Below are 57,362 nucleotides of genomic sequence, written 5' to 3'. Positions count from 1 at the left end.
CCCGCGTCACGACCCCGACGAGAGCTACCGCAGGCGCAACGAGGGCGTCCGCGAGTTCCTGCGCGTCTTCGACCAGATGCGCGTCCGTCCCACCTGGCGCGGCGGCGACGTGCCGCTGCCCGTGGTGTGGGTCACCGGGCAGTACGCGGCGACGTCGGCGGCGGTCCAGGCGCTGGAGGCCCGGTGCGACGGCACACCGTTCGCCCACCTCGCGCCCTCCACCGAACAGGAGGAGGGCGCGCCGGCCGGGGAGCGCCCCGCTCCGCCGTACGCCGCGCTCGCCGCGCGGCTGCGCCAGGTGACGCGCGACCTCGCGGCCGTCGCCCCACCCGGCGAGGCGCACCTGCGGTTCCCGCTGTTCGCGCAGGTGCTGTGGATGCTCGACCTGCAGGTTCCCGAGGACGAGCCCGACCGCCTGCACGACGGGGTGAAAAGGGCCGTGCGGCAGCGGCGCAGGCAGATCAGCGCGGGCACCGGACAGGACCGGCGCAACTTCTGGGCGAACGTCCGCGCCTACGCGGAGGGCCCGCTGCCGGCCTGGGCCGCCGCCACGGCCATCCTGAGCGCCGGATGGGCCGACCAGCTGACCACGCTCTTCGGCGTGTGCGCGATCCTCGCGGGCCCGGTGATCGGATCGTTCCACGTGCTGCTGCTGTCGCGTAACTGGGCCGGGCGGCGCCGCTACCGGTGGTTCCGCCGCCAGCCGTTCCTCATGCCCGGCCAGCGCCGCAACCAGCCGCACGACGTCACCACCTTCGCCGTCCGCCTGCTGCAGTTCCGCCGCCGGGCCGAGTCGGTCACGCTCGGCGACCCGGGCGCCGCCCGCCCCACCGTCCCGCCGCGCGGCATCCCCCCGGTCGCCTCGCTTCCTCCGGTGAGCGCCGTTCCCGACGATCCGCCGGCGCCGTCCGTGACCGGCCCGCAGGCGTGGGCCCGGCAGGCCGAGCCGGGCGAGGACCGCAAGAGGCTGGAGGCCGTCCAGGCGAACGAGGGCATCGAGCGCCTGCTGGTGAACGCGTTCCTGGAGGATCTGCGGCAGGGGTACGAGCGCCGCCTGTGGAAGGTGTGGCGGCGGGTCGCCTGGGCGCGCACGTCCTACCCGGTGCTGCTGGCCGAGGGAGACGGCAGGCGCCTTGTCGCCCGCATCGAGGAGGTACGCGCGATCACCTGCCTGGCGGACCCGCTGCTGGTGGTCGTGACCGGTCCCGGCGACCAGCGGGTCCTGCCCCCGGCGCGGCCCGGCGGTGACGACGTGCCGATCATGACGGGCCGGCCCGAACTCACCGAGGAACTGTGGGAGCAGTGGGGGAAGGAGCTGGCCAGAGACCGCGCCCTGGGCTCGCACCGCGTGCTGCGCATCGAGGTCGAACCCAAGGACGCGCCGATCCTGGAGAAGATCAACGTCCCGGTCCGCGGGCGGCGGCGCCCGCTGCTGGCGCACCCGATCCTGCCGTGGGTCACCGTGACGGCCCTGGTCGCGTTGTCGCTGGTCCGCGTCCTGGCCACGGCGACGAGCAACTGCGGCCCCGGCATCTGGCGCGCCGGGACGGGTGAGTGCGTGGGCATCAGCGACGGGGGCTTCGTCTTCGCTCCGCACTTGGCAGCCGTGCTCGGCCGCATCGACCAGCAGAACCGCTCCGTCCTGGCCTCGGGCAACCCCTACGCGACCGTGATCTACTTCGGGAAGCTGACCACCCCGGGGAAGGCGGTCGCCGCGGCCGACGACGCGCTCACCGACATCCACGGCGAGCTGGCCGGCATCGCCCTGGAGCAGGGCAGGCTGATCGGCAACAGCGGCGACGGCAGCAAGCTGCAGATGCGGGTGCTCGTCGCCAACGCCGGCGCCGACTTCCGGTACGCCCAGGACGTCGCCCGGCAGGTGCTGCGCGAGATCGACCGCGATCCGAGCGTGATCGGCGTGGTGGGCCTGGGCGAGAGCCGGCAGGAGGTCCAGGCCGCGATCCAGATCCTCGGCCGCAAGGCCGTGCCGGTGATCAGCACCACCTCCACCTACGACGACCTCGGGCGGCGCGGCGACGGGGAGTCCTTCATCCCTTCCTTCTTCCCGCTGGCCCCGCCCAACAGCCTGCTGGCCGCCGCGGCGGCGCGGTGGGCGCGCGCGGGCATCCCCCAGCGCGGCGTCCCGCCCGCCCGCACGGCGGCCGTGTTCACCGACACCATGCTCAGCGACCTGTTCACCAAGGACCTCGGCGCCAAATTCGTCCGCGACTTCGGCAAGGGGGCGACCTCGATCGGCTACTCCAACGCGGCCGCGCTGGAGGAGAAGGTCACGCAGGTGTGCGCCCGGCCGGTCAAGCCGGAGCTGGTGTACTACGCCGGTCGCACCGCGCAGTTCGGCGCCTTCGTCGACGCGATCGCCAAGTCGCAGTGCCACCGGCTCACGGTGATGGCCAACGACGACATCACGCAGTACGTCAACGACTACTCCACCGCGCTGGGACGCAACAACCGGGTGCGGGTCATGTACGTGGCGCTGGCCGCCGAGAGCGCGTGGGCGAACGTCCCCACCGAGTTCAGGAGCGACTTCTACCACCAGCTGAGCACGCTGATCACCGAGCTGCACATGGACAAGCTGCCCAGCACCCGGCTGCCGTCCAAGGAGTACGCCGTGCAGGCGCACGACGCGGCCGACGTGCTCATCGGGGCGGCGCAGGTGGCGTTCTCCGGACAGGGCGGCCCGGCGGCCGCGGCCGGCGCGCCGGGCATGGTCGACCGGGCCGGCGTGCTGCTGGCGCTGGAGAAGCTCCAGGAGATCGACGGCGACAGCGGGCTGATCAAGCTGCACGGCGCCTCCGACGGCCGGCACGCCCTGGACCGGCCGATCCTGCTGGTCACCGTCGACCCCGACGGCGCGCAGGTCGTGGTCCGCCAGTGCGGACGCCTCTACGCCCAGCAGAACTCCACCTCCCTCTGCTGAGGCCCCTGCGTCCCTCCGCCGCGCGACCCTCGTGACCGCCGTGATCATCCCAGCCGACCGTGGGCCGAACCGCACGACCGCGACACACCGCACGACCCAGGACACGACCGGGAACGCACCACACGACCGGGGCGGAACCGCGCGAGCGCCGACGGTTCTCACGATCGGAGGGCCCGGCGAGCGATCGGAGGGCCGGCCGGGTTATCGGAGGGCCGGTCGAACGATCGGTGGGTGTTCCGCGTATCTCCGGTCAGCCGCGGACATCGGCGCCGGCGATCGATGCGGTGCCGCGGAGATCACCGGCACGGAAGGAGACGTGGATGGCGGACGCGCGCGGGACACGTGGTCACACCCCTGCTCTGAGCCTCCTGGCCCTCATCGGCGCGCTGGCCGGCGTCGTGTTCGCCGCGAAGGCGGGCCCGGTGGAGGCCGTGGAGCTGCGACTCGACATCTCGCACTCCACCGGCGCCTCCGGCCCCGTCACGGCCCCCTGACCACGGCCCCCTGACCACAGCCCCTCCCCCGTCGTGGCCCCCTCACCACGACCCCAAGGCCCGGTGGGTCAGATGTGGCCGCTGACGGTGGTGCCCTCGCCGACGACGCTGTTGACCGCCAGTGTGCCGCCCACCTCGCTGAAGCGCCGCTTCATCATGTCCATGCCGCGGCCGGTGCGTCCCGGCGGGAAGCCGATGCCGTTGTCGCTGATCGTGAGCCGCAGCCCACCGCTCCCCGTGGTGAGGGCGACGGAGAGCGTGTGGGCCCCGCTGTGCATCTCGACGTTGGCGAGCGACTCCAGCACGACGGCGTAGACGGCGTCGGCGACCGGTCCGGTGACCCTGTCTTTGGGCATGGCCCATACCTCGACGGTGATTCCCGTGCGCTCCGACCATTCCGTCAGATAGTCCTCGATCGCCCGCGCCAGACTTCGCTTTCCGCGCATGCGCAACTCTTCGTACAACTCCCCCAACCCTTCTGGGCCGCGCGCCGCTCCGGGCTACGTGATCCCGGCCCCACCGCGTCACCGCCGATGGGACGGCGGTGCGCTACCGGCGCGTGCTTGAAGAGCGGTCGAGAAAATCGCTCGGAGTGAAGGCGAGACCACCCCGGGAGGCAGGTGTGCCGCTATCCCGCCCAAGGTGGTTATGCCCGAACTCCTTGATGCCACGCTACCCGCAGGTAGGTCGCGGCGCGTCGCGGTGGAGAGCGGTCATTCGCGGCCGCCGGGCTGGTTGAGCCGGGAGAGGTAGGCGTTGTAGGCGTCGAGCTCGGCGTCGCCGGTGCCGCCCTCCTTGGCGGCGCGCGCGTCCGCGCGGCGGTCGGCCCGCCGGGCCGTGCGCTGGTCGTCGCGGTACCACTGGAAGGCCAGGGCGATGAGCACGATGAGCGTGGGGATCTCGCCGAAGGCCCAGGCGATGGCCCCGCCCGTGCTCTGGTCGGCGACGCCGGAGGCGCCCCAGGTGCGGCCGAGCTGGTCGTACCACTCGCCCGCCAGAGGGGTGCCCATGTTCATGAGCGCGATGCCGAAGAAGGCGTGGAAGGGCATGGTGACGAACAGCAGCAGGAGCCGCCCGACATAGGGGAGCTTGGTCGGCGCCGGGTCGATGCCGATGATCACCCAGAAGAACAGGGTGCCGCTGAGCAGGAAGTGCACGGTCATCGCGATGTGCCCGAGGTGCTCCTCCATGGCCGCGGCGAACAGCGGCGTGAAGTACAGGGCGTAGGTGGACACGATGAACAGGGCCGTGGCGATGGCCGGATGGGTGACCACCTTGACGAACCTGCTGTGCAGGATGGTGGTGATCCACTCGCGCGGGCCGCGGTCGCCGCGCCGGGCGGCGGGCTTGAGCGCGCGCAGAGCCAGGGTGACGGGGGCGCCGAGCACCAGGAAGATCGGCACGAGCATCGACAGGACCATGTGCTCGGTCATGTGCACGCTGAACAGCACGGGGGCGTAGCGCGCCACGCCGCTCTGGGTGACAAGGACGAGCAGCAGCACGCCGATGGCCCAGCTGATCGTGCGGCCCACGGGCCAGTGGTCTCCGCGGCGGGCCAGCCGGACGGCGCCCGCCCCGTACAGGCCGGCCAGCAGGGCGGCGACCACCGCGAAGAACAGGTCGAACCACCACAGCGTGAGGAGGTTGGTCACGGAGATCGGCGGCGGGACGAGGTAGCCCAGGAGCTCGAAGGCGCGGTCGACGGGCAGGTCGAGCGGGGGCGGGGCCGTGCGGGAGAGCGCGACGGCCAGCCCGACGGCGACCAGCATGATCAGGCCCTCGACGCCGGCGAGCCGGGTGAAGGCGCCGGGCCGCCCGGCGGCGAGCGCCGACAGCGTGCGGCCGCGGTGCCACCAGCCGATCACGCCGAGCGCGGCGAAGGCGACGATCTTGGCCATGATGATCAGGCCGTAGGAGGAGGTGAACAGGTCGCCCACCGAGGTGAGCCTGCTCAGCGCGCTGAACAGCCCGGACACGCCCACGCCGATGAAGCACCACAGGGCCGCGCGGGAGAAGCGCTGGGCGGCCAGGTCGAGGTGGGGGCCGCGCCGCAAGGCGTGCACGCAGAGCAGCAGCAGGCCGCCCACCCACGGGGCCAGCACCAGCAGGTGCAGCGCGACGCTCGTCGTGGCCAGGCCGTGGTTGGGCGCCGAGGCGGAATGGCCGGTGAGGGCGGGCGGCATCAGCGTGGCCAGGGACAGCACCAGCAGCCCCCCCGCGGAGCCGGCGGTGATGGCGCCCCGCGCGAACAGGGCGATGGCCGTGCCGAACAGCACGACGAGGGTGAGGGCGATGCCCTGGGGAACCTGGCTGGCGAAGCTGGTCAGCTCGTCGCCGCCGAGGACGTCGCCGACCGGGGTGCCCAGGGTCTCGGAGAGGCTGAAGACCAGGGTGGAGGCCGCGGCGACCGCCCACAGCAGGCCCGTCCATGAGGCGGCCCTGACGTAGGTGAGGGCGGAGGCGCCCAGCAGGCCCTTGTCGCTCGGGAGCAGCGCGGCGGCGAAGAGCAGCAGCCCCACGCTGAGGACGCCCGCGGTGTCCATGGCGAGCTTGGACACCGGCAGCGCCCAGCGGGTCAGCAGGCCCTCGTCGGGCAGGCCGGGGATCACGCGCGGGGTGGCCGCGCCCCCCACGACCATGGCGACGGCCAGGGCGCCGAGCGCCAGGCACGTCCCCGCGACCGCGAGGCGAAGGGTCTTGCTCACGACTTCTTCCGCAGGGTGAGGGCCATGCCGATGCCGATGCCGGCCAGACCGAAGATGACGATCCACACCCAGGTGGCGATGCCGCCGCCCTGGCCCCCGGTGTCGGACACCGGCGTGGCGGCCGGATCGGCCGCCGCTCCCCCGCCCGGGGAGGCGGAGGTCGCGGGCGCCGGCAGGACGCTCGTCGAGGGAGAGGCGGAGAGCGTGCTCGACGAAGAGGACGCCGACGGCGACGCGGCGGCCTCCGGCGCCTTCACCGTGAAGGGGATCTCGCCCTCGATGGGGTGGCCGTCGTCGGAGACCACCCTCCAGGCGATGGTGTACTTCCCGGAGGGCAGCGGGCCGGCGACCTTCTGGGTCACCGTCGCGCCGTCGGCTTTGGGCTTGCCGTCATGGTGCTCCTGGCCCGCGGCATCGCGGACGAGCACCACGGGCAGGCGCACGGACTCGGTGAAGGTCAGCTTGACCGAGTCGAGGCTCTTGACCGTGGCCCCCTTTTCGGGGTTGCTGCTCTTGAGCGCCGTGTGGGCCAGGGCGGGCGCGGCGAACGCCGTGCCCAGGACGGCGGCGACCAGGATCGCCAGCGCGGCGGCGAGCGGGGAAGTCCTCATAGCACCCTAAGGCTACTCACGTGACGGGCCGGTCCTCACCGCACGTCTCCGCCTGTGGAAAACCCCGACGAGATGACCGCCCGCCCGCCGTCCGCCCTGACACGAACCTCACCGGTCCCCCGCCCTCCGGCCACGTCGGCGTTCCCGCGAATCGTCATCCGCCGGGCACACCGGCGCCCTCGGACCGGGTGGTCCGAGGGCGCGCAAGCGGGTGCCCCCGGCGCGCGGAAGCGCGGAGGCGGCCGGTCAGAGGCCGACGCTGGCGAGGGCGCGCTGGTAGGCGGCGACGCTGGCCTCTTCCCGGTCGTCGAGACGCTCCAGCACCGTGGCGGTGGCCAGCCAGCCCTCGGCCGCCTTGCGCGAGGCGGGCGAGTGCTCCAGAGACTCCTCTACGGCGAGCAGCTCGACGGTCGCCTCCGCCGTCTCCTCCTGCAGCAGCAGGGCGTGGGCCAGCGTGAGGCGGGCCTCGTCCAGCAGCGCCGGGGTGCGCTCGCCCAGCATGTCCCTGCCCCGGCGGGCGTACTCGACGGCCTTGGCGGCGTTGCCGAGCACCAGCTCGGCCTTGGCCAGGTAGATCGAGACCACGGCCAGGTCGACGGTGCTCGCCGAGGTCGACATCAGCTCGCGCTCGCCGCGCAGCATCAGGTCACGGCAGGCGGCGGCCTCCGCGGGACGCGTGCGCAGCATCAGGATGGCGTACTCGACGCGGAGCCTGGCCAGGTTGCGCGCCTCGCCGGTCTCCGACTGCACGGCCAGAGCCCGCTCGACCAAAGAGAGCGCCTCGTCGCCACGGCCGGTCTTCTCGGCGACGATGGCGGCGTTCCAGCACGCGGCGACGGTGGATCGGGGGGTGTTGAGCATCTCGGCGGCGGCCAGCAGCTCCATCGAGAACTGCCGGGCGCGCAGCAGGTCGCCTCGCACGTCGTAGACGCTGAGCAGGGTCGCGCCCAGCTCGACCAGGGCGTCGTTCCAGGTGGGCCGGCCGGCGCCGAGCAGGGTGTCCTCGCCGACCTGCACCGCCGCGGCGAGGTCGCCGCGCTCGCGGTAGCAGCGGGTCAGGGCGACCGCGATCGCCACGGCCTGGTCGGAGGGCATCGAGTCGCCGGAGGACCTGCGCAGCCGCAGCAGCACCTCGATCGCCTCGTCGAGGTCGCCGCACGCCTCGCTGGCCAGCGCGTAGCCGTACTCGGCCTGCTGGAGCAGCGAGCGCAGCCCGGTGAGGCTGCCGTCCTCGAGGAGCTCGGCGTAACGCCGCCTGGCCTCGGCGACCTCGCCGTTGTTGAGCGCCAGGCCGGCGTAGCCCAGGCGAAGCTCGAGATCCTGCATCTGTTCGGCCGTGACGCCGTTGATCAGGTACGTTAGGGAGCATTCGAGCTTGGCGGCCAGCAGTTCCAGAACGGCCGCGGTGGGCGTACGCTTTCCACTCTCGATCAGTGATACATAACTGTCCGAGAGTTCCGGATGTGCCAATTGCGCCTGGGAAAGACCGCGCTGGCGGCGGGTCATTCTGATTCGCTGACCAATAAGATCTTGACCGCTCACCGGCACCCCTTCAAGATGTAAGCCCCGACAATCCCCGACCGACAGGAGTCAGCCATGCGTCGCCGCCGCCTCGCACTTCTCACCCTGGCCGTAGCTTTTTCGGCCGTCTTCGGTGTTACCGGCAATGGTACGGACATTAACATGTCCCCCGCCGCCCAGAACTCTCGTGCGGACTTGTACTGCTGCTGATTCACCATTCGGTCTTCCTGAACCGCTGACTCGATATTCAGTTCGCACGTAGCGCAAGGAAAAGGTCCACCCGGTCCGCCATGGAACCGAGATCACGTCCGGTGAGCTCCTCGACCCTCCGGATGCGATACCGCACCGTGTTCACATGCACGTGCAGACGTTCGGCACAGATGTTCCACGAGCCGGCGCACTCGAGGAAGACGTCCAGCGTACGGACCAACTCCGACCGGTGCCGCCGATCGTACGCGAAGAGCGGCACGAGGATGCGGTCGGAGAAGGACCTGCGGACTTCCGCGGGCACGGTGGCGAGCAACAAGGCGTGCGTGTAGATCTCGTCACTGGTCACCACCCCTCCACCCCGCGCCTCCGCCAGACGCCGCGCGTGACCAGCCTCCTCGGCACCGCCCCGGATGCCCGTGGCACCGGTGAGCCAGGCGCTGACGCCTATGGCCACCTGCGCTCTCGGCATCCCGGCCGAGAGGGCCGTCACACGTTCCCTTATCGCGTGTACCAATGCTTGCACATGAGACTGCATTTGCCCATGCACTTGCGCCCGCACTTGCGGATGAATGTGCATCGATTCGGCAGCGGACCTGACACGAGGTCCGCGGTCCCGGTCGATTTGTGTGCTCAGGCCCAGGTCAGGGGCCATCTCCCCTGCCGAATCGGCTGTCATGGCCCGCGCTTCGGCCCCCATGATCCGCAGCGGCACGAGGGCGACGGCCCCGTCCGCTCCCCGCGCGGCGACGATCCGCCGGTCGAGCAACTCCTCCAGAACCTGGCCGCCGAGCGTGGCGGCGTCGGGTCCGTCGGTGGCTCCGGGCCTGACGACGGCCGCCGTCACCACCGCGTACGGCTCCTCGGGTCCGATGCCGCAGGTGCGCAGGCGGGCCGCCAGCTCCGGCCCGCTCCCCGACCCGGCGATGGCCAGCCCGATCAGCTCCTCGGCCAGCCGCCGCTCCACCCTGCGGCCCTCCTCGGTGCGGCCGCGCTGCAGCGCGACGCAGGCCGCGAGCTCGAAGCCGGTGTCGGCGTGGTCGAGCAGGTCCGAGCCGAGGACCAGCGCCCAGCCGGCCGCCCGGTGCGACCGGTCGACGGCGAACAGCGTGAACGGCCCTCGCGGAGTGCGCACCAGGTGGGGCAGGCGCGGCGCGGACAGGTACTCGCGGGCGAGTAAGGCCGGCAGATCCTCCTCCAGCCGTCCCGCGACCACCGCGCCGCTCGCCGAGACGACCGCGCCGGTGATGCCGAGTTCCTGGGCGATCACCGTGAAAAGCTCCTCCAGCCCGGTGCCCTCGGCGACGGCCGCGACGATGCGGCGGTGCCGGCCGAGCGCCCCCCGCAGGTCGGCGGCGCCGCCGATGCCCAGGCGCGCCTCGACGACCTCGCTCAACGCGCGGAAGGACACCTCCTCCGGCACGTCCAGCAGCGGGAGGTCGTGCTCCCGGCACGCCTCGACCAGGTCGCCGGGCACGTGGCCGAGCAGCGCCCGTCCCGCGGCCAGCGCGGCCACTCCGGCCTTCGCCAGGGCCCCGACGAACCGCGCGGAGTCCCCTGGGCCGCGATGCCAGGTCAACCCGGTGAGCACGAGTTCTCCCCCGGACAGGTAACGTCCGGGTTCGGGCAGGTCGGTGATGTGCGCGCCGGTGAACCGCCGGTCCAGGTGGCTCTGGTCCGACAGCAGGGTGAGGCGCAGCCCGTCCACCGCGATGAGATCACGTATACGCACTTATCAAGGCTAACCACTCGATTTGGATGAACCTCCAACTCATCGCCCGACCGGCCCCCGGCGTTTCACACCCGCGCCTATTGGCGCCCCTGAGCTGGGCTGATGTACTGCCGGTGTGACCCAGACCGCGCGCGGACGCAGCCTCGGCGAAGGCGTCGGCACCGGCGCCATCCGGCCGGACGGCATCCTGAAGGTGACCGGGGAGTTCGCCTACTCCTCCGATCTGTACCTCGCGGACATGCTGTGGGGCGCCACGCTGCGCAGCCCGCACCCCTCGGCGTGGATCCGCTCCGTCGACGTCGGCCCCGCGCTCGCGATGCCCGGCGTGCACGCCGTGCTCACCCACGAGGACGTCCCCGGCGAGCGCTTCTACGGCCTGGAGCATAAGGATCAGCCGGTGCTGGCCATCGACCAGGTGCGCTACCAGGGTGAACCGGTCGCCATCGTGGCCGCCGACCACCCGGAGACCGCGCGGCGGGCGGCCGCCGCCATCGTCGTCGTGTACGAGCAGCGCGAGGCCGTCACCGACGCGCGACGCGCCCTGTTCGACCCCGCCTGCCCGCACGTGCTGCCGGGCGGCAACGTGGTACGCCACCAGCCCGTCCGCGTGGGGAGCATCCCGCCGTCCGCGGAGGTCGTCGTCACCGGCGAGTACGAGGTCGGCATGCAGGACCAGGCGTTCCTCGGCCCCGAGTCGGGGATGGCCGTCCCGGCCGAGGACGGCGGCGTCGACCTGTTCGTCGCCACGCAGTGGCTGCACGCAGACCAGGACCAGATCGCCCCCTGCCTCGCCCTGCCCAAGGACAAGGTGCGGCTGACGCTGGCGGGGGTCGGCGGCGCGTTCGGCGCCCGCGAGGACCTGTCGATGCAGATCCACGCGAGCATGCTCGCCCTGCGCACCGGCCGACCGGTCAAGATCGTCTACGGCCGCGAGGAGTCGTTCTTCGGCCACGTCCACCGGCATCCCGCCCTCATGCGGTACGAGCACGGCGCCACCCGCGAGGGCAGGCTCGTCTACGTCAAGGCCGAGATCGTGCTGGACGGCGGGGCGTACTGCTCCTCCTCCCTCGCGGTCGTCGGCAACGCGGCCTCGCTCGGCGTCGGGCCGTACGAGGTGCCCAACATCGCGATCGACGCCTACGGCGCCTACACCAACAACCCGCCCTGCGGGGCGATGCGCGGCTTCGGCGCGGTGCAGGCCTGCTACGCCTACGAGTCGCAGATGGACCGGCTCGCCGAGGCGTGCGGGCTCGACCCGGTGGAGATCCGCCTGCGCAACGCGGTGTCGCAGGGGTCGCGCCTGGCCACCGGCCAGGTGATCGACTCTCCGGCGCCGCTGGCCGGGATGCTGCGCGAACTGGCCGCCATGCCGCTGCCCGGCGCGGCGCGCTCGTCCGATCTGCGGTCCATGCCGGGCGGGGTCGCCCAGACGACGCACGGCGAGGGCGTGCGGCGCGGGATCGGGTACGGGGTCGGCATCAAGAACATCTGCTTCTCCGAGGGCTTCGACGACTACAGCACGGCCCGCGTCCGGGTCGAACTGCTCGGGGACGAGCCGCACGTGCTCGTCCACACCGCCGCCGCCGAGGTCGGGCAGGGCCTGGTCACCGTGCAGGCCCAGATCGCCCGCACCGAGCTCGCCGAGTTCCCCGAGCTGGGCGTCGCGCGGGTGACGGTCGCCCCGGCCGACACGACGGTCGGCTCGGCCGGGTCCAGCTCGGCCTCACGGCAGTCCTACGTCACCGGGGGCGCGGTCAAGGCCGCGTGCGAGGCGGTGCGCGAGCGCCTGAACGCGCTGCGCGCCGAGCGCCCCGTCCTCGCGCTCGCCGACCTGCTGCGGGAGCACGGCCCGGTCGAGGAGACCCGCGAGTACCGCCACCGGCCGACCCACCCCATGGACCCGCTCACCGGGCAGGGCGACTCCCACACCCAGCTCGCCCTGTGCGTCCACCGGGCGGTCGTGGACGTGGACGTGGACCTCGGCCTGGTCAAGGTGGTCGAGCTGGCCGCCGTCCAGGACGTCGGAAAAATGATCAACCCGACGGCGCTCGAGGGGCAGATCCACGGAGGGTCGGCGCAGGGGCTGGGGCTGGCGCTCATGGAGGAGATCCAGGTGCGGGACGGACGGGTGCTCAACCCGTCGTTCACCGACTACCTGATCCCCACCATCCTCGACATGCCCCCCATGAAACTGTCGATCTTGGAGAATCCGGACCCGGCGGCGCCCTACGGCCTGCGCGGGGCGGGCGAGCCGCCCACCCTGTCCTCGACCCCTGCCATCGTCGCCGCCGTCCGCGCCGCCACGGGCCTGCCCCTGTCGCGGGTGCCCATCCGCCCCGAGGACATCGCCCTGTCCCCCGCCTCCCCGTGATCGGCCCCGCCGGGGGGACGCGCCCGCCCCCCGGCGGCTACGGCCGGACACGGCGCGGCATGGCGGGACACGGCGGGACACGGCGGGACATGGCGCGGCATGGCAGGACCAGGACCGGCGCGGCAGGTCAGGTGATGTCGCCGCGCTCGCAGGCCACGCCGTCGTGGTCGCCGTCGACGTACCAGTCGTACTCGGGGTGGACTCCCTTGGTGTAGGGCCCGTAGTTGGCCGCATGGGCCTGCTTGCAACTGGGGAACCGCGGGTCGAGGGTGCGGCGCGGGCCACGCGCCGAGACGCCGGTCGCACGGGGGGTCGCGGAGCCCGCCGGCTGCGCGCCCTTCCCGGCGGGTGTGGCGCCGGTCCCGGTTCCGGGGGTGTGCGTGGCGCCGGGCGGGACCAGCGGCACCGAGCCCGGCTGCGAGGCCGGCGCCGAGGGCGCGCCCGTCGCGGGCGGGCCGGAGGGCACCCCGGTCGTGGCGCCGCCGGGGGGCGGTGCGGCCGTCGTCGCGGCGGTGGGCGGGCAGGCCGGGGAGCCGCCGACCGTTCCGGCGCCCGGGTCGCCGATCGTACCGCCCGTCCCCTGGCCGCCCGTGGTGCCGGTTCCGGGGTTGCCGGTGGTGCCCGTGCCCGGGTTGCCCGTCGTCCCGGTGCCGGGGTTGCCGGTGGTACCGGTGCCCGGGTCGCCGGTCGTCCCGTTGCCGGGGACGCCGGTCGGGGGGCAGGACGGGGTGGGGGTCGGAGCGCCGCTGCCGGTGACCGTGCCGACGCCGCCGAGCAGGCGCGACATCAGCGCCTCGGCGGTCTCCTTGGACAGGCCCGCGATGCTGAGGCTGTCCTGGGTCATGGGCTGGGCGACCCGGGGAGCCGTGACGACCTTGTCGTCCACCACGACGGCGAGCTGCTGGTTGAGCGTGTCCTTGATGAGGTCGGCCAGCCGCGCGCGGCTGTCGGGCGCGGGCACGACGCGCACGGCATAGGTGCCGTCCTGGGCGGCGACGGTCGAGATCCTCACCACGGAGGTGACGGTGACCCCCCGGGCGACCTGGTAACACGTCGTCCCCGCGTCGTCGAGCACGGCCTCGGCGCCCGGGCACGGCGCGGCGCGCACGCCGGTGACGGGCGCGAAGTGGATGGGGGTGGCCAGGCGGCTCGGCGGCTCGGCGCCGAGCGGCAGGTCGGGCTCGCGGGTCATCAGCACCGCGATCGTGCCGAGGACGCCGGTGACGACGATGGCCACGAACAGGCCGGCGATCAGGGCGATGGTCGTGCCGCGCCCGGCTCTCGGGGGCCCGGGCGGCGGCTCACCGGGGACGGCGGGCCCTTCGGGGCCGGGGGGAATGCCGCCGGACCCGGGCGGGAGGTCCTCCTCGCCGGCCGGCGGAGGCACGGCCTCCGGCGGGACCGCCGCGAGGGGCGTCTCTTCGGGCTCACCGGGCACGGGCCGGATGTCGACCATGGTCTCGTCCTCGGCGGAGCGGAGGTCGTCCATGAGCACCGGCGGGTCGCCGGGGTCGGCCGGAGGAGGATCGCCGAGACCCGGCAGCACGCCGGCCGGATCACTGTGATCGCCGGCCGCCCGACGGTTGCGCATCCTCACCCCTTCGACATCGCCTCGCCCCAGGAGCGGGGCGTCCGCCCTTGATGTCCGGTGACCGACATCGCTCGGCCGAGCCTATCGAGGCTCGCCCGTACGAGCTAACCGCAGGATGGACGTCGGAGAGGGGGTCCTACGCTGAAGAGAACCTGACAATTCGCCCGCGCGCCGAGATCGGCCCCGATATCCCGAGGGCCTGGGCGCCTGCGGCGGCCGGCGGGACGCCACGGCCGCCGGCTCGGGCGCCGGGCCGGGTGAGGCGGGGTCGCTCCTGGGCAGTGCTCCGCTGATCACACCGTCACCGGCACGCGAACGGCGGTAACGGGAGACGAGCGGGCAGCCGCCGCCCCGGGTCGAAGGAGGATCTCATGAAGGTCGGAATACCCCGAGAGGTGAAGGACCAGGAGCATCGGGTCGCCCTCACCCCCGCCGGAGCCAACGAGCTGGTCCGCCACGGCCACCAGGTCTTCGTCGAACAGGGCGCGGGCGCCGGTTCCTCCATCCCCGACGAGGACTTCCGGGCGGCGGGCGCGGAGATCCTCCCCTCGGCGGAGGAGGTCTGGGGGGAGGGCGACATGATCCTGAAGGTCAAGGAGCCCATCGCCTCGGAGTACCCCCTCATGCGGCAGGGCCAGGTCCTGTTCACCTACCTCCACCTCGCGGCGTCCCGGAAGCTGACGCTCGCGATCATCGAGTCGGGGGTCACGGCCGTCGCCTACGAGACCGTGCAGACGGCCGGCGGGGCGCTCCCCCTGCTCGCGCCCATGTCCGAGGTCGCCGGACGCCTGGCGCCCCAGGTCGGCGCCTACCACCTGATGCGCCAGGGCGGCGGCCGGGGCGTGCTCATGGGCGGGGTCCCCGGCGTGTACCCGGCCAAGGTGGTGGTGCTGGGCGCCGGGGTGACCGGCATGAACGCGACCACGATCGCCCTCGGCATGCAGGCGGAGGTGCTGCTCCTGGACAAGAACATCGACCGGCTGCGCCAGGCCGACACCATCTACCGGGGGCACCTGCAGACGGTCGCCTCCAACATCTACGAGATCGAGCGCGCCGTCCTTTCCGCCGACCTGGTGATCGGAGCGGTGCTGGTCCCGGGGGCCAAGGCGCCCAAGCTGGTGACCAACGAGATGGTGGCCCGCATGAAGGAGGGCTCGGTGCTGGTGGACATCTCGATCGACCAGGGCGGGGCGTTCGAGGACTCCCGGCCGACCACTCACGCGCACCCGACCTACCGCGTGCACAACTCGGTGTTCTACTGCGTGGCCAACATGCCGGGGGCCGTCCCGCACACCTCGACGTACGCGCTGACCAACGTCACCATCCCGTACGCCCTCGCGATCGCCGACAAGGGATGGCGGGAGGCGCTGGGCGACGACCCGGCGCTGGCGCTCGGGCTCAACGCCCACGCGGGCACCCTGACCAGCCGCCCGGTCGGCGAGGCCCACGCGCTGGAGGCCGTGGATCCCGAGGACGTCCTTCGCTGACCGGCCCCGCGCCGGCCGCGAGGGCCCGGCGCCGCACCGGACGGCGGGGCGGCGGGGACGGCGGTGACGGCGGTGACGGCGGTGACGGCGGTGACGGCGGTGACGGCGGTGACGGCGGTGACGGCGGTGACGGCGGTGACGGCGGTGACGGCGGTGACACGGACATGACAGGGCCGGCCGGCGGAGGCGAACCTCCGCGGGCCGGCCCGGTTCCGCCGCCGCTCGCGCGGGACGGGTCAGGAGCTGGGCGTCGCGCTCGGCATGGCCGACGACTCGGCCGGGGCCGGCGACTCGCTGGGAGCGGCCGACGCGTTCGGCGCCGGGGTCGGCGACGTGGTGGGGATCGGGTTGTCGGCGGCCAGCGCCGAGGTGGCGTCCTCGCCGCCGCAGGTGGCGCCGTATTCGGGCGTCGTGCTCGGGTTCTGCTTGTACTTGGTGATGTACCGCGGCAGGCGCGCGTCGTCGGCGCCCGTGAGGGCGAGCTGGTGGTTCCAGGAGCTCACCACGACCGGCGCCGTCAGACCCGGGTACGGGCTGAGCAGGATGTAGTCAGAGGTCACCATGGCCTTGAGCTTGTCCACCTGGGCCTTGGGCAGGTCGGGCCGGTAGGTGATCCAGACCGCGCCGTGCTCCATGGAGTGCACGCCGTTCTCGGGGTTGATCGGCCCGTCGTAGGGGCCGCACTGCTGCCACTGCGGGTTGTGCTCGCCGCCGACCGGCGGCGTCTCCTTGTAGTTGACCTTGATCGCGGTGTGCTGGGAGGCCTTGTAGCTGAAGGTCTTCACCGCGTCGAGCGAGCCCGCGGCGTTCTCCCTGATCACGTAGAAGCCGACCAGGCCCACGACGAGGACGATGACGAAGGCGCCGGCACCCCACATGAGCATCGCCGTGCGCCGTTCCTTGCGCTTCTGCACGGCGCGCATCTGGGCGAGATGCTCCCGCCGTGCCTGCGTCCTCTCCTTGCCCATCGTGTTTCCTCCAACGGCCGTTCAGGACGTGTGTGGTCAAGCTGCCGATACTTATGTGGAGGATAGTGGGTAGGTAATAACGTTTGCGTTCAACGTCTGGCACGACCCCTCATATTGGCTGGCAATGGTCAACTCACGCTCACGTCTGGTCCTCGTCGCGCTGCTCACCTGCGCGGTGACGGCCGTCGCCACCTTCCTGCTGTTCGGCAGGTCCGCGCCGCCGGGAGACGCCTCCCCGGAGGCCGGTTTCGCGCGTGACATGGCGGTACACCACGCGCAGGCCGTCGAGATGAGCTTCACCGTGCGCGACGAGACCGCCGACTCCGCGATCCGGGGACTGTCCTACGACATCATCACCACCCAGACCGCGCAGCGTGGAATTTTCATGGGCTGGCTGCAGCAGTGGGGCCTGGACCAGGCGGGCTCGCGGCCGGTGATGGCCTGGATGGCGGGCCACGGCGGGCACGGCGGGTCCGCGGCCCCCGTCGCGGCCGCGGGCGGCGCGGCGATGATGCCGGGCATGGCGACGCCGGAGGAGCTGAAGCGCCTGAAGGCCGCCAAGGGCAAGGACGCCGAGGTCCTCTTCCTCCAGCTCATGATCCGTCACCACCAGGGGGGCGTGGACATGGCCAAGGCGGTGCTGAAGCTGACCACCCGCGACGAGGTGCGCACGATGGCGCAGAGCATCGTGGACACGCAGAACGGCGAGATCGGCTACATGACCGAACTGCTCACCGCCCGGGGCGCCAAGCCCTGACCCTCGTCGAGGCGTAGGCGGCCCGGGCGCGGCGGGCGTCAGGAAGCGGAGAGCTCCTCGGCGACGGCGGCGGCGAAGGCGTCCACATCGGCCTCGGTGGTGTCGAAGGCGGTCATCCAGCGGACCTCGCCGGTGGCCTCGTTCCAGGTGTAGAACCGGAACCTCTTGCGCAGGCGGTCGGCCGCCTCGCGGGGCAGGACGGCGAAGACGGCGTTGGCCTCGACCGCCCTGGTCAGGGTGACGCCGGGGATGTCGCGCACGGCGGCGGCCAGGCGCGCGGCCATGGCGTTGGCGTTGCGCGCGTTGCGCAGCCACAGGTCGCCGGCGAGCAGCGCCTCGAACTGCGCCGAGACGAACCGCATCTTCGAGGCGAGCTGCATCGAGCTCTTGCGCAGGTAGACCAGCCCGCGGACGGCCGAGGGGTTCAGCACGACGATGGCCTCGCCGAACATCAGCCCGCTCTTGGTGCCGCCGAAGGACAGCACGTCCACGCCCACGTCGGTGGTCAGCGCCCGCAGCGGCACCTCCAGCGCCGCCGCGGCGTTGACCAGGCGTGACCCGTCCAGGTGCAGCAGCAACCCGAGCTCGCGGCAGTGCGCGGAGATCGCCGCGATCTGCTCGGGGGTGTAGACGGTGCCGAGCTCGGTGCTCTCGGTGATCGTCACGACCTTGGGCTGGGCGCGGTGCTCGTCCCCGAAGCCCCATGCCTGCCGGTCGATCAGCTCGGGGGTGAGCCTGCCGTCGGGTGTGGGCACGGTGAGCAGCTTGAGCCCGGCCATCTGCTCGGGCGCGCCGCCCTCGTCGGTGTTGACGTGGGCGCTCTCGGCGCAGATGACGGCCTCCCACGGCGCGGTCATCGCCCGCAGGCCGACGACGTTGGCGCCGGTGCCGTTGAACACCGGCCACGCCTGGGCCTGCGGCCCGAAGTGCCGCTGGAAGACCTCCTGGAGCGCCTCGGTGTAGACGTCCTCGCCGTAGGCGATCTGGTGGCCGCCGTTGGCGAGCGCGACCGCCTGGAGGACCTCCGGGTGGACGCCCGCGTAGTTGTCGCTCGCGAACGCCTTGACCTCGGGGTCGTGGCGGCGCCGTGCCTGGGTCATGTGGTCGTGCCCCCGCGTGTCGTGCTGGTGGTGCCGGTAGTGGTCGGTCACGTCGTCAGGTCGACCCGCAGGCCGTTGACGTCGGCGGCCGGGCGGTCCCACAGCCCGGCGACGGCGGCGGCCAGGTCGTCGACGTCGGTGAAGCCGGGGAACCTGCGGTCGGGGCTCGCCGCCCGCATGTCGTCGTTGACCAGCGCCTTGATCACCAGGATGGCGGCGGCGCTGCGGGTGCCGCGGAGCGCGTCGGCCAGGGCGAGCGTCCACGCCTCGGCCGCGGCCTTGGCGGCGGCGTAGGCGGCGTTGCCCTGGGTGGGCTCCCGCGCGGCCTTGGCCGAGACGATGGCGAACCGGCCGTCGTCGCTGTCGCGCAGCAGCGGCTCGAAGGCGAGCGAGACGTTCTGCAGGGTGCGGACGATCGCCTCGTGCAGGGCGTCCCAGTCGGCGAGGTCGGTGTCGGCGAAGGTCTTGGACCCGCGCCAGCCGCCGACGAGGTGGACCACCCCGTCGACCCTGCCGTGCTCGGCGCCGATGCGGCGCGCCGCCTCGCGGACGGCCTCGCCGTCGGTCAGGTCGACCGCGGTCACGCCGCCTGCGGCGCGCCGGCCGAGGCCGATCACGGTGTCGCCGCGCGCGGCGAGCCGCGCGGTGACCGCCCGGCCGGTGGGCCCGCCGGCCCCGGCGACGACCACCACTCTGCTCGCCGGCCCGCCCTGGTCGCCCTGGCTCACGCGCGGATTCCCTTCGTCGCCTCGATGACTCCGGAAAGCTTACGACGCAGGGCCTCGTAGAACATGCTCAGGGGGAACTCGTCGGGCAGCACCGCGTCCACCACGGCCTTCGGGAAGCCCTCGACCGGCAGGGCGTCGGCGCCGCGCTTCCACACCGACGCGGGGTGCGGGGCGACGTAGGAGGCGACGAGCTGGTGGGCGGCCAGCCAGTGCGCGAGCTTGGAGCGGTCGATGCCGTCGCGGTAGAGCTTCTCGACCTCGCCGCGCAGGTCGGCCACGCAGTCGGCGACCCGGTCCCAGTCGATGGACAGCCGGTTGTCGGTCCAGCGGACGACGTCGTTGCGGTGCAGGTAGGCGAACAGCAGCTGGCCGCCGAGGCCGTCGTAGTTGCGCACCCGCTCGCCGGTGATCGGGAAGCGGAACAGCCGGTCGAACAGGATCGCGTACTGCACGTACCGGGCGTGCGGCACGCCCCGCCCCTCCAGCGCGACGGCCTCGCCGAACGCGGTCAGGTCACAGCGCAGCTCCTCCAGCGAGTACAGCCAGTACGGCATCCGCTGCTTGATCATGAAGGGGTCGAACGGCAGGTCGCCGTGGCTGTGGGTCCGGTCATGGACGAGGTCCCAGAGCACGAAGGTGTCCTGGGCGAGCTCCTGGCTGGAGAGCAGGCGGGCGGCGTCCGGCGGCAGGGCGAGCTTGAGGGTGTCGGCGGCGGCGCGGCTGACGCCGCGGAACCGCGCGGCCTCGCGGTCGCAGAAGATGGCGCCCCAGGTGAACCGGGGCGGGGTCTCGCGGACGGCGACGGTCTCGGGGAACAGCACCGCGCTGTTGGTGTCGTACCCGGCGGTGAAGTCGACGAAGGCGATCGGCACGAACATGGGGTTGTCGTACTGCCCGCTCTCCAGCTCGGCGAGCCAGTCGGGCCACACCGTGCGGATCCAGACGGCCTCCAGGTTGCGGCCGGGGTTGCCGTTCTGGGTGTACATCGGGAACACGACCAGGTGCTCCAGCCCGTCCACCCGCTGGGTGTCGGGGTGGAAGGCGTTCAGCGAGTCCAGGAAGTCGGGCACGCCGAACCCGCCCGCCTGCCAGGCGCGCAGGTCGGCGACGACGGCGGCGAGGTAGTCCCGGTCGTGCGGGAAGCGCGGGGCCAGCGTCTCGACGGCGGTGACGACGCGGTCGACGAGGGGCGAGGCGGCCGCGGCGTCGGCGACCGAGCCGTCCTTGGCGGTGAGGGGGCGCAGTGCCTCGACCGCGTCCTTGAGCTCGGCGAAGGCCCCGTCTGCGGAGCTCGCGCCGCCCGTGCTCGCCGGTACGCGTGCGGCCCAGGTGACGACGTTGCCCCACAGCCGGGCGTGCCGCAGGTCGTCGATGGAGTCGTCGCCGAACAGGTCGGAGTCGGCGAAGACGACCACCCGGCCCTCGCCGTGGCGCAGGGCCAGGGCGAGGGGGCGTCCGGCCGGGTCGGCGGAGGGCGAGGTCGCGAACAGGACGGTCGCGCCCTCGGGCGCGGTGAGCACGCCCGCCCGGTAGAAGCAGGCCTCGCGGGCGCCGGCGGTCAGGTCGTCCCCCGCTCCGGGGACGGGGGCGCCGAGCACCCAGGTGGCCACGCCGTTGTAGGAGTTGCCCGGGTCCTGGACGGTGGTGTGCTCGACGCCGACGCCGAAGCGGGCGAGCAGCTCGCCGAGGTTGTTGCCGTACTTCTCCTGCTCGCACTCGGCGAGCACGATCAGGCCGCCGCCCTCGGAGACGTACCGCTCGATGGCGTCGATCTCCTCGGCGGGGAAGGCGGGGCTGCCGAGCCCGGTGGTGCGCTCCCACCGGTCGGCGGAGGGGTGGGCGACGACGTAGACGTCGTGGGCGTTGAGCACGGCAGGGGTGACCGGGCCCTCGGTGTGCGCGGTGACGGTGTGGCCGAGGCGGCGCAGGACCTGCGCGGCGCGGGCGTAGCTGTTGTCGTCGGGGTGCGCCGGGTTGATCGCCTCGGCGACCTCGCGGCGGATCGTCCACGACTCGTTGTGCGCCTCGTCGAACAGCACCCGCGGAAAGGCCCTCATACCGCCCCATCCCTTCGTCGGTTAAATATCTTCCACCAATGTCCGGTTATGTACGAAAAATATACATGCATGACGCCACCTGACGGGAAACCCGGCACGCGACCTTCGCACGAGCGTCCGCACCGCCGCCGCCTCCAAGCGGCCTCCAAGTCGTTCAAGATCGCGAGACGGCTGTCGCAGATCGTTCAACGACCGATTGCAAGTGCGTGACGGCGGCCGGAGGAGCCTTGAACGAGGCTGTCCGCGCTGAGACTCTGGACTCAACCAGGTCCGGAACAGGAGGCGGAGATGCCCCGCCTGCACCACCTCGTCGCGGGGCTGAGCGTCCTCGGATCGCTCATCCTTCCCATGCACCCCCATCCCAGCGGCTCCACCGACCGAGTGACCCCTGGAACGGTCCGCGTGGAGGCGAAAGCCCACGTGACCATCAACCTGCTCGACGACCGAGGGGTCATCCAGCAGGTCGTGCGCGAGTACGACACGCCGGTCGGCACCGGCAGCGGGTTCACCGTCTCCCCCGACGGCGTCGTGGTCACCGCCACCGGCGTCGTGCGGCCGAGCAAGGACCCCGCCGTCTACGCCGCCAACCGGGTCTTCGCGGAGTACTTCAAGGTCAAGATCCCGGCCGACTTCTCCCGGCACAAACTGAAGAACCCCGAGCTCAACGCCCGCCTGCAGGCCTGCTACCCGCCGCACCGGCAGAACTCCAACTGCATCGCCACCACAGCCCCCAAGATCACGGTGTTCCCGTACGCGGACCCGCCCGTGCCCGAGGGGTACCCGGCCGACCTGCTGCGCACCGGCGCCTCGCCCGGCTCGCCCGCCGTGCTCAAGCTCACCAAGGGCGGCGAGGACGGCACGCTGCCCACCGTGCCGCTCGGCACGACGCTGGGCAGCGGCATCGAGTCGGTGGACACCATCGGCCTGCCGAGCCGGCCCAGCGCCAAGGCCCCGCCGAAGGTCCAGACGGCCCACCTCGACCCGCCGGGCGGGCGCACGTTCAAAGAGGCCGAACGCGCCAAGCTCGCCACGTTCCTGAGCGAGGACGGCGACGGCGGCGCCGTGGTCGACGACGGCAGGAGCGAGGTCATCGGCCTGCTCACCGGCAGCGGCGACGCGGCGACGCTGACCCCGGTGGACGACATCCGAGCCGCGCTGGTGGCCGCCGACGTGACCGCCCGGCGGGGGCCGGTGGACGTGGTGTACGAGACGGCGCTCGCGCCGTTCCACAACAAGTTCTACGCCAACGCGATACCGGTCCTGGAGCAGGTGCTGCGGCTGCGTCCCGACCACGCCGTCGCCCAGGACCACCTGCGCACCGCCCGGGCCAACCGCGCGGGCACCCCTTCGGCCGGGCAGAGCAAGGCTCCGGCCGTCGCCCAGAAGGCCTCCGGCCTCGCGCCGCTGCTGTTGCCGGTGTCCGCCGGCATCGTCGCCGTCGCCGCCGCGGTCGCCGTCGCGGTGCCGCTCATGCTGCGGCGGCGCCGCCGGACGGCCGGCGAGGCGGCGGGCGACGGCCTGCTCGAATCGTTCCCCGCGGTCTCGGGGGTCTCCGGTACGGCCGCGGGCCCGGCGGGTTCGCTCGGCTCTCTCGCCCCGGCGGGCCCCGGGGGCGGCTCCGGGAGGCCGGCGGGCGGCACCCAGACGATGGAACCGCCGCACCCGGGCGACGGCTCCTTCCCCCCGTACCGCCAGTCCCCGTTCGGCGCGCCCGGCACAGGGCAGCAGGGCGGCCCGGCCCCGGCCGGCGGGCCATCCACGCCCGCCGGTGTCGCCGGCACGCCCGTGGCCGGCCCCGCCACGCCCACCGGCGGATCGGGCACGCCGGCCGCCGGCCCCGCCACGCCCGCCGGCGGTCCGGGTACGCCGGCCGGCGGCCCTGAGGGGACCGCGTCCGGCGCGCAGGCGCGGTTCTGCACGCAGTGCGGCATGCGGTTGCAGAAGGCGCACCGTTTCTGCGGCTTCTGCGGGAACCCGGTGGACCAATGAGCGAACAGGGTTTCTCGATGCCGCCGCTGATCGGCACCCAGGTGGCCGACTACCTCATCGAGGCGGTCGTCGGGCGCGGCGGCATGGCGACCGTCTACCGGGCGCGCGACCGGCGGCTCGGCCGCGCCGTGGCGCTGAAGGTGCTGGCGCCGCAACTGTCGGCGGACCAGCGCTTCCGCGACCGGTTCGTCCGCGAGTCGCGCCTGGTCGCGGCGGTCGACCACCCCAACATCATCCCGATCTACGAGGCGGGTGAGAACGGCGACCTGCTGTTCATCGCCATGCGGTACGTCGACGGGGCCGACCTGCGCAAACTCATCCAGGGCAGCGGCCCGCTGCCGGTGGCCCGCGCCTACCGCCTGTTCTCCCAGATCGCCTCGGCGCTGGACGCCGCCCACCAGCACGGGCTCGTGCACAGGGACGTCAAGCCGGCCAACATCCTGGTCGCCGACGGGTCCGAACGCGACCCCGAGCACGTCTACCTCACCGACTTCGGGCTCACCAAGAGCACCTTCTCCGAGGCGGGGCTGACCAGCCACGGCCACTTCATGGGGACCCCGCGCTACGTGGCGCCCGAGCAGATCCGCGGGCTGCCCGTGGACGGGCGCAGCGACCTGTACGCGTTCGCCTGCGTCGTCTACGAGGCGCTCACCGGGTCGCCGCCGTTCCAGCGGGACACCGAACTGGCCCTGCTGTACGCGCACGTATCGCACGACCCGCCGCCGCTCACCCCCTACCGGCCCGACCTGCCGCACTCGGTCAACCAGGTGATGCTCCGCGCCCTGGCCAAGTCGCCGAACGAGCGGTACGTCACCTGCCGCCAGTTCGTCGCCGCCCTGCGGGACGCGATCAGCTCCGACGACCAGCCCACCGGCGTGCAGCAGGCGAGTCCGGGCCGGCACGCCGCGCCCGCGACCGACCCCCCGTACGCCCACCCCGGTCCGCACGCAGCCGGCGAGCCGCCGTACGCGCCCGGCGGGCCGTACGACGGCCCGTACGACGGCCATTCCGGGCCGCGGGGCGAGGCCATGGGCTCGGCCGAGCCGACGACCTCCCTGCGTGCGTTCGCCGCGGCGGACCCGGCGGGGTCCGCGCACGCCTCCCTCGGCCCGGCCACCCGGCCGGGCGTGGCCACCGGCCCGCGTCCCGCCGCGCCCCGGCGCCGGCGCGGCCGGTTGGCGGGCGCGCTGGGGGGCGCCGGCGCGGCGATGGTCGCCTCCGCGGTCGCCGCCACCCTGCTGCTCAACCAGGGGACGGCTCCCCTGGGGGCCAAGCGCTATCCCGGCAGCACGGCGGCGCCGATGACCTTCGAGTACCCGGGCGGGTGGGAGGCGCGCACGCACGCCGACGAGTACGCGGTCGTCTCCCCGGCGGCGGCGGAGTTCGACGCGCTCTTCTCCGTGCCCATCGCCTCCGACTGGACGGCGGTCAACGCGCTGCTCGGCACCCACCCCGAACGGGCGACGGGCGTGTTCGCCGAGCTCAACGACGCCATCACCACCTCAGACCCGCCCGAGACCCTCAAGCGCAGCCTGAGCTTCGTGCTGCCGGGCCCGGCCGACTTCGCCTCGGCGCTCACCACCGACACCGTGGCGGGCAAGCCCGCCTTCCGCCTGACCGGCGTGGTCAACGACCCGGCCCAGCAGGGACGCCTCGACCTGATCGTCTACATCATCGGCCGCGGCCAGGGCCAGCCCGTCGGCCTCCTCGCCTTCTTCTGCCCACCCGGCAAATGCCACCAGCCCACCATCGACCACACCCTCACCACCGTCGCCTTCACCTCCTAGCCGCCCCCGCGGCCGGCGGCACCGGCTCGGCGGTCAAGGAAGCAACCTGAACGCGGGCACATGAACCGGCCGCACCACGCGGAAATGGCGATGATCGAGCGTCGCTATCTCCCGAAGCCCCAGCCGCTCGGCGATCGCGATGACCGAGGCGTCCACCACGCCGAGCGGCAGGTCCGCGTACGTCCGCACCAGGTGGGCCACACGGGCGAGATCGCCATCGGCCAGATCGAGCAAGGTCATCTGATCGGTGACGAGAGAGTCGATGAAAGCGGCCTCGGCGCGGGCACCACGGTACTTCTCGAGCAGCCAGCACACCTCGACCATGACAGGGGCGGGAACCAGGAGGGGGCCGGGAGCCGTTTCCAGGAACTCCGCACAGCGGTGGTGGCTCTTGTCGTCGGCGTCCAGGGCCGCCACGAGCGGGCCGGTATCGAGGAGGGTCGTCACATCGGACGATCCAAGCCCTCCTTGAGGACTTCTTCATGCCGTTCGGCGAGATCGCCCACCCCGGAGTTCATCATGCCGATGAAAGAGAGCCGGCGTCTGCCCGATTGCTCCGCACTCGCCCCTTCAAGGACGTCGCCGGACTGGACCAGACGCAGGGCGACCGCGCGCAACCGGCGTGCCTGGTCTGGCTTGAGCCGGTCCACCAGGGCATGCAGGTCGTCGTAATCACGCGCGGCGTCCACATCATGAGTGTACGCCGCGCCACTTCCGGAGATCGGCGTTGCCGGTGATCCGCATCGACGACGGCCGGAGCGTGGGTCTAGGAGTGGGGTGAGCCGGTCGTCTCAGGGGGTGGGCCAAGGATGTGGAGGCAACGGGCGGGAGGGGGAGGCGGGGGTGTGGTCGAGGGTGGGCCAGGCGTGGGCGCCGGCGAGGACGCAGCGGTGCACGGCTCTGGCGACACGGGCGCCCCACGTGGACCTCGGGCCGCCGAACGGCTCCTCCGGGCCCTCGGCGCGGACCGCGACGCACACGGCGTCCGAGGCGGTGCCCGTACAGGCGTACCCTGCCTCGGCCAGGGCCTGCGCCTTCGCCTCGGTCACGGTCATCACGGCGTTGACCAGGGCGGCGTCGCTCATCGCCACCGGGACGGCCACGATGATGTTGATCGTCCCCGGCGCCGGGAAGACCGGCCGGGTGTCCGGCCCTCCCCGGGCGCTGGAGTCGCGGTCCGGGTACGGCCCAGTGGCCGGAGGGAGTCCGGAGGCCGGCCCGGACTCCGGGGCGGAGCGAGGCTGAGGGGCAGGACGGGGTTCACGGGCGGGACGGGATTCAGGGTCGGGACGGGCTTCGGGGGCGGGACGGGATTCAGGGTCGAGGCGGAGTTCGGGGTCGGGGGTGCCTTCGGGGGAGGCGGCCCAGGTGGGGACGCGCAGGCCCACGGTGGCCACGGCGTCCACTCCCCCGTCGTGCGCGCGGGTGTGGTCGGCGACCGAGGCCGCCGTCAGCATGCCGACCCCGCGTCCGGGCGGCGCGAGTTCGAGCAGGTGCGCGACCGGGTCCATCCGCGAGTAGGCGCCGACGACCTGCGCGTTCAGCACCCACTCCACCGGGCCGATGCCGCCTCCCAGCATGGCCGAGGAGACGGCCCGCCATCCGGGCCCGAGCCGCCACAGCAGACAGGCCAGACGGGCGCCGTCCTCATGCCGATGGCTCAGGGAGAGCACGCGTCACCCTCCTCCGGACCGCCCGTCTCCTCCGGACCGCCCGCTGGGCGGGAGGGCACGGGGACGGTGGGGCGGACGAGGTTGACCAGGGGGCGGCCGTCCTCGCCCTGGGCGACGCGGACGTGAGCGCCGAAGGTGGCGGCCAGCAGCGGCTCGGTGAGCACCCGGCCGACCGGTCCGGAGGCGACGGCGCGGCCGTCGGCGATCAGCAGGACCCGGTCGGCGTACTGCCCGGCCACGCTGAGGTCGTGGACGGTCGTGACGATCGTCAGCCCGTCCGCCAGGCGCAGCCGATCGACCAGTTCGAGCACCTGCTGCTGGTGCCCGAGGTCGAGGGCGGTCGTCGGCTCGTCGAGCAGCAGCACGGGCGCCCGCTGGACCAGCGCCCTCGCGAGCACGACTCGCTGGCGCTCGCCGCCGGACAGGTGGGCGAGCGGCCGGCGCGCGAGGCCGGCCAGGTCCAGGCGTTCCAGGACGGACTCGGTGACCTCGCGGTCGTGCCTGCCGTCGCGGCCGAGGTAGGAGATGTAGGGGGTGCGTCCCAGCAGGGCGTACTCCAGGACGGTCAGGCCGGGCGGGAGCAGGGGGTTCTGGGGGGCGTAGGCCATCAGCCGGGCCCGCTGCCGCGGCTTGAGCGAGCGCGCGGGCAGTCCGTCCACCAGCACCTCGCCCCGCGCGTCCAGCAGGCCCATCATCGCGCGCAGCAGCGTGGACTTGCCGGCGCCGTTCGGGCCGATGACCGCAAGCCACTCGCCGTCGCGCGCCGACAGCCCGACGTCCGACAGCACCGTCCGCCCGCCGAGCGACACCGACAGCCCGCTCACCTCGATCGCGCTCACGACCGTCTCCTCGTGGTCATGCCTCCACCGCCCTGGTGGCGCGCAGCACCGCGACGAAGAAGGGGGCGCCGATGAAGGCCGTGACCACGCCGATGGGCAGTTCGGCCGGGGCCAGGACGGTGCGGGCGACCAGGTCGGCGAGCACCAGGAACGCGGCCCCCGCCAGCAGCGAGATCGGCAGCACCACCCGATAGGACCCGCCCGCGAGGCGGCGGACGGCGTGCGGCACGACGATGCCGACGAACCCGATGAGCCCGCTGACGGCCACCGCCGACGCCGTGGCCAGCGAGGCCGCGCACAGCACCACGAGCCGGACGCGAGCCGCGTTCACCCCGAGGCTGCCGGCCTCGTCGTCACCGACCGACAGCACGTCGAGCAGGCGGCCGTGCGCCATCAGCACGGCCGCCGAGACCAGGGCGTAGGGGGCGACGAGCCACACCTGCGACCAGTCGCCGCCGATGCCGCCGAGGATCCACGAGTAGATGCGCTGGAGCTGCTCGACCTTGACCTGCTGGACGAACGCCTGCAACGCCGACAGGAAGGAGGCCACCGCCACCCCGGCCAGGACCAGGGTCGCGGTGCCGCCGCCTCGCGCGGCCGTGTTGCCCAGCGCGTACGCCAGCAGCACGCCGCCGATCGCCCCGCCGAAGGCCGCCAGCGGCACCAGCCCCTCGGCCTGGACCAGGACGATGACCAGGGTGGCGGTGAGGCCCGCGCCGGCGGCGGCGCCGAGCAGGTACGGGTCGGCGAGCGGGTTGCGGAACACGCCCTGGTAGCCGGCGCCCGCCATCGCCAGCAGCCCGCCGACGATCGCCGCCAGCACGACGCGGGGCATCCTGAGCTCGAAGAGCAGCCCGCGCTCGACCGGGGACAGCCCGGAGTGCACCGAGACCAACGGCAACCGGTCCAGCAGTTCCAGCACGACGCCCTTGAGCGGCAGCCCGGCCGCGCCGATCATCAGCCCGGCCAGCAGGCAGACCGCGAGCAGGCCGGCCGCGACGAACGGCACCACCGGCCGCATCCTCCCCGGTTCCACGGAGGCGGCCGGTTCCCCGGTGGCCGGTTGCCCGGAGGCGGCCGGTTCCGGGGAGATGGCGGGGTGGTCCTCCGTGGCGCAGGGAGGGGCGGGCACGGAGGGCGGGGAGGGGTCCGGGCGGGTGCCGGTCATGGTTCTCGCAGGTGGTTCGGGGCCGGGCCGGTCAGCCGGCGGCCTTCTTGACCGCCGCGTCGACGGCCTTGGCGAAGTCGACGACGCGCGGGCCCCAGCGGGAGGCGATGTCGTCGTCGATCGGGAACACCTGGTCCTTCTTGATCGCCGACAGGCCGCCCCAGCCGGGCCGCTTGGCCAGGGTCTGCTTGGACTGACCACAGCACTTGGTGTCGGCGAGGAAGATCAGGTCCGGGTCGGCCTTGGCGACGAACTCGCTGGAGAGCTTGGGGTAGCCTCCGGCGGCGTCCGGGGCCTTGTCGGCGATGTTGGTCAGGCCGAACATCCCGTAGATCTGGCCGATGAAGGTACCGGAGGTGACCGAGTACGGGGTGTTGTCCAGTTCGTGGAAGTAGGTCAGCCCGGCGTCCTTGGGCGCGGCGGCGGCGAGCCGCTCGATCTGCGCCTTCATGTCCGAGGTGACCTGGGCGGCCTTGCCGGGGTTTCCGGTCGCGGCGCCGAGGTCGGCGATCTCGTCGTAGCTCTCCTCCAGCTTGGTCGCGGCCGGCTCGAGCAGGACGGGGATGCCGACCTTGGTGAGCGCGGCCACGACGCCGCCGGTGTCGTTGGCGAGCACGACCAGGTCGGGCTTCTTGGCGATGATCGCCTCGGCGTTCGGCTTGAAGCCGGACAGGTCGGTCTTCGGGGCGTCGGCGGGGTAGGTCGACTGGTCGTCGACCGCGGCGACCTGCGGGCCGGCGCCGATGGCGAACAGGTTCTCGGTCGCGGTGGGCGAGAGCGAGACGATCTGCGCGGGCTTGGCGGGAATGGTGACCGCGCCGTTGCCGGCCTGGACGGTGACCGGGAAGCCGGGCGCCTGTGAAGAGGCGGCGGGGGCGGGGGTGGCCGGGGTGGCGGAGCCTGCTGCGGTGCCGCCGGACTGGCCGCATGCGGCCAGCGTCAGCGCACCCAGCAACGCGCCCGCCAAGGCCGTGTGCACGGGCCTCACGAGGGGATTCCTCCAGTTGCCGGGAATCGAGAGACCCGCGAAATGACGGATCACCCTTTTCCACGAGGGTTGATGGCGTCGGCGCGGCACGCAGGCGACCTGGCTCGGCCGGAGGGCCTCACAGTTGCGGGACAGCGCCGGACTCTCACCGGCTTCGCTGCGCTGCGCGCGTCAGGGGAACGGTACCAACCCCCGGCGGGATCGGACACGAGGGGTCGGAACCCACCCGTGCCCGAGGCCCCTGACCTGCGATGATCAGCGCAGCTGGGCCTCGGCGGCGGCGATGATCTCCTGCAGGCGCAGGCCGTGGCGGGCGTCGAGGGGGTGGCCCCCGCCGCGGCGGACGGTGTGGGCGAACTCGGCGACCATGTCGGGGAAGACGTCGTAGCCGAGATCGCCGCCGTCGAGGGTCTCGGTGCCCTGGCGGCCGAACACCGCGACCTGGGAGGCGCCGTGGTCGACGCGGGCGGCCATGGACAGCGACGCCTCGCTCACCGCGCCGCTCTGGTGCTCCAGCAGCAGGCCCACCCAGCCGAGGGTGTGGCCGTGGGCGCGCACGCCGGTGACCGGCCCGAGGGAGGCGTCCAGCATGTCGATCATGTGCGGTCCGACGTCCAGGATGGCTCCCCGCTCCTGCCGCCACGGGGAGTCGATGGTGTAGAGGGCTCCTGAAACGTTCATCGCGTATCCGCCGAACGGTTCGATGGCGCGCACGCGTTCGAGGAACGCCTTGGTCGTGGCCGAGTACCGGAAGGTCAGCACCATCTGGGAGGCGACCCCCGCCTCGCCCACGGCGTCGGCCAGGCGCTTGGCCCCGTCGAGGTCGGCGGCGAGGGGCTTCTCCAGCAGCAGCGCCTTGCCGGCGCGGGCGGCCAGGACGCCCAGTTCGGCCTGCACGGCGGGCGGCACGCAGAAGGCGACGGCCTCGCAGACCTCGAACAACTCCTCCAGGCGCTCGTACACCGGGACGCCGAGCCGGGCGGCGGCTCTCGGCCTGCGGGCCCAGACGCCGGTCAGCCGCGTGTGCGGCCCCGCGGCGATGGTGGGGGCGTGGACGGCCTCCGCCCACGGCCCCGCTCCGATCAGGCCCACCGACACCGGTTCCACGACGCATCAGCTCCCGACTTATCAGATCAATCGTGGCGAGACTAGCCGAGCCTCAGCCGGGCGCGCGGCATCTCCGGCCGACCGCTCGGATGCGGGGGCCCGGAAAGACCAGCAAATACCATATCTGACGAAAAAAATCATTAGTTGCCCGGAAACTTGATCGGAGTCGTAGATCGTGATAGCTCATTGGGCCTGCACCAATTTGCCAGGAGAGTAAGCAATTGTCGCATTCGTGGTCATGCGGCGAGCGGTGCCCGACACAGACGTGCTCCGAACAGGCCGGACGTGCCCCGTCGACCGACGCCTGACCTCGTCTGGGCCGGTGCCCGCGTCGCAAGACGGAACAGTCCACGCCGTCAAGACATGACCCCGGATACCCCACAAGCAGCTCACAATTGGAGTAGTCACGATGTCGGTCGTCGCTTCCCCCCGGCGTGCCCGAACAATTCCGCTCCGCCGGATACTCGCGCCAATCGTGCGCGACCCGGTGAACATGCTGGCGGAACTGGGGAGGGAGTCGGCGGGAGGCATCGTCCGGCTGCCCGTGGGCACCCCGTCGATCTACCTCGTCAGCCACCCCGACGACGTCCAGCACGTCCTGCGCGGCAACTGGGAGAACTACCAGCGCCAGGGGATGTTCTGGCGGCCCCTCCAGCGGCTGCTCGGCGCGAGCGTCCTGGACGACGGAGCCGCCTGGCAGAGCAGCCGCGAGATCCTGCAGCCCTTGTTCACCGCCAGGTACGTCGCCTCCCTCGCCGAGCAGATGGCGGCGGCGGTGGACGAGCGGATCGCCGAACTGGAGCCGTACGCCGCGTCGGGGCGCTCGTTCGACGCGGGCGAGGAACTGGCCGACGTCGTCAACCAGACGGTGATCAAGGTGCTGTTCGCCGGGCGGCTGTCGCGTGAGGGCGGGCGCCGCCTGTCCCCCGCCTACGACCGCGCGGCGCGCTCGATCGCCTTCCGCCTGCTCCTGCCGTCGATGCCGTACAGCGTCCGGCTCCCCGGCGACCGGGCCTTCATGGACGCGGTCCAGCGGATCGACGACGTCGTCCTGCCGATGATCAGGCAGGACCGGGACCGGCGGCGGTCCGGCACCGACGTGTTCTCCACGCTCGTCCGGGCCCGCGAGGAGCAGGGGGCCGGCGAGCGACAGGTGCGCGACGACGTCGTCAGCGTCTACGGGGCGGCGGCCGAGTCCACGGCCACGACGCTGACCTGGCTGTGGGCGACGCTCGCCGCCCATCCGGAGGTCGCCTCCGGCCTCTACGAGGAGGTCGGCCGGGTCGTCGGCGATGGGCCGGTCCGGGCCTCCCACCTGCCCGAGCTGGGCTACACCAAGATGGTCCTGCAGGAGCTGATGCGCCTGCGGCCGGCGGGCTGGCTGTTCCCGCGCATGGCCAAGCGGGCCGACCTGGTCGGCGGGGTGCAGATCGAGGCCGGAGCGCAGGTGCTGATCACCCCCTACGCGACCCACCGGCTGGACGAGTTCTGGGAACGCCCGCTGGAGTTCGACCCCGAGCGGTTCGCGCCCGGCCGGCAGGAGCGCAGGCACAGGTACGCCTACTTCCCCTTCGGCGGCGGACCCCACCAGTGCCTCGGCCGGCATCTGTTCGACATGGCCGCGCCGCTCATCGTGGCGGCGCTGCTGAGCCGATTCCGCCCGGTGGTGCGCGGCGGCGGGCCGTTCACGCCGGCCGCGGCCGGGTCGCTGCGCCCGAAGGAGAGGGTGGAGCTGGCACTGGTACGCGCTCCCCACTTGCTGCGTGGGGCGCTGTGATGGCGGCGTCCTTCGCGCACGGCCTGAGCGCCGTGGAGTGCGGGCGGGCCGCCGCGGTGGCCGGACGATCGCAGCGGCACATGACCGAGTGGGCGGCCGCCTACCCCGCCCTGTTCTCCGCCAAGCCGTTCGACGCCGCGCTGTACGGCACGGTGGCGATGGCGATGGCGTTCAGCGGACCGCGGCACACCGCCGAGGAGCTGAGGACGGCGAACAAGGCGTGCCTGTGGGCGTTCGCGCTCGACTGGCTGATCGACTACGCGCTCACCTCGGCGGAGGAGGTCCGCGGCCACGCGCGGGTCTGCCTGGAGGTGGCGGCCGGCGAGGGGCCGCCACCCGGGGACGACCTTGCCCGGATGCTCGCCGACATCCGCGCCGGGCTGGCCGGGGCGCCGGCGTGGCCGGCGATGGAGGACATCTGGCAGGACGAAGTGCGGCGCACGCTCGAGGCGATGGTGCGGGAGTGGGACTGGAAGGCCGCCCAGACCACCCCGTCGATGGAGGAGTACCTGGCCAACGCCGACAACCACGCCTTCAGCCTGGTGTTCACCTGCCACTGGATCGCCACCGGCGGCCCGGACGCCCCGACGGCCGCGCGGCAGGTGCGCGAGGCGGCCCGCGCGGTGCAGCGGGTGATGCGGCTGCTCAACGACCTGAGCAGCTATGAGCGGGACCGGAGCTGGGGAGACGTCAACGCCCTGCTGATCGGCGCCACGCGCGAAGAGGTCGGCGACCGCGTCGCCGTGCTCACCGCCGAGGCCGGGAAGCTGATCGGCGGCGTGCGAGACGTCCACCCGCGACTGGCCGACTACCTGGAGCGCCAGATGGACTTCTGCGCCGGCTTCTACGCGCTCGGCGAGTACTGGGGGCGGCTGTGAGCGCCCTGCTCCCGCCCACCGGCGCATCGGACCGCACCACGCCTCACGTCAACGGCCGCGCGGCCATGAGCCGCGGCGGCTCGGCGAACGGGTACGCCTCCCCCACCGCGGGCGACACGACGGGGAACACCGCAGGCCACCTGGCGGCGCGGGCCGGCGCGCTGGTCCGGGGGCTGACGGAGCGCCCCTGGGGCGAGGTCACCGCGTCGGTCTACGAGACCGGGCGGCTGGTCACGCTGGCCCCGTGGCTGACCGGCCACGCCGAGCGCGTGGCGTTCCTGACGGGTGCCCAGCGACCGGACGGCTCGTGGGGCGTGCATGACGACTACGCCCTGGTGCCCACGCTGAGCGCCACCGAGGCCCTGCTCGCCGAACTGCGGCGCGGCGGCACGGCGGGCGGCGCCACCGGCGGCGGCCCGCCGACCACGCCCCTGGACGGCGAGCACAGGACCCCGGCCGCGGCGGCCGGGCGCGGGCTGCGGGCGCTGCTGCGGTGGTCGCGCGGCGGGTACCCGGGCCCGCGCCCCGACATGCCGGCGGTCGAACTGATCGTCCCGTACCTGGTGGAGGCGGTGAACGGGCATCTGGAGGCTCTGCGGGCGGGCGGCCTGGCCCCCTCCCCCCTGGGGGACGGGGCGGCGTCGCTGCCCCTGCCACCGGGCATGCGGGCCGACAAACTGGCCGGCGTCCGCTCGGCGCTGCGCGCGGGCGCCGTGCTGCCGGACAAGCTGATGCACGCCCTGGAGGTCGCGGGCGACGCCGCGGCCGGCGCCCGCGGAGTGCCGATCACGCCGGCCGGGACGGTCGGCGCCTCGCCTGCCGCCACGGCCGCGTGGCTGGGCGCCGGGAGGGCTCCCGAGCCGGGCCATCCGGCGCGCGTCCACCTGGAGGCGGTGGCGCGCCTGCACGGCGGGCCGGTGCCGTGCGGAATGCCGATCACCGTGTTCGAACGCGGCTGGGTGGTGAGCTGGCTGCTTCGCGCGGGCGTCCCGGTCGCCATGCCGGCGCGGGTGCTGCGGAGCCTGAACGAGGGGCTCGGCCCGCAGGGCGTCCCGGCGGGAGCGGGACTGCCCGGTGACGCCGACACCACCTCGGTCGCCCTGTACGCCCTCGCCCTGGCGGGCGCGCCCGGGGAGCCCGACAGTCTGTGGGGGTACCGGGCCGGGACGCACTTCGCGACCTGGCAGGGCGAGCAGGGGTTCTCGACGACGACCAACGCGCACGTCCTGGACTGCTTTCGCGAGTACGCCACCGGCCGTCCGGACGCCTCCCCGCGATACGCGGCCGCGGTGGCGGAGGTCGCGGGCTGGCTGCTCGAACGGCAGGCGGCCGACGGGAGCTGGTCGGACCGGTGGCACGCGTCCCCCTACTACGCGACGATGTGCTGCGCGGTCGCGCTCGACGCGGCCGGCGGCGGGCGCGTCGAGCGCGACCGCGTGCGGCGGGCGGTGCGCTGGGTGCTGTCGGGGCAGCGGGCGGACGGCGCGTGGGGGCTGTGGCGGGGCACGGCGGAGGAGACCGCCTATGCCATGCAGACGCTGCTGCTCTGCGAGTCGGCGCGCGAGGAGCCCGGACGCGACCGCGCGGTCGCCTCCGGGCACGCCTACCTGCTGCGCGCGGGCGAGGACGAGCCGTGCACGCCCATGTGGCACGACAAGGATCTGTACACGCCGCTGGCGGTCGTCCGCGCGGCGATCATCGGCGCACTGCATCTCGCGGGGCGTGACGCGACGGTGGCACCGCATCTGAAATCCGCCCATTAATGCGACTAACCGGACACCATACGGGAGACGTCACCATATAGGACCGTCCTTAACTGCCATGTTTACTGGTGCTGACAGCAGGAGCGTGTGACCGGTTTTCCTCCATGCTAAGGTTCCGGGGTCGACACGGTGAAATGCCCGCTTCGACGCGATACCCATGCAATAACATGCTTCCACAGCGGTTTCACCGATATCATGCGCCCTGACGGCACGGAGGGCTTCCTGACTTTGGCCAGGGATGGAGTTATGCGCTTCCACAATCCGCGGGTACGTGCCAAGGTCACGGCTCTGCTGATATCACTCGTGGCGCTCTGGAGTTTCGCGGCGTGGGTGACCTTCCGCGAGGGCCTGAACCTGCTGTGGGTGAACACACTCGACACCAACGTGTCCCAGCCGGCCGAGCGGTTGATCACCGAGCTCCAGCGCGAGCGCCTGCTGACCACGGTCGCGCTGGGCGAGGACGACCTCCGCGACCGACCGAGCGGGACGCTCACCACCCAGCGCGCGCGCACGCTGGCGGCGGGAGAGACCTTCCACCGCCTGATCGGCGACGCCAGCGTGCGCCGCGCGGCGAGCGACGTCGTGCTGCGCCGCATCGCGGCGGCCGACCAGTCGCTCCAGCGCCTGGTGCCCCTGCGCAAGCGCATCGACGCCGGCCAGATCGACCGCCACGCCGCGGGTGACGCCTTCACCCAGGTCGTCGAGTCGGTCTACAACATCTACGACGCGCTGGCCGGCCTGGACGACCAGGACTTCGCCAAGGACACCCGCACCCTCGTCGCGATGGCGCGGGCCAGAGAGCTGATCTCGCAGGAGGACGCGTTCGTCGCCGGCGCGCTGGCGGCGGGCGGGCTCACTCCGGCCGAGGCGGTCACCTTCAGCCAGATGGTCGGCGCCCGGCGGTACACCCTGGCCGGGGCCTCCTCCGAGCTCCCCACGGTGGAGCACGCCGCCTTCCAGCGGCTGGAGAACAGCGAGATCTTCAAGCGCTTCCGCTCGACCGAAGACCAGCTCATCCGGGAAGGCATGGGCGGCGGCCCGCCGCCCGTCGGGGCGGAGACGTGGAGGTCGTCGGCCGAGAGCATCCTCTCCCAGCTCGACCGGCTCATCCAGGACAGCGGAGACGCCCTGGTCGAGCGGGCCACGCCCCTCGCGGTCGGCGTCATCGTCCGCCTGGTGCTCATGGGAGGTCTCGGCCTGCTCGCGGTCATCGCGTCCATCATGCTGTCGATCACCACGGCCCGCGCGCTGGTGCGGCGGCTGGAGGAGCTGCGCGCCGCCGCCCTGGAGCTGGCCTCGCAGAGGCTGCCGAGCGTCGTGGAACGCCTCGGCCGGGGCGACGACGTGGACGTCAAGGCCGAGGCGCCGCCGCTCGCGGTCGGCAACGACGCCATCGGGCAGGTGGGCCAGGCGTTGAACATCGTCCAGGAGACGGCCATCGCGGTCGCGGTGGAGCAGGCCGAGCTGCGGCGCGGCTACCGGGGCATCCTGCTCAGCCTGGCCCGGCGCACCCAGTCGCTGGTCCACCGGCAGCTCACCATCCTCGACGCCATGGAGAAGCGGGAGACCGAGCCGGGCGAGCTGGCCGACCTGTTCCGGGTCGACCACCTGGCCACCCGCATGCGGCGCAACGCCGAGAACCTCATCGTCCTGTCCGGCGCCTCCCCCGGCCGCGCCTGGCGGCGCTCGGTGCCGATGGTCGACGTGGTCCGCGGCGCGCTCGCCGAGGTGGAGGACTACACCCAGGTCACGCTGATGCCCATGGGCGAGGCGCAGCTCGCCGGCCGGGCCATCGGCGACGTCATCCACCTGCTCGCCGAGCTGATCGAGAACGCCGTCTCCTTCTCCCCGCCGTACGCCTCGGTGCAGGTAAGCGGCCAGGAGGTCGCCAAGGGATACGTCGTGGAGATCGAGGACCGCGGTCTCGGCATGCCCCCGGACGAGCTCGCCGCGGCCAACGAGCGCATCGCCGACCCGCCCGAGTTCAAGCTGAGCGGCACGCCCCGCCTCGGCCTGTACGTGGTCAGCCGCCTGGCCTCGCGGCACAAGATCAGGGTCACGCTGAAGTCCTCTCCGTACGGCGGCACGACCGTCGTCGTCCTGATCCCCCGCGAGTTGATCGAGTCCGACTCCGACATCGAGCCCGACATCGAGCCCGCCATCGAGCCGGACGCGGCGCCCGCCGGCGTGCCGCTGAACGGCGTGCCGGAGCCCCGGCAGGGAGGGCACAGTCCGACCGGGGAGGTTCCCGTGCACGCCGCCGACGATCCCGAGGATTCCCGTCCGCCGCTGCTGACGGTGGCCCCGCGGTGGGACGACCCACCCGTCCACGAGCTGCCGGACCTGCCGGCGCCCCCGCCGCCCGAGCGGCCCGCCTACACCCCTTCCGGGCTGCCCAGGCGCGTCGCGCAGGCGCACCTGGCGCCGGAGCTGCGCGAGCAGCCCCCGCCGCCGGTCCCGGCCGCCGCCGAGGAGGACGACGAGCTGTCGCCGGAGGACCTGCGGCGGCTGATGGGCTCCTTCCAGAGCGGCACGGAACGCGGCCGCTCCGACGCCGCCAGGCTGCCGCGCCGCCTGGACGCCACCCCGACACGGGAGGACGAACCTCCGACCGCATCCCCGTGAGCCCGCGGACCACGGCCGCGGGTGACCGAACTCCGCCTCGCCAGGTGACCGCCGGAGAGCAATGGAGACGACGTAGTGAACAGTGTGAGCCGGTAAAAGAGGACAGCGAGTGATGCAAAGGACGAGTTCCCCCGCCGACCTGGCCTGGTTGCTGGACGACCTGGTCGAGCGGGTGAGGGAAGCCGAGCACGGGATCGTTCTGTCCACCGACGGGCTGCTCCTGGCCACATCGCAAGGCCTCACGCGGGCCGACGCCGAGCACCTGTCCGCGGTGGCGGCGGGGATCCAGAGCCTGGCCCAGGGGGCCAGCGAGCGCTTCGTGGGCGGAGCCGTACGGCAGACCATCATCGCGATGAAGTCGGCCTACCTTGTCGTGACCGTGGCCGGAGAGGGCGCCTGTCTGGCCGTCCTGTGCGCCGGCGACGCCGATGTGGGCCTGGTCGCCTACGAGATGGCCATGCTGGTGACCCGTGTCGGGCAGTATCTCACCTCGCCCGCCCGCTCCGACGGCGCCGCCAGAAGGGAAGGGGGCGGCACATGACGCACCTGTCCGACGACCCGGCCGAGGAGCAGTGGCTCGACGACGAGGCCGGGCGCATCGTCCGCCCGTACGTGATGACGCGCGGGCGCACCGAGCCGAGCCGGGGCCGTATCGACCTGATCACCCTGGTGGTGACCCTGAACACGGCGCCCGCGGCCGAGCCCGGCCTCGGCCCCGAGCACCACACCATCGTCAGGCTGTGCGAGCGGCCGTTGTCGGTCGCCGAGATCGCCGCCCACCTGGACCTGCCGGCCGGCACCGTCCGCGTCCTGCTGGGCGACCTCGTGGACCGAGGGCTCGTCGCCATCCAGGAGCCCGCGCGGGAGACGGACGTTCTCGACCTGGAAACCTACAAGGCGGTGCTCAATGGACTCCGTACGCTCTGACGTCGGCGCGGCGCGCGCCAAGCTGCCCACGGCGATCAAGATCCTGATCGCGGGCGGGTTCGGGGCAGGCAAGACGACCATGGTCGGCTCGGTGTCGGAGACGCGCCCGCTGCGCACCGAGGAGACGCTCACCGACCGGGGTGTCGGCGTGGACGACCTGTCGGGCGTGGAGGAGAAGAAGACCACCACGGTCGCGATGGACTTCGGCCGCATCTCCATCGGCGACGCCCACGTGCTGTACCTGTTCGGCACCCCGGGCCAGGAGCGGTTCTGGTTCGTGTGGGACGAGCTGGCGCTGGGCGCGATGGGCGCCGTGGTGATCGCCGACACCCGCCGCCTGGCCGACTGCTTCCCGTCGGTGGACTACTTCGAGCGGCGCGGCACGCCGTTCATCGTCGCGGTCAACTGCTTCGAGGGCGCCAGGCGTTACGACCTGCAGGAGATCCGCATGGCGCTCGACCTCGGCCCCGCCACACCCGTGGTCCTCTGCGACGCGCGGCAACGGGAGTCGAGCAAGAACGTGCTGGTCACACTGGTGCAGCACGCGATGCGCACCCGCACCGGCGCCGAGGAGCCGGTCGCCGGCTGACCGGCACCACGGCTCCTGGCCGGGCGTGGCGGACGGCGGCCACGGCCCGGTCCCCATGTCCGGACATGCGATGGTGTACGCCGAATGTCGGCGTTTGCAATAGGCGGCGCGCGCAACTACCGTCAGGACGGTACCGCTGAACGCGATCGTCTGGAGCCTCGCCATGCACATCGACCTGACCGGCCGCACCGCACTCGTCACCGGGTCCACGTCGGGCATCGGCCAGGCCATCGCCACCGCCCTCGCCCGGGCCGGCGCCGGAGTCGTGGTCAACGGCCGCGACGAGCGGCGCACCGAGGACGCCGCCGCCGCGATCGGCGAGGCGAGCGGCAACCCCGGCGTCCGTGCCGTGGCCGCCGACGTGGCCACCGAGGAAGGCGCGGACACGCTGTTCGCCGCCGCGCCCGAGGTCGACATCCTGGTCAACAACACCGGCGTCTACGGCCCGGCGCCGGTGTTCGAGATCCCCGACTCCGAGTGGCGGCGCTACTTCGAGGTCAACGTCCTCAGCGGCGTGCGCCTGGCGCGGCTGTACGTGCCGCGCATGGTCGAGCGGGGCTGGGGCCGCGCGATCTTCATCAGCAGCGACTCGGCGATGATGACGCCCACCGAGATGGTCCACTACGGCATGACCAAGACGGCGCAGCTCGCGGTCTCGCGGGGCATGGCCCAGTCGGTGGCCGGCAGCGGCGTCACCGTCAACTCCGTGCTCGCCGGGCCCACCCTCACCGAGGGGGTTCAGACGTTCATCGGCGAGCTGTTCGGCGACGAGGTGCCCTTCGAGGAGGCCGAGCGCCGTTTCATCGCCGAGGGCCGCCCCACCTCCCTGCTGCGCCGCCTGATCCGCCCGGAGGAGATCGCCAACCTGGTGACCTACCTCAGTTCGGACCTCGCCTCGGCCACCACCGGCGCCGCCCTGCGCGCCGACGGCGGCGTCGTCCCCACCCTGATCCCCTGACAGCCCCCCCGCCCGGGCGACCGGCAGGCCCGGACGACCGGGGTGCCGAGCCGGTGGCGATCGGCATTCCATCGAGAAACACCCGTGACCTCTCACCGCACTCGGGCCCGTGCCCGATATTTCGGCAAACAGGGCCTTCGGTCGTTTGTCCGGTCCGAGGCCGGGGAGTGCATCACGCGCACCCTGAACGGAGCGTCCGCGGCTTCGCGGAGCCCCGCTCGCTCGGCCGGCGACGACCCGCCGGCCGAGCACGAACCAAGGCGATCACGTAAGGCGATGACCATGACCGGCGTACCCACCATCACGCTCAACAACGACGTGCGGATCCCACAGCTCGGTTTCGGCGTCTTCCAGATCCCGCAGGACGAGACGGTGGCCGCCGTCACCACCGCGCTGGAGTCGGGCTACCGCAGCATCGACACGGCGGCGGCCTACGGCAACGAGCGGGGCGTCGGCCTCGCCCTGGCCGAGTCCGGCGTGCCACGCGAGGACGTCTTCGTCACCACCAAGCTGTGGAACAGCGCCCAGGGGTACGACTCCACGCTCGCCGCGTTCGACCAGAGCGCCGCCGAGCTCGGCCTGGACCAGATCGACCTCTACCTCATCCACTGGCCCACACCGGCCCGCGACCGCTACCTCGACACCTGGCGCGCGTTCGAGAAGCTGTACGCGGACGGCCGGGTGCGCGCCATCGGCGTGTCCAACTTCCAGCCCGGCCACCTGCGGCGCCTGCTCGACCACTGCGAGGTACCCCCGGTCCTGAACCAGATCGAGCTGCACCCGAACCTGCAGCAGGCGGAGCTGCGCGCCTTCCACGCCGAGCACGGCATCGCCACCGAGGCGTGGAGCCCGCTCGCCCAGGGCGGCCTGCTCAAGGACCCCGCCATCACCTCGATCTCCGAGCGGCACGGCAGAACCCCGGCCCAGGTCATCCTCCGCTGGCACCTCCAGCTCGGCTCCATCGTCATCCCCAAGTCCGTCACGCCCGAGCGCATCCGCGAGAACCTGGACGTGTTCGGCTTCGAGCTCACCGGCGACGACATGGCCGCCATCGCCACCCTCGACACCGCCACCCGCACCGGCCCCGACCCCGACACCTTCAACTGACCCCCGGCCGTCCCGCTCAGGCCCTGCCGTTGGTGGGCGAGCGCGGGCCGCCCGCTGTTTCGCAGAATCGGAGACGTGCCCGGTCGTTGTCGAACAGCTCGCCGTCGATCAGGAACGCGTGCGGCGAAGCCGGGGTCGATGGTGAGCATCGGCACTGCCTTCACGACACGTCACTCGGCCGTGTGCGCGAGGATGGCGGCGGCCAGTTCTTCGTATGCCTCCGGCGGCAGCGTGTGCCCCATGCCCGCCACGATCATCAGCCGCGCGCCGGGAATCCGCTCGGCGATGATCGCGCCGTGGCCCGGCTTGACGGGCTCGTGGCTGCCCTCGATGACCAGCGTGGGCGCCTTCACCTGATGCAGCACGCCCACCGGCTCGAAGTCGGCCTTGGCCGCCGCGGCCAGCCGGTGGTTGGCCACTGCCGACAGGTCGCGGGCCCGGTCGTGGATCCGCTCCTGCAGCCGGCGCGCCGCGTCATCGTCGAACGGCAGCCCGGTGCCGTGCAGCACGCGCTGCTCGGCGATCATGCCGTCGATCAGCGCGCGCCGATCCTGCGGCGGCGGGGCGGCCATCAGCGCGCGGTAGAAGGACACGAACTCCGGCGCCGGCTCGGGCAAGCTGCCCTCGGGCTGCGGCTGCCCCGTCAGGGCCCGCATGAGCACCTGGCCCTCGCCGCCGCCGAGCGGCGAGGAGCCGATGACGGTCAGCGAGCGCACCCGCTCCGGCCGTTCCACGGCGACGAACTGGGCGAGCAGCCCGCCCGCCGAGTGGCCCACCAGGTGCGCGCTCTCCAATCCGTGGGCGTCCATCACGCGGTAGACGTCGTTCTTGATGTCGTCCCACGTGTACGGCGCCGCCGCGAAGTCGACGGTGCCTGACATGCCGGTGTCACGGTGGTCGTACCGGATCACCCGGCGGCCTCCGGCGGTCAGGCGGCCGACGAGCTCGTCCGGCCACAGGATGCCCTGCGACATCGAACCCATGATCAGCAGGATCGGCGTGTCCGACTCCGCGCCGAACTCTTCACTCCAGATGGTCACGTTCTGCATGTCTCACAGCATGGCGTCGTGGGCTACGGGCGCCTTCTGTAGAACTACTAGTCGCGCCAGATCCGTACGGGAGCCGATGCCCAGCTTCGGATAGATCTTGTACAGGTGGTACTCGACCGTGCGCGGGCTCAGGAAGAGCCGGGCGGCGATCTGCTTGCTCGACAATCCGTCGGCGACCAGGCCCGCGATGCGCAGCTCCTGCGGCGTCAGCGCGTCGAGCACGGCGGCGGACGGGGCCTGCCCGCGGCCACCCGCCGCCCGCAACTCGCTCTGCGCGCGCCGCGCCCACGGCCGGGCACCCGCCCGTTCGAACGTCTCCCAGGCCGTCCGCAGATGCGCCCGCGCCTCGCCCGGCCGCTGCGCGCGGCGCAGGCACTCGCCCAGCAGCAAGGCCGTCCTGGCCGCCTCGAACGGGTTGGTGTGCAGCCGCAGCGCCTCGCCGAAGGCGTCCTCGGAGGAGTCGGCCAGGCCCCGGCAGCGGGCCAGCAGCGCGCGGGACTCAGGCGTCGTCGCGTGCGCCGACCACCGCTCGTACGCCTGCAGCACGGCCAGCGCGCCCGCCTCGTCACCCGCGCCCACGGCGGCCTCGACGTGGTCCGGCGCCATCCGCCACACCACGGTCGGGTGCCCGGCGCCCGGTCCCGCCGCGGCGATGGCCTCGAAACGGCCGTGCGCCGCCGCGTGGCGGCCCAGGCACAGGTCGAGCATCGCCAGCGCGTACGCGGCCACTCCCGCGCGCAACCCCACCCGATGGGGGATGGCGATGGCCAGCGCCTCGCGGGCCTGCCGTTCGCAGGGCTCCTCCTCGCCCCGCAGCGCCGCCAGCACCGCCAGGTTGGCCAGGTGCGCCGCCACGGTGTTCTCGTACCCGGCCTCCCGGGCCAGCGCCAGGCCCTCCTCGGAGACGGCCTGGCCGCGTGCCAGCCGCCCGGCAAGGCGCTCGGCGGTCGCCACGAACTCCAGCACGACGGGCAACTGCCCGGTCATCCCCGACACCCTGGCCACCTGTCCAGCTCGGTCGGCCATCTCGGTGGCCAGATCCGGCTCGCCCAGAGCGCTGGCCGCGGCCGCCGCCCACAGGTACCCCGCCGCATCCTCCAGTTCGCCGGCCCGCGCCAGCGCCCGCCGCAGCAGGACCGGCCCGGTAGCGTCGCCGTCCGCGGTCAGGCCGATCCCGGTCACCGTGTCCCGCAGGAACCCCTCGGGGTGCGCCGCCGCGCGCCGGCCGAGCTCGACGATGGCCGCCGTGTCGCCGACGTACGATGCCGCCTCCACGGCGTCGGCCAGCATGTCCAAGCTGTCTCCCGCCGCCAGGATCCGTACGGCCTCGGCGGCGTTGCCCGCGTTCAGCTCGAACCGGCCCCGCAACTGGGCGATCTCCATGGCGAGGGTCGCGTCCCCGTCGGCCCGTTCACGCGCCTCGGCCAGCAGGGACTGCGCCTGTCCCGGGCGGCCGCCGAGCCAGGCCGCGACGGCGGCGTCCTTCAGCCGGACGGCCCGGGCGCGCGGCTCGGGGGTCAGCTCGGCGGCCCTGGCCAGGGCCGTGGCGGCGGCGCCGTACCCGCCACGGTCGCGCGCCCGCTCCGCGGCGGCCACCAGCGCGGCGGCGACCTGCCCGTCCTGGCCCAGGGCGGCTCCGGCCAGGTGCCAGGCGCGGCGGTCGCCCTCGGTCAGCTCCGCCAGGACGGCGTGTACGCGGCGGACGTCGGCGGGGGCGGCGATCTCGTGGATCGCTGATCGGATGAGCGGATGACGAAAGCGCACGCTCGTGCCGGACAGCTCGGCCAGCCCGGTCTCCTCCAGCTCGGCCAATGCCACCCGCGCGGCTCCGGCGTCCGTCCCGGTCGCGGATGAGGCCGATCGGGCCGCGATCGCGACGGGCCGTACCGGCCGCTCGCCGAACAACCGGTCGGTGGCGCGCAGGACCAAGTCGAGGTCTGCCTCGACGGCGGCGACCAGGGCGACCAGCCGGGCAGGGCCGGACAACCCGGTCACCCGATCGCCGAAGAGGCTGGCGCCACCGAGCAGCGGGTCGGGCAGTGGTTCGCGTCCGGCGAGCTGCGGGCGCGTCAGACGGGCGGCGATCTCGCCCAGGGCGAGCGGATTCGCGCCGGTCAGTGTGATGAGTTCCCGTTTCACCTGGGCGGGCAGCACACCGTGGCGGGACTCCAGCAGCTCGGCGGCAGCGGACTCGGGCAGGCCTCGCACGTCCACCGTCAGCGGTACTCCCTTGACGGGAGCGTCTCCGCGCACGCCGAGCAGCATCACGATCCGTTCCGTCCCCAACCGCCTGGCGGCGAACAGCAGCGCATCGGCCGAAGCCCGGTCGACCCACTGGAAGTCGTCGACCACGCACATGAGCCCGTGCGGCGCGGCGGCCTCGGCCAGCAGCGAGAGCACGCCGGCGCCCAGCAGGAACCGATCGCCGCCGCCGCCGGCGGCCAGCCCCAAGGCCGCGCGCACGGCGAGGCGCTGCGGCTCTGGCAACGCATCGAGCGAGCCGGTCACCGGCCGCAGCACCTGGTGCAGCGCCGCGAACGCGAGGTCGGACTCGGACTCGACGCCAGTGGTCCGCAACACTCGCATCGCGCCACCGCGCGCGGCCGCCGCGTCGAGCAGAGCGGTTTTGCCCACCCCCGCCTCGCCTCTCAACGCCACCGCGCCGCCGAAGCCGTCGCGAGCCCGCGCGATCACCTCAGCGAGCGCGCTGATTTCCGCAGATCTTCCGTAAAGCACGAACACCCACTGTAGGAGGCCTCCATGTCCACAGGGCCGACAAGCCAGGCCGACCGACCCTATCGGGGTCGCGTCCTCGCGTTCCGGCTACTGGAACGACCGCCGATGGGCAGGGGGAGCCCGTGGTCTCCGGGGGCCGCCGATCGGATGGGTCGCGTGCTCCGGGTACCGCCGTACCGACGAGGCGGCGAAGGGCGCGACCCCACCGACCTGCCTGAACACCTCAAATCTGGACAGAGTAGGGTCTTCCAGGTCATATGCGGCATAGACAAGGACACACATGAGCGGGACTCCGGACGGGCAACGCGCCGCGTACTGGGACATCCCTCGGGATCCGACCGTCCTCGCGGACGTGCGGAAGATGATCCGGCAGACCTTGAGCAAGTGGCAGCTCGCCGGGGCGGGCGACGACCTCACCGACGACATCGTGCTCGCCTCGACCGAGGTGCTGAGCAACGCCGTGCTGTACGGGCTGCCGCCGATCCGGTTCACGCTCCGGGTGTCCGGGGAGACGCTGCTCGCGGAGATCACCGACCACGGGGCCGGACGGCCCGAGCGCCGGAGCGGCATCGACGACGACGAGCACGGACGTGGGCTGACCATCGTCGAGGCCCTCTGCGACGAATGGGGCGTCCTGCCCTCCCCCGAGGGCCCCGCGAAGACCGTCTGGTTCCGCAAGAAGTGCCCGCCTGACGACTCCACCGCCTGACCGGCCCCGCCGGCCAGGTCCCCGCTCCCGCGATCCACGTCACTCCGGCCAGTCGGACTTCAGGATGACCTCGACGAAGTCGATGTGCCGGAACCCGGGGACGTAGTGCTCCAGGACGTCGGCGTTGACGGTGCCGAACGTCGTGTCCGGGCGGTGCTTGAAGCCGTCGGTGAACGCCTGGAGGATGCGCCGCTTGAAGTCCGGGCGGGGATGGGCCGCCGTGACCGCCGCGACGTCGCCCGGGTCCAGGTCCCGGTAACCGATGCCGAGAACGTCGGTCTCCACCCCGGCGGTGACCAGGGCGACCTCCGGTTCGAGCCGGTAGGGGATCTCGGGGGTGGTGTGCAGGGCGATGCCCTCCCACACCTTGCGGATGTCGGCCTCCGGGACGCCGTGCGAGGCGAGGAACCGGCGCGCCTCGTCGGCCCCGTCCAGCTCGAACCGCTGGTCGTCGCGCCGGAGCCGGTCGGTCAGTCCGAGATCGTGGAACATCGCGCCCACGTACAGCAGCTCGGGATCGGCCGTGAGGCCGAGCCGGCGGCCCTGGAGGGCGCCGAACAGGTAGACGCGGCGGGAGTGGTCGTACAACAGCTCGGGCGCGCTGTCACGGACCAGCTCGGTCGCCTCGGTGGCGAGCGCCGAGTCCGGGATGGCGACGCCTGCGATGATCTCGCTCATATCGGGGACTCCTTGTGTTCGACGGGGGCCGGCCCTGCGGGCTCGCCCTCCGCGAAGCCGGCGTCTTCCCCTCCACTGTCGCAACTCATCCCCGCCGCCGCGCCCGCGCCCCTGGACCTCCACCCCACAGATCAGGACACGGCGGGATCCGCCCGGCACCCCCGGCGACGTGCACGTGCACGGGCGGTACATGATGGTCCGATATGGACGAGCTGATTCTTCTCCGGCACGGCGAGACCGAGTGGAGCCGCGACCGGCGGCACACCGGCCGCACCGATCTCCCGCTGACGCCCAAGGGCGAGGACCAGGCCCGCGCCCTGGCGCCCGCGCTGAAGGACAGGACCTTCTCGCTCGTCCTGGCCAGCCCGGCGGAGCGGGCCCGGTACACGGCCGAGCTGGCCGGCCTGACCGGCGTCGAGACCGACCCCGACCTGTGGGAGTGGGACTACGGCGGCTACGAGGGCATCACCACGGCGGACATCCGCGCGGAGCGGCCGGGCTGGTACCTGTGGCGCGACGGGGTGATCCCCGGGGACGCCGAGCACCCCGGGGAGACGATCGAGCAGGTCGCCGAGCGCGCCGACCGGGTGATCGCCCGGGTCAGGGGCGTCGAGGGCACCGTCGCGCTGGTCGCGCACGGCCACTTCCTGCGCGTCCTCACCGCCCGGTGGCTGGAACTGCCGCCGCGGGAGGGCCGCCACTTCGTGCTCGACACCGGCACCATCTCGGCCCTCGGGTACGAGCACGGCGAGCCGGCCCTCACCCGCTGGAACGCCCAGGTCACCCCCTGAACGTCCGGCATCGGCGAGGGGGCGCGCTCCCCGGAGACGGCGCGCCCCCCGGCTGAGTTCCGGCTTCGCGGGTCGCCCGGGCCGGGCGGTCAGGCGGACAGGCCGTGCGCCTCCGCCAGGAGTTCGGCCGACCTGATCGACGCCTTGGCGTCCGGTGAGGCGAGAGAGACGATCAGCTCGTCCGCCTGGGCGTGCTCGGCGAACTCGGACACGTAGGCCGCGGCCTCCGCCGGGTCGCCGACGGCGAAGTACTTGGTCATCCGCCCGATCTGGCGCCCCGCGGGCGAGGCCAGAAGCATGTCGGCCTCCTGCTCGTCGTACGGGCGTCCCGCCGCGAGGAAGTTGTGCACCCTGAGCCGCAGGGCGGCGAGCTGCTGCTCGCGCGCCTCCTCGGTCGTGTCCGCCGCGATCACGCTGAGCGCCGCCATGACGTACGGCCGGTCGAGCTGGGAGGACGGTTTGAACTCACGGCGGTAGAGGGCGACGGCCTCCTCCAGCGCGTCGGGCGCGAAGTGGGAGGCGAACGCGTACGGGAGCCCGAGCGCCGCCGCGAGCTGGGCGCCGAACAGCGAGGAGCCGAGGATGTACAGCGGCACGTTGGTGCCCTTGCCCGGGATGGCGTGGACGCCGGGGATGCGGCTCTCGCCGGTCAGGTACCCCTGGAGCTCCAGCACGTCCTGCGGGAAGGCGTCCGAGGAGGTGGGCGTGCGCCTCAGGGCCCGCATGGTCTGCTGGTCGCTGCCCGGGGCCCGGCCGAGGCCGAGGTCGATGCGCCCGGGGTGAAGGGTCTCCAGGGTGCCGAACTGCTCGGCGATGGTCAGCGGGGAATGGTTGGGCAGCATGACGCCGCCCGATCCGAGGCGGATCGTCCGGGTGTGCGCCGCCACGTGGGCGATGACGACGCTGGTCGCCGAGGACGCGATGTACCGCATGTTGTGATGCTCCGCGTACCAGACGCGCCGGTATCCGAGCTCCTCGGCCCGCTGGGCGAGGGCGACGCTGGCGGCGAGACTGTCGGAGGCCGTCCCTCCCTCACGGATGTACGCAAGATCCAGGATGGACAGCGGCAGAGCCATGGAGAAACGCCCTTCACCCGATGACGGCACGAACGGAGGTATGCAACAGCCACTCGGCCATGACTATTTCCCCTCCGGCCGGCCCACCCGTGAAGGTGGCCGATCGACCGGCTCCCCCGGGCTCGCCACCTTGGAGCGGGCACGCGGTGAGCGGTCGCCTGGTCAGGCGCGGTCGGCGGGCGGTGCGGAGATCAGCGGTAGCGGAGGCCGGACAGGCGCCAGGCCAGGTCGCGGCGCACCGCGGGGTGCAGGGTGAACAGCCGGAGCGCCAGGTTACGCAGCGGCGTGAGGCGGCGGTCCGCCGTGGCGAGGCGGGTCAGGCGGTCGGCGAGGGAGACGACCTGCTCGGCCACCGGCCTGCGCGTCGCGCCGTAGGCGTCCAGCAGGTCGGGCGATCCTCCGGCGAGGACCTCGTCCAGGGTGCGGGCCAGGGCCGCCGCGTCGGCGATGCCGGTGTTCATACCCTGGCCGCCGGCCGGGCTGTGGACGTGCGCGGCGTCCCCCGCGAGCAGGACGCGCCCGGCCCGGTAGGTGTCGGCGATCCGGTGCTGGACGTGGAACCGCGACCCCCACAGCACCTCGCGGACGATCGCCCGCCGTGCCCGCGGCCCGCGCGTGTCGAGCAGGTCCTGGACGAACGCGGCGTCCGGTTCCTTGGGCGCCTCCGGCACGGTCGCCACGATGCGGTGGACGCCGCCGGGGAGCGGGGCCACGACGACCAGCCCGGCGGGCGAGAAGTACAGGATCACCTCGTCGTCCGGCACCCCTCCGCCGGACAGGCGCACGTCGGCGAGGCTGAAGGACTCGGCGTAGGCGCCGCCGGTGAACCCGATGCCCGCCTGCTCGCGCACGGTGCTGTGCATGCCGTCGGCGCCCACCAGGTACCGCGCGCGGACGGTCTCGCCGGTCGTGAAGGTGGCCGTCACCCCTGAGGCGTCCTGTTCGAACGCCGAGAGCGTGCAGGGGCGCAGGACCCGGCCGCCGAGTTCGGTGAGCCGTTCCAGCAGCACGGCCTCGGTGACCTCCTGGGAGATCATCAAGGTGTAGGGGTAGGGGGTGGGCAGGCCGCCGAAGGGCACCGGCACCAGCACGCGGTCCCGGTCGCGGACGGTGAAACGGGGCACCGGCAGGCCCCGCGCGACGAGCCGGTCGGCCACGCCGTAGGGCTCCAGCACCTCGAGGGTGCGGGCGTGCACGACGGCGGCGCGGGTGGTGGTGTCCGCCGCGGCGCGCGCGTCGACCACGGTGACCGAGCGTCCCTGATGGACCAGGCCGAGGGCGGTGGTGAGCCCGGTCGGGCCCGCGCCGACGACCAGTACGTCTGTGGTGGCTGGGGGGAACATGGCGACCTCCTGTGTCAACGCTTGTTGGTCAACAACCGTTGGCATAAGTCTGCGTCGCCGGGATCGTCATGTCAACAGGTGTTGGCCTACACTTGTTGGCATGAGGAGATCGTCCGAGGACACCAAGGCCGCGATCCTGGCGGCCGCGCGCGCGCGCTTCGCGGCCGACGGGTACGAGCGCGCCACCATCCGCGCCATCGCCGCCGACGCCGCCATCGACCCGTCGATGGTGATGCGCTACTTCGGCAGCAAGGAGAGGCTCTTCGCCGTGGCCGCGGACTTCGACCTCCGGCTCCCCGATCTCACGGCGATCCCCCGCGACCGGCTCGGCGCCACACTGGTGGCCCACTTCCTGGAACGCTGGGAGGCCGACGAAGCCCTGATGGTGCTGCTGCGCACGAGCGTGACCAACGCGGAGGCGGCCGGCCGGCTGCGGGTGATCTTCGCCGGGCAGCTCGGGCCGAGGGTCGCCGTGCCCGCGGCCGACCCCGCCGACGCCGCGCGGCGGGCGGGTCTGGTCGCCACCCAGGTGCTGGGCATGGCGTTGTGCCGCTACGTGTTGTGCCTGCCGCCGGTCGTGCAGATGACGCGCGACGAGATCGTCGCCTGGCTCGCCCCCACGGTCCAGCGCTACCTCACCGCCCCCTCCTGAGGGGCACGGCGGCGGGGCGCGTCAAAGGGCGGACAAAGCGGGGCAGGAGCCGCTCAGAAGGAGGTGACGGGCTTGGGCTGCGGGCCTCGGCCGGTCAGCCACTCAAGGACCTTGCGGTGGCCGTGGCGGGCGTCTTCGAAGTGGCCCCAGCGCCAGTATCTCGGCTGGTCCCTGACCCCGGTGACCCAGGTGCGGTAGGAGACCGGGCGGCTGCCGTCCTCGGTGGAGGCCGCGGACGCGACGCCGTACGTACGGATCACGACGCGGCCCCCCGGCGCGAACAGCACATCATCGGCTACGGGGTAGAGAGTCATCTGATCCAGCATCACGGGCCCCCACGAACTTCACGAAGAAGCGGACGGGACCAGTGTGCCGGGCCGATGGACGACCCCGGTTACGCGATCAGCGCTCTCCGGTTAACCGGACGCGCGATATGTGAACAGGGTGTTACGCGACCAGATTGTCGAACTCGCCGTCCTTGACGCCGAGCACCAGGGCCCGGATCTCGTCAGCGGTGTAGATCAGGGCCGGGCCGTCCGGGAATCGGGAGTTGCGGACGGCGACGCCCCCGTCGGGGAGTTTCGCAAGCTCGACGCAGTTGCCCTGCGAGTTGCTGTGAACACTCTTGCGCCACGCGACGCCGGTGAGGCTCGTGGCCGGCATTCCGTTGTATGGCTGGTTCATCTAGATCTCTCTGAGTATGTCGCCGAGTATCTCGGCAGTGCCCCCGGGCGTTGTGCTCTCGATGCACAGCTGTTCCATGGCCGTGAGGTACGGATCGATGTCCTCACGCTTGTCCAGATAAAGGGCACCCCACAGCTGCTCGACGTAGACCACGTCCGATAGGTCGGACTCCGGAAAACGCAGGATGGTGAACGCTCCACCCTCGGCCGCGTGCATACCGAACTGGAACGGCATCACCTGCAAAGTGATGGCCGGCAGGCTGGCGACGGCCATCAGGTGCTGCAACTGCTCGTACATGATCTCTTTGCCACCGATGGGCCGCCGCAGCGCGGCCTCGTCGATGACGGCCCAGAGTTTCGGTCCGTCGTTGCGCAGGAGACGCTCCTGCCGGTGCAAGCGCAGATGCACACGGCGTTCGATCTCGTCGTCGGACACATCCGGGTACCCGAGCCTGATCACCGTCCGGGCGTACGCGGCCGTCTGGAGCAGCCCCGGAATGAACTGCACCTCGTAGGTGCGGATCACCGACGCCGCCTCCTCGAGCCCGACGTACGTCGAGAACCATGCGGGGAGCAGGTCGCTGTACTTGTGCCACCATCCAGGGGTGTTCGCCTCGCGGACCATCTCGAGCAGCCCACGGCGGTCGGCGTCGTCGTTGACGCCATAGAGCGTGAGCAGATCCTCGACGTCACGCGTCTTGAACCCCACCCGTCCAAGCTCCATGCGGCTGATCTTGGACTCGGAGGCGCGGATGTGGAATCCCGCGACCTCGCGCGTTAGCCCGCGCTCCTCACGCAGCCTGCGTAGGCTGGCGCCCAGCATGATGCGCCGAACCGTTGAGCCCGAGCCAGGCGGATCGATGGACACGTGCTTTCCTCCGGTTGTGGACTGGTTCACAGTCTGTCAAAGATCGCGCGTGAGGTCCCCCTTCGGTTTCACTCCCAAGGGCAACCGTAGCGGTTGCACGCCCCTTCTGCACGTGCATTCGCTCTTGCACCTGCACACGAGTTTGGCCCATCATGATCTCGTGCACTCCACGGACCTGACACGTGGGCCGAACCAGTGGTCGGCATTCGACTGGTGGCCTCCCATCGGCTGGTGGCCTCATCCCGCGCGCGATCTCGCTCCCCCGGAGGCCGGCACGTCGAGTGCCACGTTCGTGCTGCCTCCCCGCCCGGAGTCCGTCCACTCCGCGCGCAGCTTCGCGGCCGGCAGCCTGATCGGCTGGCGCATGCGCGACCTGGTGCAGGACATGGAGCTCGTGGTGTCGGAGCTGGCCACCAACGCGCTGCGGCACGGCCTCATGCCCGGTCCGTGCGAACCGCGCCACAGCGTCTGCGAGCCCATCCGCATGTCCATGATCCGCATGGGCTCCCTGGTCGGCTGCGTCTTCGCCGACCCGGGGTCGGCGGCCCCCGTGATGCGCGACCCCTCGCCGCTGGAGACCGGCGGCATGGGCCTGCACATCGTCGAGTCGATGAGCCTGCGCTGGGGGTGGAACCCCCTGCTGCCCTACGGCAAGGTCGTGTGGGCCGTCCTGAAGAGCTGATCGAGGTCCCGGGGGGCCCTCCTGAGCAGGTGAGCGGCGCCGGACACCGGCGACGCGGCCCGGCCCCCTCCACCGCCATGGCCGGCGCACCGTCCCGCGCCGTGGGAAACGCGTCAAGGATTCGGGGGTGTATTCCGCAAGGTCGATCCGTCAAGCGGGTGCTCTGCATTACGGTTGCTTCTTGGTGACTCCCGCGAGACCTTTGAAAGAGCTGTGATGGATGATCACCTGCTCGGCTGGTTGACGACCCTCGATGAAGACCGGCTCGCGCGCCTGCTGGCCAACCGCCCGGACGCGATCGCCGCGCCCTGGCCCCGCCGCCTGGACACCCTCGCCCGGCGTCTGAACGACACCTTCGCGGTGATGGAGGTCATGCGCGGCCTTCCCCTGCCTCCCCTCGAGATCCTGCAGGCCTGCCTGGTCATCGGCGAGCGCGCCAACGCCGAGGAGCTGGCCCGCTTCCTCGGCGTCACCACCGCCGAGGTGCTCCCCTGGCTGGACGACCTGTTCGACCACGCCCTCGCATGGCCGGGCCCCGACGGCCGCCTGCACCTCGCCGGGGCCGTCGCCCGCTGGTGGACGGCCCCCTGCGGGCTCGGCGACCCTCTGCTGTCCTACCTGGACTCCTGGACGCTCAACACCGACGGGCTGCGCCGCATGAGCCGCGGCCTCGGCCTGGCCTCGCAGGGCGGCAAGCGCCAGCTGATCACCCGCATCACCGGCGTGCTGTCCGACGCCGACCGGTTGTCGGCCCTGCTGCGCCAGGCCCCGGACGGCACCGTCAGCCTGCTGGACGAGTTCGCCTGGGACGGGCCGGTGCGCGGGGTGGACGGCAACCGCTTCGTCGCCCCGGGCTCCCCCGAGCAGTGGGCCGCCGACCACGGCCTGCTCTACCGCACCCAGTGGGACATCGCCGAGATGCCCCGCGAGGTCGCCCTCGCGCTGCGCGGCCCCGACTACCACGCGCCCTTCACCCCCGAGCCGCCGCAGCTCGGCACGGTCCCGGTGGACCCCGAGGCCGTCGACCACCAGATGTGCCTGGCCGCCCCGCACGCCGTCGACCGGGCCGCCGCGCTGCTGGAGAACACCGACAAGACCCCGCTGCCGCTGCTCAAGGGCGGCGGCGTCGGGGTCCGCGAGGTGCGCCGGGTCGTGAAGGAGACCGGCTGCACCGAGGAGGAGTCCCGGCTGCTGCTGGAGGCCTGCGCCGTCGCCCGGCTGCTCGCCCTGGACGAGCCGGCGGGCGGCCTGGTGCCGACCAAGCGGTTCGACGCCTGGCGGCTGGAGGACGCCCCCACGCGGCTGCGCGCCCTCCTGGCGGCGTGGTGGCGCATGGAGCGCTCATCCCTGCGGCGCACCGCCGGGAAATACCCGACCGTGCTCTGCGACGACCCCTCCGGCGAGACGGTGGCGCGCATCCGCTGGGCCGTGCTGGCCACGCTGGCCACCCTCCCGCCCGACGCGGCCTTCGCGAGCATGCCCGAACTGGTGCAGGCCGTGCACTGGCGGGCGCCGCTCCTCGACCGCGACCTGCTGGCCGAGTGCTGCCCGGCCGTCCTGGCGGAGGCCCGCCTGCTCGGCCTGGTCGCCTCCGACACCCTCACCGCCCTCGGACGGGCCCTGGCCGCGATCGGCTCGGCCTCGGCCGGAGACGAGCAGGACGAGACCGTCCCCGCGGTCGAGCGGGCCCCCGGGCTCGTCGAGTCCTCGGTCCACGCGCTGGCGGGCGCGCAGCGCACCGCCCTGTTCGGCGCCGACCTGACCGCCGTCGTCACCGGCCCGCCCGCCGCCGAGCTGTCGGGCCTGCTCGACCGCGCCGCCGACCGCGAGTCGCAGGGCGCCGCGTCGGTGTGGCGGTTCAGCCCCGCGAGCGTGCGGCGGGCCCTGGACGCCGGGTACACCGCCGACTCCCTCCTTGAGGAGCTCAGCGCGGCGGGCACCCTCCCCCAGCCGCTCACCTACCTCGTCAGAGACGTCGCCCGCCGGTACGGCGAGGTCACCGTCACCACCGTCGGCTGCATCATCCAGGGCTCCGACCCGGCGCTGCTCGCCGAGATCGCCGGCCACCGCCGCCTGGCCCGGCTCGGCCTGCGGCTGCTGGCCCCGACCGTCCTGGCCGGCGCCGCCCCGGCCGCGCGCACGCTCGCCGCCCTGCGCGACGCCGGGTACGCGCCGGTGCCCGTGGACGACAGCGGCGAGATCGCGGTCAGGCGCGAGCCGCAGGGCGGGCGGCTCATCCTGCTGCCCGGCGGCCGGGTGGCCGAGCTGGAGGAGCCGCACGTGCATCTGGCCGAGCCGCCGCCCGACCCGCGCGAGCACGCCCGGCGGCTGGCGGGCGCTCTCGCGGAGGAACGGCACACCGGCCAGACGTGGGCCGTCATCGGCCGCCTGGCCACCCGGCTGCCGACCGCCCAGCAGTCCCTGCTCGGCTTCGTCGTCGACCGGGGTGTGCGCGCGCTCATCACCCTGTCCGACGGCCTCACCGCGACCATCAGCCACGGGGAGCTGCGGCGCGGGGTGCTGGACGCCTGGTGCGAGGAGGCCGGCGACTACCTGGAGTTCCCGCTGGCCGAGATCTCCTCGGTCACCAGCGGCTGACGGCGGGTCGCAGGGCCGCCTCCGCCGAAGGCGGCGCCTGGCCTGGTACTTTTCCCAGTCATGCATGAGGTCGCGATCCACGGGCAGAGTCCGCCCGGACGGCGGCGCGCCGCGCCGTGCACCGACGGCCCTACGTGAGGGGCGAGGACATGTCCTCAGTGCAGCACGAAGGCTCACCCGCCCGGACATCGCGGCACCTCGACGGCTCGGCGCCCCGCCCGGCGAGCGAGCATCCTGAGACGGAGGGCTCCCCCGGCCTCGGCGCGGGCGTGACCCGCGTCCTGGCCGGCCTCACCTCACAGATCCACCTGCGCCATCAGTGGATCACCGTCGAGGCGATCGGCCACGTGGTCACCCAGCGCTGCGCCACCTGCCGGCGCATCCGCGTCCGCGTCCAGGGCGGCTGATCCGCCGGGGTCTCAGGGCGTCAGGGTGAGGGTGTCGGCGGCGTCCGCGCGGACGGCGCGTTCGGTCTGGCGCATGGGAGTGGTGGCGCCGTCGGCCCACAGCTCCGCCTGGTCGTCGTAGTCGCGGTGGAAGGCGTGCCCGGAGGCGCCGGTGAGGTTCGACCAGCGCGAGCGGTCCAGGTCGGCCAGGTCGACGACCATCCGCATGGACGGCACCCAGTCCACCTGGTAGCCCGTGGTGGCGTTCCAGCCCGTGGCGTCGACGGCGTCCTTGCCGCCGCCGAGCCGCAGCGGCCCCCGGTTGAACAGCCACTCGACGGGACCGATGCCGGAGGTGCCGAACGTCTCGTTGGTCAGCTCCAGGGTGTGCAGGTCACCCCACCGCCAGTCGCGGGGTGAGTCGCCCAGCTTGGCGCGAAGCTCCCCGGCGGCGTCGCCCATGGCGGCCACGAGCATGTCGTCCCGCGTCTCGGTCCTGTCCTTGGTCCGCACGTCGTCCCACCACGGGTCGCCGGGACGGTCGAGCAGGGGGCGCACGACCTCGTACCAGCGGTCGCCGCCGCCGGGCCGGCCGCCCTCCGGCAGGTCGTCGTCGAAGGTGCGCTGGAGCAGGTGGCGCCAGACGGCGTTGAAGTAGGCGGCGGGCGCGGAGTCGCGGCCTTGGGAGAAGTCCCAGCCCGCGAGCAGTTCCCGCGCCTCGGGCACCTTCGCGCCGGCCCGCAGCAGGTGCGGCACCAGGACGGGCGCCAGGCCGTTGGCCGAGTCCATCTGGATGTCCGCCATGGCGGCCGAGGTGATCTTTCCCTTGGCCGTCGCCCGCCTGATGCGCTCGATGATGCGCTGCGAACGGTAGCCGTAGGACCAGTCGGAGGTGAGGAAGCGGCTGTAGGAGGGGCCGGTCGCGGCGTTGTTGGCGGTGGCGATGAAGCCCTCGGGCGGGTTGTAGGCCATGGGAAGCTCCTCGAAGGGGATGAACCCCTTCCACTCCTCCTCGCCGGTCCAGCCCCGCGCGGGCCACCGGCCGTCGCCCGCCTCCCGGACGGGGATGCGCCCCGGCGCCTGGTAGCCGATGTTGCCGTCGACGTCGGCGTAGATCATGTTCTGGGCGGGGGCCTCGAAGAAGGACGCGGCCGTGCGGAAGTGCGCGAAGTCGGTCGCGGTGTCCAGCAGCAGCAGGGCGTCGGCCGTGCGTCCCGGGTCCAGGGCGGTCCATCTCAGGGCGATCTCCAGGTCGTGCCCGGCGGACGCGAGTCTGCCGTCCTTCCCCGGCCGGCCGCCGGCGGGCGCCCCCTCCTCGGCCCTGGCGGCGGCCCCCGGCAGGGCGTTCGTGGCGCCGCCGAGCACCCCGGAGATGATCGGGCCGTGCCGGGTGGACCGGACGGTCAGCCGCTCGGCGGGGCGCCCGGCGACCTTGATCTCCTCGGTGCGGGTCTCCATGGGCCGCCAGGAGTCCCCCGCCTGGTAGGTGTCGCCCTTGGTGCGCTCCAGGTACAGATCGGTGACGTCGGGGCCGAGGTTGGTGAACCCCCAGGCGACCCGGTCGTTGTGGCCGATGACGACCCCGGGCATGCCCGAGAAGGTGTACCCGACGACGTCGTAGGGGCACGCGGCCGACTTCACCCGGCAGTGCAGGCCGGCCTGGTACCAG

48 protein-coding genes and 1 riboswitch (2 of these 49 cut by a window edge) are annotated in these 57,362 nt (G+C 72.8%); of the genes, 22 read left to right on the top strand and 26 right to left on the bottom strand.

Annotated features, from left to right (window positions below):
* A protein-coding gene (locus tag ACFQSB_RS11190; protein ID WP_380826092.1) for a hypothetical protein crosses the window boundary here: on the top strand, positions 1-2,938 show its 3' portion. 101 nt of this gene lie to the left of the window's left edge; only the last 2,938 of its 3,039 coding nucleotides appear in the window; its start codon lies off the left edge, out of view; the stop codon is at positions 2,936-2,938.
* A gap of 320 nt (positions 2,939-3,258) precedes the next feature.
* Positions 3,259-3,432 (top strand): hypothetical protein, encoded by a 174-nt coding sequence (locus ACFQSB_RS11185; RefSeq protein WP_354843705.1) that lies wholly within the window; start codon positions 3,259-3,261, stop codon positions 3,430-3,432.
* A 68-nt stretch (positions 3,433-3,500) separates the two neighbouring features.
* Here the strand turns inward: ACFQSB_RS11185 and ACFQSB_RS11180 are convergent, their stop codons facing one another.
* From ACFQSB_RS11180 to ACFQSB_RS11160, 5 genes are all read right to left on the bottom strand, one after another.
* Positions 3,501-3,878, bottom strand: a complete 378-nt coding sequence (locus tag ACFQSB_RS11180) for a sensor histidine kinase (protein WP_380826090.1) — start codon at positions 3,876-3,878, stop codon at positions 3,501-3,503.
* Between the two features lie 267 nt (positions 3,879-4,145).
* A complete protein-coding gene (locus ACFQSB_RS11175) occupies positions 4,146-6,137 on the bottom strand; it encodes a cytochrome c oxidase assembly protein (RefSeq protein ID WP_380826088.1) in 1,992 nt (663 codons plus the stop codon).
* The gene (locus tag ACFQSB_RS11170) at positions 6,134-6,748 is read right to left on the bottom strand and encodes a copper resistance CopC family protein (RefSeq protein ID WP_380826086.1); all 615 of its coding nucleotides are present in this window, start codon (positions 6,746-6,748) and stop codon (positions 6,134-6,136) included. Before ACFQSB_RS11170 ends, ACFQSB_RS11175 begins: the two co-directional genes overlap by 4 nt.
* Positions 6,749-6,994: 246 nt before the next feature.
* Positions 6,995-8,290: a helix-turn-helix domain-containing protein gene (locus ACFQSB_RS11165; RefSeq protein WP_354925825.1), complete on the bottom strand. Its 1,296-nt coding sequence runs from the start codon at positions 8,288-8,290 to the stop codon at positions 6,995-6,997.
* A gap of 226 nt (positions 8,291-8,516) precedes the next feature.
* Positions 8,517-10,208: a PucR family transcriptional regulator gene (locus ACFQSB_RS11160; RefSeq protein ID WP_380826084.1), complete on the bottom strand. Its 1,692-nt coding sequence runs from the start codon at positions 10,206-10,208 to the stop codon at positions 8,517-8,519.
* A 115-nt stretch (positions 10,209-10,323) separates the two neighbouring features.
* Here ACFQSB_RS11160 and ACFQSB_RS11155 point away from each other — a divergent pair, with 115 nt between their 5' ends.
* Positions 10,324-12,579, top strand: a complete 2,256-nt coding sequence (locus tag ACFQSB_RS11155; RefSeq protein WP_380826082.1) for a xanthine dehydrogenase family protein molybdopterin-binding subunit — start codon at positions 10,324-10,326, stop codon at positions 12,577-12,579.
* Between the two features lie 127 nt (positions 12,580-12,706).
* Here the strand turns inward: ACFQSB_RS11155 and ACFQSB_RS11150 are convergent, their stop codons facing one another.
* Positions 12,707-14,170, bottom strand: a complete 1,464-nt coding sequence (locus ACFQSB_RS11150) for an excalibur calcium-binding domain-containing protein (protein WP_380826081.1) — start codon at positions 14,168-14,170, stop codon at positions 12,707-12,709.
* Between the two features lie 371 nt (positions 14,171-14,541).
* Here ACFQSB_RS11150 and ald point away from each other — a divergent pair, with 371 nt between their 5' ends.
* Positions 14,542-15,657, top strand: a complete 1,116-nt coding sequence (gene ald / locus ACFQSB_RS11145) for an alanine dehydrogenase (RefSeq protein WP_380826079.1) — start codon at positions 14,542-14,544, stop codon at positions 15,655-15,657.
* Positions 15,658-15,893: 236 nt separating this feature from the next.
* Here ald and ACFQSB_RS11140 read toward each other — a convergent pair whose 3' ends face one another.
* On the bottom strand, positions 15,894-16,625 hold the full coding sequence (locus ACFQSB_RS11140) for a DUF3105 domain-containing protein (RefSeq protein WP_380826077.1): 732 nt from the start codon (positions 16,623-16,625) through the stop codon (positions 15,894-15,896).
* A gap of 124 nt (positions 16,626-16,749) precedes the next feature.
* Here ACFQSB_RS11140 and ACFQSB_RS11135 point away from each other — a divergent pair, with 124 nt between their 5' ends.
* Positions 16,750-17,382 carry a DUF305 domain-containing protein gene (locus tag ACFQSB_RS11135; RefSeq protein ID WP_354843734.1) on the top strand — a complete coding sequence of 211 codons (633 nt, stop codon included), beginning with the start codon at positions 16,750-16,752 and terminating at the stop codon, positions 17,380-17,382.
* 38 nt (positions 17,383-17,420) lie between these two features.
* On the opposite strand, the gene ACFQSB_RS11130 is transcribed toward ACFQSB_RS11135, so the two are convergent.
* From ACFQSB_RS11130 to ACFQSB_RS11120, 3 genes are read right to left on the bottom strand one after another with little or no spacing between them, the layout of a single operon-like run.
* Positions 17,421-18,482: a threonine aldolase family protein gene (locus ACFQSB_RS11130; RefSeq protein WP_380826375.1), complete on the bottom strand. Its 1,062-nt coding sequence runs from the start codon at positions 18,480-18,482 to the stop codon at positions 17,421-17,423.
* 47 nt (positions 18,483-18,529) lie between these two features.
* Positions 18,530-19,210 carry an SDR family NAD(P)-dependent oxidoreductase gene (locus tag ACFQSB_RS11125; protein ID WP_380826075.1) on the bottom strand — a complete coding sequence of 227 codons (681 nt, stop codon included), beginning with the start codon at positions 19,208-19,210 and terminating at the stop codon, positions 18,530-18,532.
* Entirely contained in the window at positions 19,207-21,267 is a 2,061-nt protein-coding gene (locus ACFQSB_RS11120; protein WP_380826073.1) for a DUF6421 family protein, read from the bottom strand. Before ACFQSB_RS11120 ends, ACFQSB_RS11125 begins: the two co-directional genes overlap by 4 nt.
* 288 nt (positions 21,268-21,555) lie before the next feature.
* On the opposite strand from ACFQSB_RS11120, the gene ACFQSB_RS11115 reads away from it, so the two are divergent.
* Positions 21,556-23,256 carry a hypothetical protein gene (locus ACFQSB_RS11115; RefSeq protein ID WP_380826072.1) on the top strand — a complete coding sequence of 567 codons (1,701 nt, stop codon included), beginning with the start codon at positions 21,556-21,558 and terminating at the stop codon, positions 23,254-23,256.
* Positions 23,253-25,043, top strand: coding sequence for a serine/threonine-protein kinase (locus ACFQSB_RS11110; protein ID WP_380826071.1), 1,791 nt, complete (start codon positions 23,253-23,255; stop codon positions 25,041-25,043). Before ACFQSB_RS11115 ends, ACFQSB_RS11110 begins: the two co-directional genes overlap by 4 nt.
* Before the next feature lie 33 nt (positions 25,044-25,076).
* Here the strand turns inward: ACFQSB_RS11110 and ACFQSB_RS11105 are convergent, their stop codons facing one another.
* From ACFQSB_RS11105 to ACFQSB_RS11075, 7 genes are all read right to left on the bottom strand, one after another.
* Positions 25,077-25,490: a type II toxin-antitoxin system VapC family toxin gene (locus ACFQSB_RS11105; protein ID WP_380826069.1), complete on the bottom strand. Its 414-nt coding sequence runs from the start codon at positions 25,488-25,490 to the stop codon at positions 25,077-25,079.
* The gene (locus ACFQSB_RS11100; protein WP_380826066.1) at positions 25,487-25,732 is read right to left on the bottom strand and encodes a hypothetical protein; all 246 of its coding nucleotides are present in this window, start codon (positions 25,730-25,732) and stop codon (positions 25,487-25,489) included. Before ACFQSB_RS11100 ends, ACFQSB_RS11105 begins: the two co-directional genes overlap by 4 nt.
* Before the next feature lie 102 nt (positions 25,733-25,834).
* Positions 25,835-26,716 (bottom strand): adenosylcobinamide amidohydrolase, encoded by an 882-nt coding sequence (locus ACFQSB_RS11095; protein WP_380826065.1) that lies wholly within the window; start codon positions 26,714-26,716, stop codon positions 25,835-25,837.
* Positions 26,704-27,555, bottom strand: coding sequence for an ABC transporter ATP-binding protein (locus ACFQSB_RS11090; RefSeq protein WP_380826063.1), 852 nt, complete (start codon positions 27,553-27,555; stop codon positions 26,704-26,706). The genes ACFQSB_RS11095 and ACFQSB_RS11090 overlap by 13 nt, the downstream gene beginning before the upstream one ends.
* A 16-nt stretch (positions 27,556-27,571) precedes the next feature.
* Complete coding sequence (locus tag ACFQSB_RS11085; RefSeq protein ID WP_354925945.1) at positions 27,572-28,576, bottom strand: FecCD family ABC transporter permease; 1,005 nt, start codon at positions 28,574-28,576, stop codon at positions 27,572-27,574.
* Positions 28,577-28,754: 178 nt separating this feature from the next.
* A complete protein-coding gene (locus tag ACFQSB_RS11080; RefSeq protein ID WP_380826062.1) occupies positions 28,755-29,711 on the bottom strand; it encodes an ABC transporter substrate-binding protein in 957 nt (318 codons plus the stop codon).
* 98 nt (positions 29,712-29,809) lie between these two features.
* A riboswitch (cobalamin riboswitch) is annotated at positions 29,810-29,864 on the bottom strand.
* Positions 29,865-29,966: 102 nt separating this feature from the next.
* Positions 29,967-30,818 carry a Gfo/Idh/MocA family protein gene (locus ACFQSB_RS11075; RefSeq protein ID WP_354843764.1) on the bottom strand — a complete coding sequence of 284 codons (852 nt, stop codon included), beginning with the start codon at positions 30,816-30,818 and terminating at the stop codon, positions 29,967-29,969.
* 475 nt (positions 30,819-31,293) lie between these two features.
* Here ACFQSB_RS11075 and ACFQSB_RS11070 point away from each other — a divergent pair, with 475 nt between their 5' ends.
* The 9 genes from ACFQSB_RS11070 to ACFQSB_RS11030 all read left to right on the top strand — a co-directional run bounded on the left by ACFQSB_RS11070 (position 31,294) and on the right by ACFQSB_RS11030 (position 41,442).
* Positions 31,294-32,595, top strand: a complete 1,302-nt coding sequence (locus tag ACFQSB_RS11070) for a cytochrome P450 (protein WP_380826059.1) — start codon at positions 31,294-31,296, stop codon at positions 32,593-32,595.
* Complete coding sequence (locus tag ACFQSB_RS11065; protein ID WP_380826058.1) at positions 32,595-33,473, top strand: terpene synthase family protein; 879 nt, start codon at positions 32,595-32,597, stop codon at positions 33,471-33,473. The genes ACFQSB_RS11070 and ACFQSB_RS11065 overlap by 1 nt, the downstream gene beginning before the upstream one ends.
* The gene (locus ACFQSB_RS11060; RefSeq protein ID WP_380826055.1) at positions 33,470-35,236 is read left to right on the top strand and encodes a prenyltransferase/squalene oxidase repeat-containing protein; all 1,767 of its coding nucleotides are present in this window, start codon (positions 33,470-33,472) and stop codon (positions 35,234-35,236) included. The genes ACFQSB_RS11065 and ACFQSB_RS11060 overlap by 4 nt, the downstream gene beginning before the upstream one ends.
* A 246-nt stretch (positions 35,237-35,482) precedes the next feature.
* Positions 35,483-37,861 (top strand): sensor histidine kinase, encoded by a 2,379-nt coding sequence (locus ACFQSB_RS11055; protein WP_380826054.1) that lies wholly within the window; start codon positions 35,483-35,485, stop codon positions 37,859-37,861.
* Positions 37,862-37,973: 112 nt separating this feature from the next.
* Positions 37,974-38,402 (top strand): roadblock/LC7 domain-containing protein, encoded by a 429-nt coding sequence (locus ACFQSB_RS11050; RefSeq protein WP_354843777.1) that lies wholly within the window; start codon positions 37,974-37,976, stop codon positions 38,400-38,402.
* Complete coding sequence (locus ACFQSB_RS11045; protein ID WP_354843779.1) at positions 38,399-38,788, top strand: DUF742 domain-containing protein; 390 nt, start codon at positions 38,399-38,401, stop codon at positions 38,786-38,788. The genes ACFQSB_RS11050 and ACFQSB_RS11045 overlap by 4 nt, the downstream gene beginning before the upstream one ends.
* Entirely contained in the window at positions 38,769-39,377 is a 609-nt protein-coding gene (locus ACFQSB_RS11040; RefSeq protein ID WP_354843782.1) for a GTP-binding protein, read from the top strand. The genes ACFQSB_RS11045 and ACFQSB_RS11040 overlap by 20 nt, the downstream gene beginning before the upstream one ends.
* Positions 39,378-39,540: 163 nt before the next feature.
* Complete coding sequence (locus ACFQSB_RS11035) at positions 39,541-40,335, top strand: SDR family NAD(P)-dependent oxidoreductase (RefSeq protein ID WP_380826051.1); 795 nt, start codon at positions 39,541-39,543, stop codon at positions 40,333-40,335.
* A gap of 282 nt (positions 40,336-40,617) precedes the next feature.
* Entirely contained in the window at positions 40,618-41,442 is an 825-nt protein-coding gene (locus ACFQSB_RS11030) for an aldo/keto reductase (RefSeq protein WP_380826048.1), read from the top strand.
* Between the two features lie 170 nt (positions 41,443-41,612).
* Here the strand turns inward: ACFQSB_RS11030 and ACFQSB_RS11025 are convergent, their stop codons facing one another.
* The gene (locus ACFQSB_RS11025; RefSeq protein WP_380826046.1) at positions 41,613-42,491 is read right to left on the bottom strand and encodes an alpha/beta hydrolase; all 879 of its coding nucleotides are present in this window, start codon (positions 42,489-42,491) and stop codon (positions 41,613-41,615) included.
* A 3-nt stretch (positions 42,492-42,494) separates the two neighbouring features.
* Positions 42,495-45,227: a helix-turn-helix transcriptional regulator gene (locus ACFQSB_RS11020; protein ID WP_380826044.1), complete on the bottom strand. Its 2,733-nt coding sequence runs from the start codon at positions 45,225-45,227 to the stop codon at positions 42,495-42,497.
* Positions 45,228-45,507: 280 nt separating this feature from the next.
* Between ACFQSB_RS11020 and ACFQSB_RS11015 the strand changes: the two genes are divergently transcribed.
* Positions 45,508-45,936, top strand: a complete 429-nt coding sequence (locus tag ACFQSB_RS11015; protein WP_354843793.1) for an ATP-binding protein — start codon at positions 45,508-45,510, stop codon at positions 45,934-45,936.
* Positions 45,937-45,975: 39 nt separating this feature from the next.
* Here ACFQSB_RS11015 and ACFQSB_RS11010 read toward each other — a convergent pair whose 3' ends face one another.
* Positions 45,976-46,614 (bottom strand): HD domain-containing protein, encoded by a 639-nt coding sequence (locus ACFQSB_RS11010; RefSeq protein ID WP_380826042.1) that lies wholly within the window; start codon positions 46,612-46,614, stop codon positions 45,976-45,978.
* A 203-nt stretch (positions 46,615-46,817) separates the two neighbouring features.
* Here ACFQSB_RS11010 and ACFQSB_RS11005 point away from each other — a divergent pair, with 203 nt between their 5' ends.
* Positions 46,818-47,405, top strand: coding sequence for a histidine phosphatase family protein (locus tag ACFQSB_RS11005; protein WP_380826041.1), 588 nt, complete (start codon positions 46,818-46,820; stop codon positions 47,403-47,405).
* A gap of 89 nt (positions 47,406-47,494) precedes the next feature.
* Here ACFQSB_RS11005 and ACFQSB_RS11000 read toward each other — a convergent pair whose 3' ends face one another.
* Together ACFQSB_RS11000 and ACFQSB_RS10995 are read right to left on the bottom strand one after the other, a co-directional pair.
* Positions 47,495-48,481, bottom strand: a complete 987-nt coding sequence (locus ACFQSB_RS11000) for an LLM class flavin-dependent oxidoreductase (protein WP_380826039.1) — start codon at positions 48,479-48,481, stop codon at positions 47,495-47,497.
* A gap of 191 nt (positions 48,482-48,672) precedes the next feature.
* Positions 48,673-49,824: an FAD-dependent oxidoreductase gene (locus ACFQSB_RS10995; RefSeq protein ID WP_380826036.1), complete on the bottom strand. Its 1,152-nt coding sequence runs from the start codon at positions 49,822-49,824 to the stop codon at positions 48,673-48,675.
* 100 nt (positions 49,825-49,924) lie between these two features.
* On the opposite strand from ACFQSB_RS10995, the gene ACFQSB_RS10990 reads away from it, so the two are divergent.
* Entirely contained in the window at positions 49,925-50,476 is a 552-nt protein-coding gene (locus tag ACFQSB_RS10990) for a TetR/AcrR family transcriptional regulator (protein WP_380826034.1), read from the top strand.
* Between the two features lie 53 nt (positions 50,477-50,529).
* Here ACFQSB_RS10990 and ACFQSB_RS10985 read toward each other — a convergent pair whose 3' ends face one another.
* From ACFQSB_RS10985 to ACFQSB_RS10975, 3 genes are all read right to left on the bottom strand, one after another.
* Positions 50,530-50,790 (bottom strand): hypothetical protein, encoded by a 261-nt coding sequence (locus ACFQSB_RS10985; RefSeq protein ID WP_354843809.1) that lies wholly within the window; start codon positions 50,788-50,790, stop codon positions 50,530-50,532.
* Positions 50,791-50,923: 133 nt separating this feature from the next.
* Entirely contained in the window at positions 50,924-51,160 is a 237-nt protein-coding gene (locus tag ACFQSB_RS10980; RefSeq protein ID WP_248959591.1) for a DUF397 domain-containing protein, read from the bottom strand.
* The gene (locus ACFQSB_RS10975) at positions 51,161-51,982 is read right to left on the bottom strand and encodes a helix-turn-helix domain-containing protein (RefSeq protein WP_354843887.1); all 822 of its coding nucleotides are present in this window, start codon (positions 51,980-51,982) and stop codon (positions 51,161-51,163) included.
* Between the two features lie 205 nt (positions 51,983-52,187).
* On the opposite strand from ACFQSB_RS10975, the gene ACFQSB_RS10970 reads away from it, so the two are divergent.
* From ACFQSB_RS10970 to ACFQSB_RS10960, 3 genes are all read left to right on the top strand, one after another.
* Positions 52,188-52,709 (top strand): ATP-binding protein, encoded by a 522-nt coding sequence (locus ACFQSB_RS10970; RefSeq protein ID WP_380826033.1) that lies wholly within the window; start codon positions 52,188-52,190, stop codon positions 52,707-52,709.
* A gap of 216 nt (positions 52,710-52,925) precedes the next feature.
* The gene (locus ACFQSB_RS10965) at positions 52,926-55,307 is read left to right on the top strand and encodes a helicase-associated domain-containing protein (RefSeq protein WP_380826031.1); all 2,382 of its coding nucleotides are present in this window, start codon (positions 52,926-52,928) and stop codon (positions 55,305-55,307) included.
* Between the two features lie 149 nt (positions 55,308-55,456).
* Complete coding sequence (locus ACFQSB_RS10960; protein WP_354843819.1) at positions 55,457-55,714, top strand: hypothetical protein; 258 nt, start codon at positions 55,457-55,459, stop codon at positions 55,712-55,714.
* Between the two features lie 12 nt (positions 55,715-55,726).
* Here ACFQSB_RS10960 and ACFQSB_RS10955 read toward each other — a convergent pair whose 3' ends face one another.
* A protein-coding gene (locus tag ACFQSB_RS10955; protein ID WP_380826028.1) for a penicillin acylase family protein crosses the window boundary here: on the bottom strand, positions 55,727-57,362 show its 3' portion. Its footprint extends 929 nt past the window's final position; 1,636 of the gene's 2,565 nt are visible here — the last part of the coding sequence; the start codon falls outside the window, past its right edge — the gene reads right to left on this strand; its stop codon occupies positions 55,727-55,729.

Origin of the sequence: Sphaerisporangium rhizosphaerae, assembly GCF_042665155.1 — a bacterium.
Taxonomy (GTDB): Bacteria; Actinomycetota; Actinomycetes; order Streptosporangiales; family Streptosporangiaceae; genus Sphaerisporangium; species Sphaerisporangium rhizosphaerae.
Note: the sequence above shows the minus strand (reverse complement) of the source record. Positions and strands in the feature narration are given on the sequence as shown.

Bases quoted from the DNA above. Each gene is read 5' to 3' on its own strand.
- ACFQSB_RS10985 (WP_354843809.1), bottom strand. From the start codon at position 50,790: ATGACTCTCTACCCCGTAGCCGATGATGTGCTGTTCGCGCCGGGGGGC.
- ACFQSB_RS10960 (WP_354843819.1), top strand. From the start codon at position 55,457: ATGTCCTCAGTGCAGCACGAAGGCTCACCCGCCCGGACATCGCGGCAC.
- ACFQSB_RS11010 (WP_380826042.1), bottom strand. From the start codon at position 46,614: ATGAGCGAGATCATCGCAGGCGTCGCCATCCCGGACTCGGCGCTCGCC.
- ACFQSB_RS11115 (WP_380826072.1), top strand. From the start codon at position 21,556: ATGCCCCGCCTGCACCACCTCGTCGCGGGGCTGAGCGTCCTCGGATCG.
- ACFQSB_RS11025 (WP_380826046.1), bottom strand. From the start codon at position 42,491: ATGCAGAACGTGACCATCTGGAGTGAAGAGTTCGGCGCGGAGTCGGAC.
- ACFQSB_RS11110 (WP_380826071.1), top strand. From the start codon at position 23,253: ATGAGCGAACAGGGTTTCTCGATGCCGCCGCTGATCGGCACCCAGGTG.
- ACFQSB_RS10990 (WP_380826034.1), top strand. From the start codon at position 49,925: ATGAGGAGATCGTCCGAGGACACCAAGGCCGCGATCCTGGCGGCCGCG.
- ACFQSB_RS11055 (WP_380826054.1), top strand. From the start codon at position 35,483: ATGCGCTTCCACAATCCGCGGGTACGTGCCAAGGTCACGGCTCTGCTG.
- ACFQSB_RS10980 (WP_248959591.1), bottom strand. From the start codon at position 51,160: ATGAACCAGCCATACAACGGAATGCCGGCCACGAGCCTCACCGGCGTC.
- ACFQSB_RS11000 (WP_380826039.1), bottom strand. From the start codon at position 48,481: ATGGCTCTGCCGCTGTCCATCCTGGATCTTGCGTACATCCGTGAGGGA.
- ACFQSB_RS11185 (WP_354843705.1), top strand. From the start codon at position 3,259: ATGGCGGACGCGCGCGGGACACGTGGTCACACCCCTGCTCTGAGCCTC.
- ald (WP_380826079.1), top strand. From the start codon at position 14,542: ATGAAGGTCGGAATACCCCGAGAGGTGAAGGACCAGGAGCATCGGGTC.
- ACFQSB_RS11135 (WP_354843734.1), top strand. From the start codon at position 16,750: ATGGTCAACTCACGCTCACGTCTGGTCCTCGTCGCGCTGCTCACCTGC.
- ACFQSB_RS11040 (WP_354843782.1), top strand. From the start codon at position 38,769: ATGGACTCCGTACGCTCTGACGTCGGCGCGGCGCGCGCCAAGCTGCCC.
- ACFQSB_RS11140 (WP_380826077.1), bottom strand. From the start codon at position 16,625: ATGGGCAAGGAGAGGACGCAGGCACGGCGGGAGCATCTCGCCCAGATG.
- ACFQSB_RS11085 (WP_354925945.1), bottom strand. From the start codon at position 28,576: ATGCGGCCGGTGGTGCCGTTCGTCGCGGCCGGCCTGCTCGCGGTCTGC.
- ACFQSB_RS11150 (WP_380826081.1), bottom strand. From the start codon at position 14,170: ATGCGCAACCGTCGGGCGGCCGGCGATCACAGTGATCCGGCCGGCGTG.
- ACFQSB_RS11120 (WP_380826073.1), bottom strand. From the start codon at position 21,267: ATGAGGGCCTTTCCGCGGGTGCTGTTCGACGAGGCGCACAACGAGTCG.
- ACFQSB_RS11180 (WP_380826090.1), bottom strand. From the start codon at position 3,878: ATGCGCGGAAAGCGAAGTCTGGCGCGGGCGATCGAGGACTATCTGACG.
- ACFQSB_RS11130 (WP_380826375.1), bottom strand. From the start codon at position 18,482: ATGACCCAGGCACGGCGCCGCCACGACCCCGAGGTCAAGGCGTTCGCG.
- ACFQSB_RS11030 (WP_380826048.1), top strand. From the start codon at position 40,618: ATGACCGGCGTACCCACCATCACGCTCAACAACGACGTGCGGATCCCA.
- ACFQSB_RS10965 (WP_380826031.1), top strand. From the start codon at position 52,926: ATGGATGATCACCTGCTCGGCTGGTTGACGACCCTCGATGAAGACCGG.
- ACFQSB_RS10975 (WP_354843887.1), bottom strand. From the start codon at position 51,982: ATGCTGGGCGCCAGCCTACGCAGGCTGCGTGAGGAGCGCGGGCTAACG.
- ACFQSB_RS11015 (WP_354843793.1), top strand. From the start codon at position 45,508: ATGAGCGGGACTCCGGACGGGCAACGCGCCGCGTACTGGGACATCCCT.
- ACFQSB_RS11035 (WP_380826051.1), top strand. From the start codon at position 39,541: ATGCACATCGACCTGACCGGCCGCACCGCACTCGTCACCGGGTCCACG.
- ACFQSB_RS11050 (WP_354843777.1), top strand. From the start codon at position 37,974: ATGCAAAGGACGAGTTCCCCCGCCGACCTGGCCTGGTTGCTGGACGAC.
- ACFQSB_RS11170 (WP_380826086.1), bottom strand. From the start codon at position 6,748: ATGAGGACTTCCCCGCTCGCCGCCGCGCTGGCGATCCTGGTCGCCGCC.
- ACFQSB_RS10995 (WP_380826036.1), bottom strand. From the start codon at position 49,824: ATGTTCCCCCCAGCCACCACAGACGTACTGGTCGTCGGCGCGGGCCCG.
- ACFQSB_RS11065 (WP_380826058.1), top strand. From the start codon at position 32,595: ATGGCGGCGTCCTTCGCGCACGGCCTGAGCGCCGTGGAGTGCGGGCGG.
- ACFQSB_RS11045 (WP_354843779.1), top strand. From the start codon at position 38,399: ATGACGCACCTGTCCGACGACCCGGCCGAGGAGCAGTGGCTCGACGAC.
- ACFQSB_RS11005 (WP_380826041.1), top strand. From the start codon at position 46,818: ATGGACGAGCTGATTCTTCTCCGGCACGGCGAGACCGAGTGGAGCCGC.